We start from the raw sequence: 46,700 nt of genomic DNA, 5'->3' as shown, positions 1-46,700 counted from the left end.
ACGAGGACGACCCTCCGCCTTGCGATCGCACGCACCGGACGCCGCCGGGCCCACCCTTCGGGCGGACGGCGGGACTTCCGACACACGCCCTAGAGGCGAAAACCTTCGAAGGGGCCGGTCCGCATCATGCGGGCCGGCCCCTTCTCCGTTCACCCCGTCACGAACAGGTCCTGCCGTCCGCGGGGATCTTCCCGTCCAGGAAGTACGCGTCCACCGTCGACGTCACACAACTGCTCACACCGTACGAGCCGTGGCCCTCGCCCTTGTTGGTGAGCATGATGCCGACGCCCCTGCCCAACTCGTCCGCCATCCTCTGCGCCCCCTCGTAGGGTGTCGCAGGGTCGCCGGTCGTGCCGATGACGAGGATCGGACCGGCGCCCGGAGCGCTCGCCTCGGGGGTTTCCAGCTCACCCTTGACCGGCCAGTCGGAACACCAGCCGGCCGTGTCCCACGCCAGGAACGGGCCGAAGACCGGGGACAGCTTCCGGAACTCGGGCAGCAGGGCCCTGGCTTCCGCGACCGTCGGCCGGAGGCTGCTGTCCGCGCAGGAAATGGCGCGCTGCGAGTGGTTCTGGGTGTCGTAGTGTCCCTTCTCGTCCCGACCGTTGTACTGGTCGGCCAGCTGCAGCAGCAGATTGCCGGTGCCCTGCTTCTCCGCCTCGTCCAGCGCGTTCGTCAGGACGGGCCAGCTGCTCCTGGAGTAGAGCGGCAGCACGATGCCGGTGACCGCCATCGCCTCGTTGAGCTCGCGGCCCGAACCGGTCGGCAGCGGCTTCCTGTCGATCCGCTCCAGCATCCGGGCGATGCGCCGGGTGCCGGCCTTCGGGTCCTGGCCGCGGTCCTTGAAGTAGTTCTCCAGGGCCCGCTGGAAGCCGGTCGTCTGGTTGCGGGCGTGCCCGATCGTGTCGGCGGTCGGGTCGACGACCGCGTCGAGGACCGTGCGTCCCACGTTCTGCGGGAAGAGGTGCGCGTACGTCCCGCCGAGCTCCGTACCGTACGAGATGCCGAAGTACGTCATCTTCCTGTCGCCGAGAACCTGGCGGATCAGGTCCAGATCCCGGGCGGCGTTCGTCGTACCGACATACGGCAGGACCTTGCCCGAACGGCGCGCGCAGCCGGCGCCGAAGTCCGCGCCGTCCTTCATGAAGGCCGCCTCCTCGGCCGCCGTGTCCGGAGTCATGTCGACCTTCCGGTTGGCGTCCTCCTGCTCCCGGTCGGTGCGGCAGTTCACGCCGGCGCTGGCCGCGACCCCGCGCGGGTCGAAACTCACCAGGTCGTAGCGGGCGTTGAGCTTCCCGTACGAGCCGGCGGCGCGCGGCAGTATCGAGACGCCGGAACCGCCGGGGCCGCCGAAGTTGAACAGCATCGAGCCGAGCCGGCGGCTCTTGTCCCGGGCCTCCTTGCGGATCAGCGCAATCCCGATCGTCCCGCCGTCCGGCTTCGCGTAGTTCAGCGGCACCTTGACCGTCGCGCACCGCCAGTCGACGCCGGGTGCGGTGCCGCCCTCGGGGGCCTTGCACCGGTTCCAGTCCGGGCGCTGGGAGGTGAGGGACGCGGGCAGGGCGGGCAGGGCCTGCTTCCCGTCCGACGCCTTGGACGATCCGGTGGACGAGGGTGCGGCGCCGGTGCTCGCCTTGTCGTCCGACGCCGGGTCCGTACCCCCGCCGCAGCCCGCGAGTACCCCCGTGAACAGCAGTGCGGCAGCGGCCAGAGCTCCGGCGCGTGCATGGTGGACCACGTGTACGTCCCTCCCCTTGGTGCCTGTGCGTACGGCGTGCGGCGGCAGGCCAGGGCCCGAGAGCCCGGCGTGATCCGGAAGGGGCACTGGGCGCCGCCGACAGCTTCAGCGGCAGACGGTACCGGCCGCCGGGACCGTGCCGTCCAGCAGGTAGCTGATCACCGTCTTCTTCACACAGGCGTTGCCGCTGTTGTACGCGCCGTGTCCCTGGCCCTCGTAGGTCAGCTGCACCCCGACGCCCTGGCCCAGCTCATCCGCCATCGCCTTTGCACCCTTGTACGGGGTCGCCGGGTCGCCGGTGTTGCCGATGACCAGGATGGGCGCCGCGCCGGGAGCGCTGACGTCCGGGGTCGCCCACGCACCCGCGACCGGCCAGTCGGTGCACTGCATCAGACCCCAGCCCATGTAGTCGCCGAAGACCGGCGACGCCTTCTGGAACTCCGGGATCAGCGCCCTCGTCCCGTCGACGGTGAACCGCTGCTTCGAGTCGGCGCAGTTGATGGCCGCGTTGGCGGCCGTCGAGTTGTCGTACCGGCCGTTCCGGGAACGGCCGTTCAGCGAGTCGGCGAGAGCCAGGAGCAGCGCGCCGTTCCCGCCGTCCGCCTCGTCGATGCCCTGTTCCAGCAGCGACCAGGTCTCCTTGGAGTAGAGCGAGGCCGCGATTCCGGTGGTGGCCTGGGACTGCGTCAGCTGCCGGGATCCGAGCCCCGCGATCGGCTGCTTGTCCAGCCGGTCGAGAAGTTCGGCGATCCCCTGCTCGACCTCCTTCCCGGTCGTACCGGGAAGCTTGCAGGCGGCGCCGCGATCCGCGCAGTTCTGGGTGAAGTTGTCCAGCGCCAGCTGGAAGCCCTTCGCCTGGCCGAGGGAGGACTGCTTGTAGTCCTCGGTCGGGTCGACGACCCCGTCGAGCACCGCCCTGCCGACCTTCTCCGGGAACAAGTGCGCGTAGACGCCGCCCAGTTCGGTGCCGTACGAGATGCCGAAGTAGTGCAGCTTGTCGTCGCCGAGCACCTGGCGCATCAGATCCATGTCGCGGGCGGCGTTGGCAGTGCCGACGTAGGGGAGTTCGGAGCCGGAGTTCTTCTCGCAGGCCGCGGCGAACATCCTCTGCTGGTTGAGGAGGGCCTTCTCCTCGGCGGCGTCGTCCGGGGTGGCGTCGCTCTGGAAGCGCGCGTCGAGCTGTTTGTCGTTCTCGCACTTCACCCCGTAGCTGCGGCCGACCCCGCGGGGATCGAAGCTCACCAGGTCGTAACGGGTACGGAGGCTGGCGTAGGTGGGGCCGAAGGCCGGCAGGGTGGCGACGCCGGAGGCGCCGGGGCCGCCGAAGTTGAAGATGAGCGAGCCGATTCGCTTGTTCTGGTTGACGGCCTTGGCGCGGATCAGCGCCAGCGAGATCGTGTTGCCGTCCGGCTTCGCGTAATCGAGCGGGACCTTCATGGAGGAGCACTCCCACGTGGTGCCGCCGGGGAGCGGGGACGGGGCGGTTCCGCCGCCCTGTGCCGTGGACGGGGCGGGGCAGGGTTTCCATGTCAGTTTCTGGGAGGCCAGGTCGGCCGATCCGGATGGGTCGGCGGCGTTCGCCGCGTGCGGAGAGTTCTTCGTACGGTCCGTACCGGTGGCCTCGTTGCCGCTGTTGTCCGAACAGGCGGTGAGGGGCAGCAGAACGGTGGCGGTGGCCGCGAGGGCCGCGGCGCGCAGGGCAGGGGAGGTCCTCATCGCCCCATCGTGCGACGGCGCGCGGGGCGGCGCGCGGGACACCGGTCCAAGTGGGTGGCCCCGGTGGGGTTGACCTGGGGCAGGGGCCGTGGAGGGCCTCCCCGACGGGCGGTCTCCACAGGGCGGCGGCGTGTCAGAGGGCGCCCTTGCGGGTGAGGTGGTTGAAGCAGAGCCAGCCGGGCAGAACCGGCAGCCACAGGGTCATCAGCCGGTACAGCAGCACGGCGGGCGCCGCGACCTCCTTCGGCAGACCGACCGCGATGAGTCCCAGCGTCAGTGCGCCCTCGACCGCACCCATACCGCCCGGCGTCGGCGCCGCCGACCCCAGTGCGTTGCCGGCGAGGAAGACCACCGCGATGCTCGCGTAGCTGAGATGCGGCACATCGGGACCGCTGAACGCCCGGATCGACGCGTCCAGGCACAACACGAACAGGATGGTCAGCAGCAGCATGCCGCCGATTCCGGTGAACAGCTTCTGCGGGCGCTGTACGACGTCGAGCATGCGCGGTACGACCCCGGCGAACAGCGACCGCAAGCGCGTCACCACGAACTTCCGCAGGAACGGGATCGCGGTCACCACCAGGACCAGCACCGCGACCGTCAGCAGTCCGGCGATCACCGTCCGGGACGGGGTGAGCGACGACGGAGTCTTCTCGGTCCCGGTCAGATATCCGAACGCGGCCAGCAGCAGGATGTGGCAGCCGAGCCCGAACAGCTGCGCGGCGCCGACACTCGCGACGGCGAGCCCCGGGCGTACCCCGGAACGCTGCAGGAACCGCGTGTTCAGCGCCACGCCGCCGACCGCGGGCGGCGCGACGATCTTCACGAACGAGCCGGCCACCTGGGCCAGCACGGTCTTGACGAACGGCACCCGCTCCGGCACGAACCCCAGCAGGCTCATCGCCGCCGCGACGTAGCTGAGCGCCGAGAACCCGAGCGCCGCCGCCACCCAGCCCCACTCCGCCTGCTCGACGACCGCCCCGAAGTCGGCCTCCGTGACCTGGGAGATCAGGAAGTACGCGGCGATCGCGCCGGCGATGAAGCTGAGCAGCGTGCGCGGCTTGATCCGCTCCAGCCGGACCGGCTCCACGGGTGCCTGCGGCCGGATCAGCAGCACCTGGCGGCGGATCTGGGTCAGCAGATCCTCCTCCCGGGCCTCGTCCAGGGCATCGTCTATCGCCCGCTTCTCCGCGCGCTTCTCCGCCTGCTTCTCGTTGCGGAGCGCCTTGCGGTCGGCAGGGACCGGTGCCTGTGCCTCCTGGGCCTTGGCGAGCCTCGCCGCGTCCGACGCCGCGATCACCGCTTCGCGCTCGCGCTGCGACCGCTCGCGGGCCAGCCTCCGCAGCGCCGCCCGGGTGGAGCGGCTGAGGGCGATCGGCTGGAGCAGCGGCAGGCAGTCCGCCACGGCATCGGGGCCGAGGACTTCGAGCGCCGTCGCTACGGCCCGCTCGGCCCCCACCCGCAGACCGGTGGTGGTGAGCAGCTGTGCGATGTCCATCCGCAGCAACAGATCACCGGCCGCGATCTCACCGCCGCGCAGATCGGTCACGAACACCGTGCCCGAACGATCCACCAGGATCGCGTCGCCGGTGAGCCTGCGGTGCGCGATCCGCCGGGACTGGAGCGCCTTCACCTGCCGCCAGGCACCGCGCACCAGGTCGTCGGTGATCTCCACGTCCTCCAGCGCATCGAGGGAGCGCCCGCCGATGTGCTCGTACACCAGCATCACGGCGTCGGGACCGAGCTCCGAGGTGGCGATCAGCTTGGGGGCGTTGGCTCCGGCGGCGATCGCCGCGTACGCGAGGAGCGCCTCCTGCTCCAGGGCCTGGCGCAGCGACTGGATGGACCGGCGCTGGGTGATGCCGCGCAGGGTGAGTCTGCGCCACACCCGGTAGAAGAAGCCCTGTGCCTGCTGTTCCCGGTCGACGACCGTCACATCCAGCGGTGGACCGTCCTCCAGGGAGACCAGATAACGGCGGCCCCGGTCGCTCGGGTCGCCGGAGTCGGGGGTGTCCTCGGAGCGCATCGCGGTGACCGGGCGGAAGCCCACGTGACGCAGACCGGCCATCAGATGCTGACCGGTCGGCCGGACGTTCGGCGAGCCGACCGTGTACAGCGTGCCGTACGCGACGGTCCAGCCGATCAGCACGGTGAGGACGATCGAGAACGGGGTCGTGTAGCCGCCCACCAGCATGGCGAAGGCGTCGAGCAGCAGCACCACCCACAGCACGACCCGCCAGCGCGGCCGTCTCGCCATCCCGACCGCCGTCATGTAGGCGATCACGGGTGCGAGATAGCCGTGTACGGGATCGGTGAGCGCGGCACCGGGCTGAGGCTGGGTGAGGGCGTCCTGAATGGTGCCGGGGGCGGACTTGGCCACCCAGAGGTCGGTGGCGAGCGTCACCCCGTGGGCGAGGACGGCGGCGAGGACACCGTCCGCGATCCGCAGCCCGTCGCGTTTGATCAGCCGCTCGATGGCGAAGGCGACGGGGACCAGCAGCACCGCGATGCTGGAGACCAGGCCGGCGAGCTTGATCAGAACGTCGGGTGCCTGGTCCGTCCCCTTGTTGATGTCGTTCTCGAGACCGGTGGTCGTGCCGTGGGCGAATGCGGCGATGGAGAGCAGGACGACGATCGCCAGCAGACCGACGAGAAGCCGCATGAGGTCGGAGGGGCGGTGCACCCGGGCGGGGAGCAGTGGCTCGTCACCGGAGACCCGGTCGGCCTGTTCGGCCTCCGCGACGGTCGAGAGGGTGGATCCGACCAGATGGCGCGGGGCGGACACCCGCTCCTCGCGCTTCTGCGTCGGCCCCTGCTGCTCCCGCTGCTCTTCCGGGCGCCGCTCGGCGTCAGAGGCGTCGGCCGCCTTCGGTGGCTGCACGCCCTGCTCCTTCGTCGCCTCTGATTGGTCTTCGTGGTCTCGTATCACCGGTCACCGCCCGCATGATGGTGGCACGGCCCGGAGGCAGAGTGGGGTGTCAGGGTGCACTGCACGGTCGCGCGATGCGCAAGATACGCCCCTTTGCGCGTGCGTGCACACTCAGTGAATGCACGCCTACGCGTCCATCGGCCGGGGACCGGGCCGGACTGTCGGTGGCGTACGGCACCATGGGCCGGATGAGCCAACACCGGACGAGCGGCGACGGGGCGAGGGGCGACCGGGCGCCCGACGCGTCGCCGGAGTACGACGCACTGCCGGAGTACGCGGAGCGCGTCCTCGATGTCGCCGACCTGATTCCGCCCGGCCGCGTCATGACGTACGGCGATGTCGCGGAGTGGCTGGGGGAGGGCGGCCCGCGCCAGGTCGGCCGGGTCATGGCGCTGTACGGCGCCGCGGCGCCGTGGTGGCGGGTGGTGCGGGCCGACGGGACGCTGCTGCCCGGTCACGAGCTGCGGGCGCTGGACCGCTACCGCGAGGAGAGCACCCCGCTGCGCGAGGCCCCGCGCAGCGCGGAGGGCCATCTGCCGCGGCTCGACATGAAGCGCGCGCGGTGGGACGGCGTGACCGGTGCGGACGGGGGCACCGACCGGGACGGGGACCAGGACGGGGTCGGGGGAGCTCACACCTGACAGCTTCCGCCATTCGGCCCCATGACGGGCAGAGCCGGGCCCGCTCGATGGACGAGAAAACCTGCGTGACCTGCCGTGCGACGCGGAACGTGACGTTCGACGCAGTGGACCCGCCGCATCCCACGCCCCCGCTGGCGTAGCGTCGACAGTTCGCGGCAGGCACCCCCGCCCCCTCACCATCAGCACACCCCCCAGGACCGGCGATCCACGTGAGCTCCTCCTTCACCCGGCACAGTCCGCACCGTCAGGCACGGCAGGGGGTCCCCCCACGCCCGCAGGGGCGTAGGGGGAGGACCACGGGCGCGTACCGACTGGTGCGTACCCCGCCGGGTTCCGTGGACCCCCCTGTTCTGGACGCAGCGCAACAGATGGTGGTTGATCACCCCGGCGGCCCGCTGCTGGTTCTCGCCGGACCGGGCACCGGCAAGACGACCACGCTCGTCGAAGCGGTCGCCGCCCGCGTCGCCAGGGGTGGCGACCCGGCCCGCATCCTGGTCCTCACATTCAGCCGCAAGGCGGCGGTGGAGCTGCGCGACCGGATGGCCGCCCGGCTCGGTGCCGCCCGCGGCCCGCAGGCCACCACGTTCCACTCCTTCTGCTACGCACTGGTCCGCGCCCATCAGGACGCCGACCTCTTCGCCGACCCGCTGCGGCTGCTCTCCGGACCCGAGCAGGACGTCACCGTCCGCGATCTCCTGGCCGGCCAGCTCGAACTGGAACAGGAGGGCATCGCGCACATTCGCTGGCCCGACGAGCTGCGGGCCTGCCTGACCACGCGTGGCTTCGCCGACGAGGTACGCGCGGTGCTCGCCCGCAGCCGCGAGCTGGGCCTCGGCCCGGATGCCCTCGCCGACTTCGCGCGCCGCACCGGCCGCCCGGACTGGGGCGCGGCCGCAGCGTTCCTCGCCGAGTACCTGGACGTGCTCGACGCGCAGGGGGTGCTGGACTACGCGGAGCTGGTCCTCCGGGCGGTGCTCCTGGCCGAGCGCCCCGAGGTGTCGGCGGTGCTGGCCGGAGCGTACGACGCGGTGTTCGTCGACGAGTACCAGGACACGGACCCGGCGCAGGTGCGGCTGCTGCACGCGCTGGCGGGCAACCGTGGGAGCGTGCCGGGGGCCGGCGGCGGCCGTGACCTGATCGCCTTCGGCGACCCGGACCAGTCGATCTACACGTTCCGGGGCGCCGACGTGAACGGCATCCTCGACTTCCCCGAGACGTTCCGGCGGGCGGACGGCGGCCCGGCCCCGGTCGGCGTCCTCACCACGTCGCGCCGCTCCGGCGCGCAGCTGCTGGCCGCCACCCGGCTGCTCACCCGCCGGATGCCGCTGACCCGGCTGCCGTCGGCGAAGGTCCGCGCCCACCGGGAGCTCGCCGCGGTACGCGAGGGCGGGCGCGTCGAGACGTACACCTACCCGACCGCCTCCACCGAGCTGGACAACATCGCCGACCTGCTGCGCCGTGCCCACCTGGAGGACGGTGTGCCGTGGAACGAGATGGCGGTGCTGGTACGTGCCGGGGGCCGCACGATCCCCGCGGTGCGCCGCGCCCTGACGTCGGCGGGTGTGCCTCTGGAGGTCGACGGCGACGACCTCCCGCTGCGCCACGAACCCGCTGTGGCCCCGCTCCTCACCGCCCTCCGCACGGTCGCCACGGCCGTGCTGCACCGCACGACGGCTGCGGGGCCGACGGGCGCGGACGACGGCGCCGCCCCCGCGTCCGAGGGGCCCGCCGCCCCCTGGCTCGACACCGAGACCGCCCTCACCCTCCTCACCTCCCCCCTCGGCTCCATGGACGCCGCCGATCTGCGCCGGCTCGGCCGGGCGCTGCGCGACGAGGAGCGGGCCGCCGGGAACCGGGTACCGCCGCCCTCCGGCGAGCTGCTGGCCCGCGCGCTCGCCGAACCCGAACGCCTCGTCGCACACGACCCCGCGTACGCCCGCGGTGCCCAGCGCCTCGGCGCGCTGCTGCGCAAGGCACGCGAACTCCTCGAAGGCGGCGGCACCGCCGAAGAGGCCCTGTGGGAGCTGTGGGCGGGCACCCCCTGGCCGGGGCGGCTCGAACGCGCCGCGCTGCGCGGCGGCCCGGGCGGCCGCAACGCCGACCGCGATCTCGACGCCGTCTGCGCACTCTTCGACACCGCGGCCCGCGCCGAGGAACGCACCGGCGGCCGCGGCGCGCTCAACTTCCTCGAAGAGATCGACGCCCAGGACATCGCCGCCGACACCCTCTCCAAGCGGGTCGGACGCCCCGACGCCGTACGGCTGATGACCGCGCACCGCTCGAAGGGGCTGGAGTGGCGGCTGGTCGTGGTCGCCGGGGTGCAGGAGGGGCTCTGGCCGGACCTGCGCCGCCGCGGCTCGCTGCTCGAGGCGGACCGGATCGGCCGCGACGGCCTTGCCGAACCGCTCACCCCCGGCGCCCTCCTCGCCGAGGAGCGACGCCTCTTCTATGTGGCGGCGACCCGTGCACGGGAACGGCTGATCGTCACCGCGGTGAAGGCCCCCGCCGACGACGGCGACCAGCCGTCCCGCTTCCTCACCGAGCTGGGCTTCGAACCGCGCGACGTCACCGGACGCCCGCGCCGCCCGCTCGCCGTCGCCGCGCTCGTCGCCGAGCTGCGCGCCACCACCGTCGACCCCGACGCCTCCGACGCCCTGCGCGACGAGGCCGCCCACCGGCTGGCCCGGCTGGCCGCGCTCACGGACGACGAGGGGCAGCCGCTCGTGCCGTCGGCCCATCCGTACCGTTGGTGGGGGCTGTACGAGCCGACCCGCTCGGCCGTCCCGCTCCGCGACCGGGACCACCCCGTGGCGCTCTCCGGCAGCGCACTCGACCAGCTGGCCAACACCTGCGCCCTGCAGTGGTTCCTCGGCCGCGAGGTGAAGGCGGACGCCCCGGCGACGGCCGCGCAGGGCTTCGGCAACGTCGTGCACGTACTCGCCGACGAGGTCGCCTCCGGCCGTACCCCCGCCGACCTGGCGGTCCTGATGGAGCGCCTCGACTCGGTCTGGGACGGGCTGGTCTTCGACGCCCCCTGGAAGTCGCAGCAGGAGAAGGAGCAGGCGAGGGCCGCTCTCGAACGCTTTCTGCGCTGGCATGTCATGGACCGCACCGGCCGCACCTCCGCCGCGAGCGAGCACGACTTCGACGTGACGCTCGAAGCGGGGGAGTACGAGGTACGGATCCGCGGCTCCATGGACCGCGTCGAACGGGACGCCGACGGCCGTGCGTACGTCGTCGACTTCAAGACCGGCAAGCAGTCCCCGACGAAGGACGAGGTCGCCCGCCACCCCCAGCTCGCCGTGTACCAGCTGGCCGTCCGGGAGGGGGCCGTCGACGAGATCTTCGACGGCCACCGACCCGCCCCCGGCGGCGCCGAACTCGTCCACCTGCGGCAGCCGGCCCCGAAGAAGGAGGGCGGTGACGCCCTTCCCAAGGTGCAGGCCCAGGAACCGCCCACCACCGAGTGGGTCTCCGACCTGCTGGCCACGGCCGCGGGCCGGGTCCTGGACGAACGCTTCACACCCACGACCGGGCAGCACTGCACCCACTGCACGTTCCGGGCCTCGTGCAGCGCCCAGCCCGAGGGCCGCCACATCCTGGAGTGACCGGGTTGCGGCTCCGGCCGGTCGAGTCGAACCGCAGCAGTCGTGGCCGTGCAGCCGACGACAACCCTGAGGCGGCAGTTCCGCAGGATCCCGCGGTCCGGATCATCCGCTGCGATCACCCCACTCACCGTGCGATCCATGCGCGGCCGCGCCACCGGTCGGGCATGGTCCCGGAGCGGCCCGTGGCGGAGGCCACATCTGCCCCAGGGGCCCGGACGGTCTCAGCCGGCCGGTCTCGTGCCCAACCGTCCGGGCGCCCCGCTCGGCAGACGTCCCAGGTGGCCGTCCTCGCAAGGCCGTTGAGGTGGACAGTGCCCGCCCCCGGCCACAGGTGGCCTCCCGGCAAGGCACGTACCGGCCTCCTCGCGGCCCCCCACGTTGTCGGTGCGCCCGGTTAGCCTCTGTGGGGTGTCCTCACGTATCACCGATCCCGAGCAGCTCAAAGAGCTCCTCGGGATCCCCTTCACCCCGGAGCAGACGGCCTGCATCACCGCGCCGACGGCCCCGCAGGTGATCGTGGCCGGAGCCGGGTCGGGGAAGACCACGGTGATGGCGGCGCGTGTGGTGTGGCTGGTCGGGACCGGGCAGGTCGCCCCGGAGCAGGTACTCGGACTCACCTTCACGAACAAGGCGGCGGGCGAGCTCGCCGAGCGCGTCCGCAAGGCACTCGTCGCCGCCGGGGTCACCGACCCGGACGCCATCGACCCGGACAACCCGCCGGGCGAGCCCAGCATCTCCACGTACCACGCCTTCGCCGGACGGCTCCTCACCGAACACGGGCTGCGCATAGGACTCGAACCCACCACCCGCCTCCTCGCCGACGCCACCCGCTACCAGCTCGCCGCCCGCGTGCTGCGCGAGGCCCCGGGTCCGTACCCGGCACTGACCAGGTCGTTCCCCACCCTGGTCAGCGATCTGCTGGCACTCGACGCCGAGCTGGCCGAGCATCTCGTACGCCCCGAGCAGCTCGCGGCGTACGACAGCGACCTCCTCCGTACGCTGGAAACGGCCCGGCTCACCAACGCCGAACTGCGCAAGATCCCCGAAGCCGCCGAAGCCCGCCGCGAGCTGCTCTCGCTGACCCGGCGCTACCGGGATGCCAAGCGCAGCCGCGACCTTCTCGACTTCGGCGACCAGATCGCGCTCTCCGCCGAGCTGGCCCTCACCCGCCCCGAGGTCGGCGCGATCCTGCGCGACGAGTACCGGGTCGTCCTGCTCGACGAGTACCAGGACACCTCCGTCGCCCAGCGGCTGCTCCTCTCCGCCCTCTTCGGCAGCGGCCCCGACGGCACCGCGTCCGGGCACGCCGTCACCGCCGTCGGCGACCCCTGCCAGGCGATCTACGGCTGGCGCGGCGCCTCCGTCGCCAACCTCGACGACTTCCCGCACCACTTCCCGCACGCCGACGGCGCCCCCGCCACCCGGTACTCCCTCAGCGAGAACCGACGCAGCGGCGGCCGCCTGCTGCACCTCGCCAACGGGCTCGCCGAGCCGCTGCGCGCCATGCACGAGGGCGTCGAAGCGCTGCGCCCCGCCCCGGGCGCAGAACGCGACGGGATCGTCCGCTGCGCCCTGCTGCGCACCCACACCGAAGAGATCGACTGGCTCGCCGACTCGATCGCCCATCTCGTACGGACCGGGAAGGAACCCGGCGAGATCGCCGTGCTGTGCCGCACGGCGGGCGACTTCCCCGAGATCCAGGCCGCGCTCGTCGCCCGCGACATCCCCGTCGAGGTCGTCGGCCTCTCGGGGCTGCTGCACCTGCCCGAGGTCGCCGATCTCGTCGCAGTCTGCGAAGTCCTCCAGGACCCCGGCGCCAACGCCTCCCTGGTCCGGCTGCTCACCGGGCCCCGCTGGCGGATCGGACCCCGCGACCTGGCGCTCCTCGGCCGCCGCGCCCGACTCCTCGTCCACCGCGCGGCTCATGCGGACGACGACGACTTCGACCCCGACCGCCGGCTCGCCGAAGCGGTCGAAGGCATCGACCCGGCCGAGGTGATCTCGCTCGCCGACGCCCTCGACACCTTCCTCGAATCGAGTGGTACGGAGGACGACGGGCTGCCGTTCTCCGCCGAGGCACGCGTCCGCTTCGCCCGCCTCGCCACCGAACTGCGCGAGCTGCGCCGCTCGCTGGCCGACCCGCTCATGGACGTCCTGCACCGGGTCCTCGCCACCACCGGTCTCGAGGTGGAGCTCTCCGCGTCGCCGCACGCGCTGGCCGCCCGCCGCCGCGAGACCCTCGCCAACTTCCTGGACGTCGCGGCCCGCTTCGCCGCAGCCGACGGCGACGCCACGCTGCTGGCCTTCCTCGGCTTCCTGCGCACCGCCGTCCAGTACGAGAAGGGTCTGGACAACGCACTGCCCGGCGGTGAGAACACCGTCAAGGTCCTCACCGCCCACAAGTCCAAGGGCCTGGAGTGGGACGTCGTCGCCGTGCCCGGCCTGGTCACCGGACAGTTCCCCAGCCCCCGGTCCCGCGACGCCTGGACCTCCCAGTCCAAGGTCCTTCCGCACGCCCTGCGCGGCGACGCACCCACCCTGCCCGTCATCCACTCCTGGGACGCCAAGGGGCTGGGGGGCTTCAAGGAGGAGATGAAGGAGCACCAGCACACCGAGGAACTCCGCCTCGGCTACGTCACCTTCACCCGGCCGCGCAGCCTGCTGCTCGGCTCCGGCCACTGGTGGGGGCCGTCCCAGAAGAAGCCGCGCGGCCCGTCGGACTTCCTGCAGGCGCTGTACGACCACTGCGCGGCCGGACACGGCGAGATCGAGGCATGGGCGGACGAGCCGGCCGAGGACGAGGAGAACCCGGCCCTCGCGGACGCGGTCGCCGACCACGCCTGGCCGCTCCCGCTGGACGACACGGCGCTGGCCCGCCGCCGGGCGGCCGCCGAGACGGTGCTGGCCCACCTGGAGACGCTGGCGGGGGAGTCGGCGGCGGGTTCGGCACCGGGGGCGTACCCCGCGGCACCGGACGACCAGTGGCATGCCGATGACGAGCCGTACCCGGACGACGAGCCGTACCCGGACGAGGCCGCGGACTGGGACTCCCTGTCGAGCGAACCTCCCGCGGACCCCGCCCCCACGTCATCGGCCCCTCGGATCCCTGCCCCCCACGTCCCTGCCGCCCGGACCCCCTCACGGCTCACCCCGGAGGAGACGCGCGCCCTCGCCTCCTGGGACCGGGACCTCGACGCGCTCGCCGGTGAGCTGCGCCGCGCCCGCGCCACCGTGCGCGAGGTCCTCGTGCCCGCCTCGCTCTCCGCCACGCAGCTGCTGAGGCTCGCCGACGACCCCGACGGCTTCGCCCAGGAGCTGGCCCGGCCCATGCCGCGCCCGCCCGCCCCCTCGGCCCGCCGGGGCACCAGGTTCCACGCCTGGGTGGAGGCCCGCTTCGAGGAGCTGCCGCTGCCCATGCTCGGCCCCGACGAGCTGCCCGGCGGAGACCGGAGCGACACCGACATCGCGGACGAGCGCGACCTCGCCTTGCTCAAGGAGGCCTTCGAGCGGACCCCGTACGCCCACCGCACCCCGTACCGCGTCGAGACACCGTTCCAGATCACGCTCGCGGGCCGCGTGGTCCGGGGCCGGATCGACGCCGTGTACCGCACGGAAGGCCCGGACGGGGTCGCCTACGAGATCGTCGACTGGAAGACGACCCGTCACGCCCCCCACGGCCACGAAGACACGTCGGCCGTCCGCACGGCCGACCCGCTGCAGCTGGCCGTCTACCGCCTCGCCTGGGCCGAACTGCACGACGTACCGCTCGACTCCGTCACCACCACGTTCCTGTTCGTCCGCACCGGGGAGGCCGTCCACCCCACCGGTCTCCCCGGCCGGGCCGAGCTCGAACAAATCCTGTGGGACGAGCCACCTCCCGCAGGCCGATAGGCTCAAGACCATGAGCGACACCCCGGACAGCGCCGTCCGTACGTACACCGAACAGCACCGCACAGCCTTCCTCGACGACCTCGCCGAGTGGCTGCGCATCCCCTCCGTGTCCGCCCAGCCGGAGCACGACGGAGACGTACGACGCAGCGCCGAGTGGCTGTCCGCCAAGCTCAAGGAGACCGGCTTCCCGGTCACGGAGGTCTGGGAGACGCCGGGCGCCCCCGCCGTCTTCGCCGAGTGGCCGTCCGAGGACCCGGACGCCCCGACGGTCCTCGTCTACGGCCACCACGACGTGCAGCCCGCCGCCCGGGAGGACGGCTGGGACACCGACCCGTTCGAACCGGTGATCCGGGACGGCCGGATGTACGGGCGCGGCGCCGCCGACGACAAGGGCCAGGTGTTCTTCCACACACTCGGCGTCCGGGCCCACCTCGCCGCCACCGGCCGCACCACCCCTGCCGTCCACCTCAAGCTCCTCGTCGAGGGTGAGGAGGAGTCCGGCTCCCCGCACTTCCGCGCCCTGGTCGAGCAGCGGGCCGCGCGTCTCGCCGCCGACGCCGTGATCGTCTCCGACACCGGCATGTGGGACGAGACGACCCCGACGGTCTGCACCGGCATGCGCGGTCTCGCCGAGTGCGAGATCGAGCTCCACGGCCCCGAGCAGGACATCCACTCCGGATCGTTCGGCGGCGCCGTCCCCAACCCGGCGACCGCCGTGGCCCGCCTCGTCGCCGCGCTGCACGACGCGGACGGACGGGTAGCGATCCCCGGTTTCTACGACGGCGTGACGGAACTCACCGACACCGAGCGCGCCCTCTTCGCCGAGCTCCCCTTCGACGAGGCCGGCTGGCTGCGCACCGCCAAGTCGCAGGCCGCGACGGGCGAGGCCGGCTACTCCACGCTGGAGCGCATCTGGGCGCGCCCGACGGCCGAGGTCAACGGCATCGGTGGCGGCTACCAGGGCGCCGGAAGCAAGACCATCATTCCGTCCTCCGCTCTCGTGAAGATCAGCTTCCGGCTGGTCGCGGGCCAGGACCCCGACCACGTCCAGCAGGCCGTCCGGGCCTGGGCCGAGGCGCAGTTCCCGGCCGGCATCCGCCATCGGGTCACCTTCGCCCCCGCCACCCGCCCCTGCCTGACCCCGCTGGACCACCCCGCCCTGCAGGCCGTGGCCCGCGCCATGGGACGGGCCTTCGGCCAGAAGATCCTCTTCACCCGCGAAGGAGGCTCGGGGCCCGCCGCCGACCTGCAGGACGTGCTCGACGCCCCCGTCCTCTTCCTGGGTATCTCCGTACCGTCCGACGGCTGGCACGCCCCCAACGAGAAGGTCGAGCTGGACCTCCTGCTCAAGGGCGTGCAGACGACCGCCCACCTCTGGGGCGAACTGTCCACCGCACTCCGCTGAATCCTCTGAACACCCGATCCATCCCGGGGGAGTAGGAAGCACCTGTGAGCACCATCGACAACGCCACCACAGACCGGCCCATCGGTCTCACCGCGCCCAGCGGCATCGACCGCGCCGCGCACCACCGCCTCGACGAGGCCTGGCTCTCCGCCGCCTGGAGCCACCCGAGCACCCGGGTCTTCGTGGTCTCCGGCGGGCAGGTGCTGATCGACGACACCGCCGACGGCGGTACGGAGATCGTCATGACCCCGGCCTTCGAGGCCCCGGTCACCGAGACCCACCGCTACTTCCTCGGCACCGACGAGGACGGCGTCAGCTACTTCGCGCTCCAGAAGGACTCGCTGCCCGGCCGCATGGACCAGCCGGCGCGCCCTGCCGGGCTGCGCGAGGCCGGACTGCTCCTCGGCCCGCGCGACGCGGGGCTGATGGCGCATGCGGTGGCACTGGAGAACTGGCAGCGGCTGCACCGCTTCTGCTCCCGCTGCGGCGAACGCACCGTCGTCGCAGCGGCCGGCCACATCCGCCGCTGCCAGGCCTGCGGCGCCGAGCACTACCCGCGCACCGACCCGGCGGTGATCATGCTGGTGACGGACGACCAGGACCGCGCCCTGCTGGGCCGTCAGGTGCACTGGCCGGAGGGCAGGTTCTCGACGCTCGCGGGCTTCGTCGAGCCCGGGGAGTCGATCGAGCAGTCCGTCGCCCGCGAGGTGTTCGAGGAGGCGGGTGTCACGGTCGGTGAGGTCGAGTACATCGCCAGCCAGCCCTGGCCCTTCCCGTCCAGCTTGATGCTGGGCTTCATGGCGCGGGCCACGTCGTCGGAGATCAACGTCGACGGCGAGGAGATCGAGGAGGCGCGCTGGTTCTCCCGCGAGGACCTGACGGCGGCCTTCGAATCGGGCGAGATCCTGCCCCCGTTCGGCATCTCGATCGCGGCCCGTCTGATCGAGCTCTGGTACGGCAAGCCGCTGCCGAAGCCGGGCAGCGTCGGCTGACCCACGGCGCGGGGCGGGTGACGGAGTACGCACGACCGGGGTCCGCCCCACCGCTGTGCCCCGTTACTCCCCCCCCCAAGGATGCTCCGGTCCGTTAATCTGGAGCCGGGCCGTGACTGGCGCTGAGGTGGAGCACCACCGGGGAGCGGTCCGACGGAAACACTCGACAACCGTCGATGCCGTGCGCCTGGGCGATTCATCGTGATCCTCGTGATCCAAGTGACGCTCAGGAGTGAAGCGTGGCCCAGACACAGACAGCCCGTCCGATGGACGGCACCGCTCTCGCCCGCCGCATCATCGAGACCAGCGCCGCGACAGCGGCGGAACTCCGGCTGCGCACCGGGAAGGCACCCTGCCTGGCGACCGTGCTGGTCGGCGACGACCCGGCGTCGGTGACCTACGTCCGGATGAAGCGTCGCCGCTGCGAAAGCGCGGGCATCGCGTCACGGCATGTGGCCCTTCCCGCCACCTCCACCACACAGGACGTGGTGGACGCGGTCACCGCACTGTCGAACGACCCCGATGTGCACGGCATCCTGCTGCAGCATCCCGTCGGTCCCCACATCGACGAACGCGCCGCCTTCGAGGCGATCGACCCGGCCAAGGACGTCGACGGGGTCACCATGCACTCGTTCGCGGCAATGAGTTTCGGCCTTCCCGGCTTCGTCTCCTGCACGCCCGGCGGCATCATGCGCCTCCTCGACGAGTACGAGGTCGACCTCGCGGGCAAGCACGCGGTCGTCGTGGGACGCAGCGCCATTCTGGGCAAGCCCGCCGGGATGCTGCTGCTCGGCCGGGACGCCACCGTGACGTACTGCCACTCACGGACGGCCGACCTCCCGTCGATCGTGCAGCAGGCGGACGTGCTGCTGGCCGCGGTCGGCAAGCCGCGCTTCATCGCCGGTGCGGACATCAAGCCGGGTGCGGTGGTGCTCGACGCCGGATACAACGACGGCAACGTCGGCGATGTCGACTTCGAGACCGCGGCGGAGCGGGCACGGCTGATCACCCCGGTTCCGGGCGGCGTCGGACCGATGACCATCGCGGTCCTTCTCGAACAGACAGTGGCCGCGGCCACCTTGCAGCTCGGCGCCGCGGCGTGAGCTGACGCCCCGTTGCCCGGCGGGAGCGCCCGCCGACTCGCGGGCACGGAAACGCCCACCGCCTTCCGGCGGACCGGAAGGCGGCGGGCGTGTCTGCAGGCGTGTCGGTGCGGGCGTTCCGCTGCCGCGAGGCGCGGGGCTCGCTCGCTCAGACGCCGATCTTCTGCTTGACCTGGGCCAGCGAGGGGTTGGTCAGTGTCGAACCGTCCGCGAAGAGGACGGTCGGGACGGTCTGGTTGCCCCCGTTGGCCTTCTCGACGAAGGCTGCGGACGCCGGGTCCTGCTCGATGTTGATCTCGTTGTACGTGATGCCCTCGCGGTCCATCTGGCCCTTGAGCCGACGGCAATAGCCGCACCACGTGGTGCTGTACATCGTCACAGTGCCCGGCATGTTTCGCGCTCCTCTGTCTTGTTCGTCTCACTCACGACTGCGGAAAAGCCGCCCATGCGCATCCCCGCAGGGAGTGGAACGTACGTGACCTGGTCACCATTCCCGCCGTCGTACCGCATTAGTACGACGGATGCTGCTCCCCTGTGGACAACTTCCGCGTCCGCCTCTCCCGACCTGGCAGCATGGCGGGGTGACAGCAGCAACGCATTTCTCTCTTTTCCCGCAGGTCCCCGAGTCGGCGGACGCCGTGCTCGACGGGCTGGACCCCGAGCAGCGCGAGGTCGCCCTGGCCCTGCACGGCCCGGTGTGCGTGCTGGCCGGAGCCGGTACGGGCAAGACGCGAGCGATCACGCACCGCATCGCGTACGGGGTGCGCGCGGGAATACTCCAGCCGACCAGTGTGCTGGCCGTCACGTTCACCAACCGGGCCGCGGGCGAGATGCGGGGCCGGCTCCGCCAGCTCGGCGCAGCCGGGGTGCAGGCGCGGACCTTCCACTCCGCCGCGCTGCGCCAGCTCCAGTACTTCTGGCCGAAAGCAGTCGGTGGCGAGCTGCCGAGGCTGGTGGAGCGCAAGGTCCAGCTGGTCGCCGAGGCCGCTGCCCGCTGCCGCATCCGGCTCGACCGCAACGAGCTGCGGGACGTCACCAGCGAGATCGAGTGGGCGAAGGTCACCCAGACCGTGCCCGCCGACTATCCGGCCGTGGTCGCCAAGACCCAGCGCGACGCTCCGCGCGACACCGCCGAGATCTCCCAGATCTACGCGATGTACGAGCAGCTGAAGCGCGACCGCTCGGTGATCGACTTCGAGGACGTGCTGCTCCTCACCGTCGCCATCCTCCAGGACCGTCACGACATCGCCGACCATGTCCGCCGTCAGTACCAGCACTTCGTGGTCGACGAGTACCAGGACGTCAGCCCGCTCCAGCAGCGTCTGCTCGACCTCTGGCTGGGCGACCGGGACAACCTGTGCGTCGTCGGGGACGCCAGCCAGACGATCTACTCCTTCACCGGGGCCACCCCCGAGCACCTGCTGAACTTCCGCACCCGCCACCCGAACGCAACCGTGGTCAAGCTGGTCAGGGACTACCGCTCGACGCCCCAGGTGGTCCACCTGGCCAACGGCCTGCTCGGCCAGGCCCGTGGCCGCGCCGCCGAGCACCGGCTCGAACTCGTCTCGCAGCGGGAGAGGGGTCCGGAGCCGGCCTACACGGAGTACGGGGACGAGCCCGCGGAGGCGGAGGGCACCGCCCGCCGGATCCGCGATCTGATCGCCGCCGGCGTCCCGGCCGGGGAGATCGCCGTGCTCTACCGGGTCAACTCCCAGTCCGAGGTCTACGAGCAGGCCCTCTCCGACGCGGGCGTGCCCTACCAGCTGCGCGGCGCGGAGCGCTTCTTCGAGCGCGCGGAGGTACGGGAGGCGGGCGTCGCCCTGCGCGGCGCGGCGCGCGCCGGGGGGAACGACTCCTTGCTCGACGACGCGGAGGGGCTGCCCTCCCAGGTGCGGGCCGTGCTCTCCACCAAGGGGTGGACCACGGAGCCGCCCGCGGGCTCCGGCGCGACGCGCGACCGCTGGGAGTCCCTCGCCGCGCTGGTCCGGCTGGCCGAGGACTTCGAGCAGGCCAAGCCGGGGGCGACGCTCTCCGATCTGGTGGCGGAGCTGGACGAGCGGGCTGCCGCCCAGCACGCCCCGGCGGTCCAGGGGGTCACGCTGGCCTCGCTGCACTCGGCGAAGGGCCTGGAGTGGGACGCCGTGTTCCTGGTCGGGCTGACCGAGGGCATGATGCCGATCACGTACGCCAGGACGGATGAGCAGATCGAGGAGGAGCGCCGTCTGCTCTATGTCGGTGTCACCCGGGCGCGCTTCCATCTCTCGCTGTCGTGGTCGCTGTCCCGGTCGCCGGGCAGCCGCGGCGGGCGGCGACCGAGCCGCTTCCTGAACGGGCTGCGTCCCGGCTCGGCCGCGCTCGGCGGGCGTGGCACGGTCGGCGGTGGCGGAGGCGTCGAGCGTCCCGCGGTGACCAAGCGCAGGCGTCGTGGCCCCGCGCTGTGCCGGGTCTGCGGCAAGACACTCACCGACGCCGGCGAGATGAAGCTGATGCGCTGTGAGGACTGCCCCTCCGACATGGACGAAGGGCTGTACGAGCGGCTGCGCGACTGGCGGGCGGACCGGGCGAAGGAGATCGGCCAGCCCGCCTATTGCGTGTTCACCGACAAGACGCTCATGGCGATCGCGGAGGCGGTGCCGGGCAGCGAGGGCGAACTGGCGGGAATCTCCGGGGTCGGTGTCCGGAAGATGGGCCGGTTCGGAGCAGCCGTGCTGGCCATTTGCGCAGGTGAGGACCCGGTCGAGGGGCTCGGGGGAGACGACGGGGAGGCGTGAGAAAAACTCGTCGAAAAAATAGTTTGCGCCCGCCCCAGTCATCACCATAGGTTCTTAACCACGGGAACAGCGACTTCTCTGAAGCCCTGATCCTGTGCTGTACTTATCCGAATACGCAGGACCGGCCCGCCGGTCCACCGAGACGCCGAGAGGAGGCGATTGTCGTGATCAGCATCATCGAGACCAACAAAATGACCGATCTGTCGGTCGTCTCCGCCTGCTCGCTCGGCCTCGCCTGCTCTTCGGCGTCTTCGCTTCGTGGCACCGGTCTGTCCGGCATTTCCGCCGCCGGCTCGCTGTCCCTGGCGAGCCTCCCCGTGCGGGAGCGCAATGAGCGACCGACCCAGGCATCGACGGCAGCAGTAGCGAAGGGACAGGCCAAGGCGGCCTATGCCTTTGCGGCAGTCGGTGCCGGAGCCGAGCAGCAGATGACGCACCACCACACGATGTGGGCCTTCCGTGGGCCTGAACCCTGGAGTGATCCAGCCTGATCCACCATCAGGCCGGCGCCTTCAGGGCCGCGGAACCCCACTCGGGATCCGCGGCCCTTTTGTTTTGTCCCAACGGACGACACAGCGAGAAGGCGCCTCGGGACAAGCAGTACCCGGTACCAGCAGCCACCCGGCCGACCGGCCGGAACAACCAGACGAGGACACCACCACCGTGCAACTCGAAGCGCACGCCCCGTCCGTACCGCCTTCCGAAACGATCTCCCCGCCCGGCCTCACGGAGGACTCCACCTTGATCCCCCTCACTGCGCTCACCGCGCTCGACGACGCCATCGAGAACCTCGGCGTGCCCGTCCCCTGCCGTTCCTACGACCCGGAGGTCTTCTTCGCCGAGTCGCCGGCCGATGTCGAGTACGCCAAGTCGCTCTGCCGCACCTGCCCGCTCGTCGAGGCCTGCCTCGCCGGCGCCAAGGAGCGCCGCGAGCCGTGGGGCGTCTGGGGTGGCGAGCTCTTCATCCAGGGCGTCGTCGTCGCTCGCAAGCGGCCGCGTGGCCGTCCGCGCAAGAACCCGGTCGCGGCGTGACCGCCGGCCTGGGAGCCACGGCCCCCAAACCCATGAAGCGCATCGGAACCATCGACCGTCCCCGGACCCACGACCCTCGAAATCAGGCACCAATGACCGTCCCCACGAATGAGCCCATCGGCTCAGCGACACCGAACGTCACGATCATCGGCGCGAACGACTCGCGTCAGAACAGGACCCGCGAAATGCAACTCATTCCAGAAGCCCTGGCGCGTGCGCATATGCACGACCGCCTGAGGGAAGCCGACGCGGAGCGCCGGGCCGTGCGCCTGGCCACCGCTCGGCGGATGCAGCGCCGGGCAGAGCGCGCTTCGATGCGCGCCCGCCGTGCGCTGGCCATGGCGGTCATGCACTAGTGCCCCTCCCGGCAAGCTTTGCCCCGTCGCACCGCCCGGCACGCCCGCTCACCGCGTTGGCCGGCCGGTCACGGCACTAGCCGGGCCGGAAACCGCACACCCGCTGCCGGGCGCCGCTCCGCCCGGCAGCAATCAGCACCCTCCCGTCAGTACCCCTTCCGCGGGGCCGGTCCGAACGGACCGGCCCCGCGGTCGTGCTGTGTGTGGTGCCGTGCCGCGCAGCGGGGACGGAGTTATCGTCACGAGGTGGACGAGGAGACTCATCACCCCGAGCAGCCGGGTGCCGAGGTCGTGGTGTGCGCCCTGTGCGGCACCACCGCCGACAGCGCGTACGCTCCGCCGACCTGGATCTGCTCCGTGGAGAACGGCAGGCGCCAGTACTTCTGCGACGACTGCGCCCGCACGCACATCAGGGCGATCGAGGGCCGCCTCGATTCGGCCTGGTGGTGACCCGCCCCTTCGGCGCCGGGGCCCTGCCGGCGCCCCCGGGATCGGTCCTGGACAGCCCTTAGGCCGGCCGGTCGTCGAGCAACTCGTCGTCGGTCAGCTCCTGGTCGGCCAGATCCCGATCCGGGAACTCCAGATCCAGGCTCTGCTGCTCGGGCAGGTCCTCGACGGGCAGGAACCCCGGGACCCAGGACTCCAGTTCGTCCCGCAGCCGCACCGTCGCACCCAGCTGGCACAGCACCCCGATCGTGCTCAGCGTCACCCGGTGTATCAGCAGATAGGCGGGCGGCAGATTCAGCTGCTTGCCCAGCTGATGCGCGGGGGAACGGGGATCCGCAATCCGGGCCGCCTGATCGCGCATCCAGCTCCGGGTGAAGGTGAACTCCTCCACCTGCGCCGGCTCGATGATGGGCAGGAGGTAGTCGAGTACCTCATCCGGGTCAAGGTCGATGGATTCCTTGACGAAGCCCTCCTCGCGCAGCAGTTCGTACACTGCCTCCGCGTCACCCTCCAGCGTCAGCCGCAACGAGTCCCCGATGGGCTGAGGCAGGCCGCCCGGCAGCCGGTCCACCGTGCCGAAGTCCAGCACCCCGAGCCGCCATGGTCCGCTCCCACAGCCTTCCGCCTCCCCGTCCGCTTCCCCTCCCCCGGGCAGGAGCCGGAAGTTGCCCGGATGCGGGTCGGCGTGCAGCAGATTCGTGCGCGCCGGACCCGAGAAGAGGAATCGCGCCAGCAGCTGACCCGCCCGGTCCCGTTGTTCCTGGGTGCCGTCCGCGATCACCTCGGACAGCGGGACGCCGTCGATCCACTCCGTCACCAGCACCTGGTCGGACTGGTGCACCACACCGGGAACCACCACATCGGGGTCGTTCGCGAACTCCTCGGCGTGTTCGCGCTGCGAATGCGCCTCCAGTTCGTAGTCCAGCTCCTCCGACACCCGGTCGCGCAGCTCCGCGATGAGCGGCTTGACATCCATTCCGGGGATCAGCGGGCCGAGCAACCGGGCGAAGCGGCTGAGTTGGGTCAGATCCGAGAGCAGGGCCTCCCCGGCGCCCGGATACTGCACCTTCACGGCGACGGCCCGCCCGTCGTGCCAGACCGCCCGGTGCACCTGCCCGATCGACGCGGCGGCCGACGGCTTGTCGTCGAATTCGAGGAACAGCTCCCGCCAGTCCTCACCGAGCCGCTCCGTGAGCACGGCGTGGACGGTGCGGGTCGGCATGGGGGGAGCGGCTTCCTGCAGTTTGGTGAGGGCCGCCCGATACGGCCCGGCGACCTCCTCGGGCAGCGCCGACTCGAAGACGGACAGGGCCTGACCGAGCTTCATGGCACCGCCCTTCAGCTCGCCCAGCGTGCGGAACAGCTGGTCCGCCGTGCGCTGCTGGAGCTCACGGGCCACTATCTCCGCGGACTTGCCGCCGATCCGCTTGCCGAGCCCCCACGTGGCACGGCCGGCGAAGCCGAGTGGCAGTGCGGCCAACTTGGCTGTTCGGGTGACCGCTTTCCGGGGAAGATCAGACATACGCCCCTCCAATTCCCAGACTGCCGTGCCGCGTGCGGCGGTTACCCGGCCATTGTGTCCTGCGTCGCGCCGAGCCCGGAGGCGCGCTCCCTCACGGTGTGCCCACCCGCCCCGCAGGAACAGTCGAGGTGCGGCCCGATCCGCTCCGACCGCCAGTCCAACAGCGGCAGGGCGGCCTCGCATCTGGCTCCCGTGCCGGCGGGCAGTTCGCCGTCGAGAAACGCCAGCGCCTGGGCCGCCGCGAGACCGGCCACCGCTGTCGCCAGCGCCAGGTCGCAGGCCTGCACGGCGCCGCGCCGCCCGGACCGCCACTGCGCCAGCATCCGCGGCCACTGCGGATCCCGATCCGTGCGGTGCAGGTCCAGGCATCCCGCGCAGGCCGTACCGCCGGGCAGTACCAGCGGACCGACCACGCCCGTGGCCTCGATCACCCCGGCATAGAGATGAGGAGTGCCCGAAGCGATCCATGGTTCGGCTGCACGAGGGTCGGGGGCGTACACCGCGAGACCGTCCCGCGGAGCGACCACGACCAGGGACAGCCCGGGACCACCACGCGACCGGGAGCCGTCCGTCCCCGTCGTGCGGGGGGCGGGACCGACAGCGGATCGTCGCACCAACTGCCGGGCGGCGGTGTCCCTGCGCTCACCGACCGCAGTGGCCGGAAGCCCGCCGGGTGCGACGTCCGACGGCTCGGTGACCCCTCCGTCCAGGACCTCGACCAGACCCACACCGGACCCGGACAGCACCGCTGCGATTGCCGCGCCGACCCGGCCGGAGCCCCGCACCTGGACCCGCATCGCGCGGCGGGCCGCCAACCGTCCCAGCCCGCCCCCCGGTTCGGGGTGCACGATCGAGAGCGACGCGAGGTCGGGGCGCTGTCGCTCCAGTACATCGGCCCGGTTGCGCAACGCATCGGCTTCCGGCCCACCCGCCCGGACATCGTCGACCAGCCCCGCTTCCACCAATCGTGACACCAACACGTCCACTTGATGGTCGGACAGGTCCAGTGCCCTGGCTTCCTCGCGCAGCAGTGGCAGGCCGCGTGTTCCGTCGAGCAGTTCCAGGAAACTGCCCGTGGCGATATCCATCGGCCCCACCTTCACCGCATGAGCGGGCGTCACCCCGAATTGCACGGTGTTCCTGCCACGCCACGCTCGGCGCAGTGCGGGTTTCAACATCGGATGCATGGCTTCCCCCTGGCCCGTGTTCGTCCTGCTGTTGTCTCTTCTGTGCGATCTCTGTGTGGACTCTGTGCGGTCCGGAGTGATCTGCGTGCGTCGGCGGCGAACCGGAGCTTCGCGAGATCCGTTGCCAGAATGCAGGCCGGCGTCGGAGCGTGCAGAAAGTTGTCCACAGGCATGGGGTATTAGTCGTTCAAATGGTGCATGCCATGGAACGGATCATGCGCGAACACTCCCGGAGGCGGGACTTCCCGCACTGACAGCGGGTAACGTCGGGGCGTGCCCGCCGACCCGTCACCCGGCTTCGCCGGGGAGACCCCCGCGCGCAGCGCCAAAGACCATCAGCGCAGCGCGGCCAGCCATCCGCCCCGCGTCTCGGTGACGAGCGCGGTCGAGGTCCGCAGGAGCACCCGCCGCAGCAGAACGGTCTCCGCGTACCGGGAGGGCGACCGCACCATCGTGCTGATCCCCGCCAGGATGTCGGAGGCGGAGGAGCGGCGCTGGGTGACCGTGATGCTCGACAAACTCGCGGCCCAGGAGCGCAAGCGAATCCTCGGCGACAGCGAACTCGCCGAGCGGGCCGAGCGGTTGTCCGCCCAGTACCTCGCGGGCCGGGCCAGGCCCGCCTCGGTGCGATGGGTGACCAACCAGAACACCCGATGGGGGTCATGCACCCCGGCGGAGGGCAGCATCCGTCTGTCGCACCGTCTGCAGGGCATGCCGGAGTACGTCGTCGACTATGTGCTCGTCCACGAGCTGGCGCATCTGCTGGTCCCCGGTCACGGTCCGCGGTTCTGGCGGCTGCTGGAGGCGTATCCACGTACCGAGCGGGCCCGCGGCTACCTCGAAGGAGTGGTGGCGGCGGACCGGCTGCCCCATCTGCCTGCCGCGCGTGGTGAGTGACCTTCAGTGATTCTGTACCGGGTGTGTACCGACTTAGCTCAATGTCGGAGTTTGCGGATAGCCTGGCGCGACGCATTCACATTCGGGATGGGGGACGGTCGTTACGCATGGCCAGGGAATTCCAACGCGGTCACAAGGCCAAGATCAGTGATCTCACGCCGGGGACGGATCTGTACGTAGGCGTGCAGATCGCCGGTCCTGGACTGACCTTCGACATCAGCTGCTTCGGCCTCGATGCCCATGAGCAGCTCTCCGACGACCGGTATTTCATCTTCTTCAACCAGCCGAAATCGCCCGAGGAGTCCATTCAGCTCCTCGGTGCCCAGTCCGGTGACACCGAGTCGTTCCGCGTCACTCTGGACCGCATTCCGGCGAACATCCACAAGCTGTCGTTCACTGCGACCGTCGACGGCGCGGGACAGATGTCGCAGATCGGTCCGGGGTACATCCGGATCGTCGCGGGTGGCGAGGAAGTCGTCAGGTACGCCTTCACCGGCGCCGAGTTCACCACCGAGCGCGCGGTGATGCTGGGCGACTTCTATCTGAAGGACGTCTGGCGGTTTGCCGCTGTCGGACAGGGCTTCGACGGCGGCCTCGACGCGCTGCTGAAGAACTTCGGCGGCGAGATCGCCGAGGAGGCGCCCGCCGCACCGCAGCCGCAGGCGGCTGCCCCTTCGTTCGCCCCGCCCGCGCAGGCCCCGGCGCCCGCTCCGTCCTTCGGTGTCCCGGCCGCTCCCCAGACCCCTCAAGTCCCGCAGCCGGCTCCGTCCTTCGGCGCCCCGGCCGCGCAGGCCCCCACCCCGCAACAGCAGATGCATGCCGCGCCGACGATAGCGGCTCCGATGGCACCGCAGGGCGGTATCGTCCCGCCGCCCGCGCCCGCCCCCGCTCCCTACGGTCAGCCGGGACAGCCGCTCCAGCAGCCCCAGTTCGGGCAGTTCCCCGGCCAGGCCATGCCGGCCGCCCCCTACGGTCAGCAGGCCCCGGCGCCGTACGGGCAGCAGCCCCCCGGAATGCAGCCGGGCATGCCGCAGGCCGGCGCCGGTCTGCAGGCCGCGCTCCAGCCGTACAAGGAGACAGCCACCGGCCAGCGTTGGACCCCGCAGAACCAGCAGCTCATGCGGGTGGACCTCACCATGGGCGGTACACCGGTGCTCGCCCGTCAGGGCTCCATGGTGATGTATCAGGGGAAGGTCGACTTCGGCTACAAGGGTGCCGGATTCGCAGGCCGCATGGTCGGGAATGCGACCGGCCAGGAAATGCAGCTGATGCGCTGTACCGGTCGAGGCCAGGTCTTCCTCGCCGAAGACGGCGCCCATCTGCACTCCATCGAGCTCCAGGGCGACGGCATCTGCGTCTCCGCGGAGAGCGTCCTCGCCTTCGACGAATCGCTGCAGTACGAGGTCCGCAGGATCGAGGGTCACGGCATCCCCGGCGGCGCCCTGTTCACCATGCAGTTCCAGGGCAGCGGCACGATCGTCGTCAAGACCCACGGCGTCCCCGTCGTCCTGCCGGTCACGCCGACCACGTTCGCCGACTGCAACGCCGTCGTGGCGTGGTCGTCCGCGTCCCAGGTGATCATCTCCAGCCAGGTCCGGCTGCGCCGCAACGCATACCCGGGGCACAGCGGGGAGACCGTGAACCTCCAGTTCCGGGGAGCCCCCGGCAACTTCATCGTCGTCCAGCCCTACGAGGTCTGAGGGAGCCCGTCATGAACCAGCAACTCGCGGGCTTCGCCCCGACCCCCGTCACGGCCCGTATGGAGAACCACGGCCATACGATGCTCAAGGTCGCCATGGCCACGGGCCAGGACCTCTACGCACGTACCGGCTCGATGGTGTCCTACGAGGGCTTCATCCAGTACGAGCCCAACCCGCCGGCCGTCCGGCAGATCGCCTCCCAGTGGATCACCGGCGAGGGCGCACCCCTGATGAAGTGCTCCGGTGACGGGCTGCTCTACCTCGCCGACTACGGCGCCGATGTGGTCGTCGTCAATCTCAACAACGAGTCCCTCTCGGTCAACGGCACCAACGTCCTGGCTTTCGACGGCCACCTCACCTGGGGCGTGGAGCGGGTCAAGGGGCTGGCGAAGTTCGCCGGCCAGGGCCTGTGGAACGTCTGCATCGCCGGCACCGGCTGGGTCGCGATCACCTCGCGCGGCACGCCGATCGTCGTCGACTGCGGGCGCGGCGAGGACGAGACCTATGTCGACCCGGACGCCCTTGTGGCGTGGTCCCCGAACCTCAAGGTGAAGGGCAAGCGCAGCTTCAAGGCCTCCTCGCTGATCGGGCGGGGAAGCGGCGAGGCGTTCCAGATGGCGTTCTCCGGTCAGGGCATCGTCGTCGTCCAGCCGAGCGAGGACAGTACGGACCGCCTGCGGGTCCGGAACTGAGGGGGAGCGAGAACACACCATGCAGAGTCCGCTTTTCAACTACACGGAACAGCAGTCCCAGGACCGATACACCCTGCAGAACCCGCAGCTCCTGCGGGTCTCGCTGACCGGCCACGACGACGTCCTCGCCCGCAAGGGCGCCATGGTCGCGTACCAGGGGCTGATGGAGTTCGACGGCGAGTACCAGTCGCACGGGCAGCGCCGCGCCCGCGCGAACACCGGTGAGGGCCTCGACCTGATGCGCTGTTCGGGCCAGGGCACCGTCTACCTCGCCAACCTCGCGCAGTACGTCCATGTCGTGGACGTCGACCACGACGGCATGACGGTGGACAGCGCCTATGTGCTGGCGCTGGACTCGTCGTTGCACACCGAGGTCATCGCCGTGGACAGCCAGTACGGCATCTCGGGCACCGGCAAGTACCAGCTCAACATCTCCGGCACCGGCAAGGTCGCCCTGATGACGTCCGGCCAGCCACTGATGATGCAGGTCACGCCGGACAAGTACGTCAACGTCGACGCCGACGCGATCGTCGCCTGGTCCAGCTCGCTGCGCGTCCAGATGCAGGCACAGACGCACTCCTCGGGCGTCTGGCGGCGGCGCGGCAACACCGGCGAGGGCTGGGAGCTCAGCTTCCTCGGACAGGGCTTCGCCCTGGTCCAGCCGAGCGAGGTGCTGCCCCCGCAGAACGCCCAGATCGGCCAGGGGCTGCGCGCGCAGTACGGCATGGGCCAACAGGGAGCGCACGGCCAGAACCAGAACAACACCTGGAACTGAACCGCGGCGCACGGACACGGGTAGGGGGCGGCCTCGTGGGAGGACGCCCCCTACCCGTCGATGTGCCGGTGCCGGTGCCGAGGGCCGTCGGTACGGCTACCGGCCGCCTTCCAGTGCCGCGCGCGTACGTGCCACCAACTGCACGACCGAGGTGTCGGCCACCTCGGCCACCTCGTCGTATGCGAACCAGCGCAGATCCAGCGACTCGTCGCTGATCTCTTCCGTCGCGCCCGACGGCGCCAGCGCCGCGTACTGCACATCCAGATGCCAGTGGCAGGGCGCCGGGATCGCATGCCGATCCAGCACCACCGGGCCGCCCGCCAGCAGCGTCAGACCGCCGATGCCGGACTCCTCGGTGGCCTCACGCAGCGCCGCAGCCGCCAGCGTGGCGTCCTCGGGCTCGCAGTGGCCGCCCATCTGCAGCCACATCTGCAGCTTTCGGTGCAGTGTCAGCAGCACCCGTCCGCGCTCCGGATCGACGACCAGCGCGCTGGCCGTGAGATGCCCGGCCCCGCACGCCTTCCACATGCCGTCCGGGTGCTGTGCCAGATGGTTCAGATAGGTCTGCCGCAGCTGCTCCTGGTCAGCGTCGGCCCGGTCCTCGTACCTCTTCAGCACGAGGACGGCGTCGTCGTACAGGCTCACTGGTCTGTGTCGTCCTTGCCGTCGCCGTCGCCGGTGGCGCCGTTTTCCTCGCCCTTGTCGTCCGCGGGCTTCCGGGGACCCTTCGCGGCCTCGCCGAGCATCTTGTCCAGCTCGGAGAAGTCCAGCTGCTCGTGGTGCACGAACCCGTCCGGGTCGTCCAGGTCATGCGCGGTCGGCAGCATGTCCGGGTGCTCCCAGAGTGCGTCGCGCCCGTCGAGACCGCGCGCGTCCGTGAGCGACGCCCAGAGCCGCGAGGCGTCCCGCAGCCGCCGCGGCCGCAACTGCAGCCCGATCAGCGTGGCGAACGTCTGCTCGGCCGGGCCGCCGGAGGCACGGCGCCTGCGCATCGTCTCGCGCAGTGCGTCCGCCGAGGTCAGCCGGGACTTCGCGGCCTCGTGGACCACCGCGTCCACCCAGCCCTCGACCAGCGCGAGCGCCGTCTCCAGCCGGGCCAGCGCCGCCTTCTGCTCCGGCGTGTCCTCCGGCTGGAACATGCCCTGCTGAAGGGCGTCCTGCAGTTGCTCGGGCTGCGACGGGTCGAACTGGCCGACCACGTCCTCCAGCTTGCTGGTGTCGACCTTGATGCCGCGCGCATACCCCTCGACAGCGCCGAACAGGTGCGAGCGCAGCCACGGCACATGGGCGAAGAGCCGCTGATGGGCAGCCTCGCGCAGGGCGAGATAGAGCCGCACCTCGTCCTGCGGCACGCTCAGGTCCTTGCCGAACATCTCGACGTTCAACGGAAGGAGCGCGGCCTTGCCCGCCGGGCCGAGCGGCAGCCCGATATCGGTCGAACCGACCACCTCGCCCGCCAGCACACCCACGGCCTGCCCGATCTGCTGACCGAACATCGCACCGCCCATCGACCTCATCATGCCGATGAGCGGGCCGGCCATGGCCTGCATCTCCTCGGGCAACACATCGCCCATGGCCATGCCGACACGCTCCGCCACCGGGTCGACCAGCTTCTGCCAGGCGGGGAGGGACGCCTCGACCCACTCCGCACGGCTCCACGCCACGGTCGAGACCGCACCGGAGGGCAGCGACGTCACGCCGTCCAGCCAGTGGTCCGCCAGGCGCAGCGCCTCGTCGACCGCCGACCGCTCGGACGGGCCGACGCTCGCGTCCTTCGTGCCGTCCGGCGTGCCCTGCGCAACCGTCTGGCGGGCGATCTGCTTGGCCATGTCCCAGTTCACGGGACCGCCCTCGTAGCTCAGCATCTGCCCGAGCTGCTGGAAGGCGGCTCCCAGGTCGTTGGGGTTCATCGTGCCGAACATCGCCGCGAACGGGTTGTCCCCGCCCGCGCCCGGCCCGAAGCCGAACGGGTTCGCCGGCCCGCCCGAACCCCGCCCACCTCCGGTGGGGTCCTTCTTCTTGCCCTCGTCGCCGTTCTCCGGCTCCTCCGGCGGAAGGCCGAATCCGAATGGGGTGTCACTCACGGGTTTCCTCGGCTCGTAGGGCCGCCGGCTCGAACCGACGGCGACTGCCCGACATCACCATCCAGCGTAGACACCATGTCCGCTCAGGGCCTCAGTGCTCCGCCGGGTCCCGGCCTGCGGCAGGATGGACGCCACCTGGTACGTACGCGTCATTCGGGTACGTACTGAAGACAACCGCTGGAGACGCCCGGTGAGTTCCCCAGATCCTCAGGTTCGCGCAGCGCGAAACCTGGCCGACCCTTCGCCCGAGAGCACGCCCTCGAAAAGCCGCTCCAAGAGCCGCGGCCCCGTCGTCGCGGTCACCGGAGCCGCGACCGGCGTCGGTGAGCTGCTCACCGCGCGCCTCGCGGCATCCGAGGAGATCAAGCAGGTCATTGCCATCGACGAGCGCCGAGGCGAGGTCTCCGATGCGACCTGGCACATTCTCGACGTGCGCGACCCCGCCATCGCCGAGAAACTGCGCGGCGCAGACGTCGTCGTCCATCTGGCACTCGATCTCGACCTGGAGACCGATCCCGCCGCCCGTACCGCGTACAACGTCCGCGGCACCCAGACCGTGCTGACGGCCGCCGCGGCCGCCGGGGTCCACCGGGCCGTGCTCTGCACCTCGGCGATGGTCTACGGGGCGCTGCCCGACAACGACATCCCGCTCGCCGAGGACGCAGAGCTGCGTGCCACGGCCGAGGCCACCGGTGTCGGTGACCTCCTGGAGATCGAACGCCTCGGCCGCCGCGCACCTCGTGCCCACCCCGGGCTCAACGTCACCGTGGTCCGCCCCACCGTCCTGGTCGGCGGTACGGACACGGCGCTGACCCGCTACTTCGAGTCGCCGCGCCTCCTCGTCGTCGCCGGATCGCGCCCCACCTGGCAGTTCTGCCACGTCGACGACCTGGTCACGGCCCTGGAGTACGCCGCGCTGGAGAAGATCGACGGAGAGTTCGCGGTCGGCTGCGACGGCTGGCTGGAGCAGGAGGAGGTCGAGGAGCTCAGTGGTGTACGCCGGATGGAGCTGCCCTCCGCCGTCGCCCTCGGCGCCGCAGCCCGCCTGCACCGGATCGGTCTCACCCCTTCCCCCGCGGGCGACCTCGCGTACACGATGCACCCCTGGGTGGTCAGCGTGAGCCGACTGCACGACGCCGGCTGGCGTCCCCGGTGGACCAACGAGGAGGTGCTCGCCGCGCTCCTCGAAGAGGTCGAGGGCCGGCACACCGTCGCCGGACGCCGGCTCGGCCGCAAGGACGCCACCGCTGCCGGTGCCGCCGGTGCGACCGTCGCGCTGCTCGGCACCGCCGCCCTGGTCCGTCGCGCCCGCAAGGCGCGCCGTCGCATCTAGTGCCCCTCCCGGCAACCTTTGCCCCGTCGTCGCACCGCCGTCCGCCGGGCGGGTCTGTAGAAGGCTCCAAGGCTGCCGACGGTCCGCCGGTGGAAAGGGCTATTCCGTGATGTCAGTGCGGTACGGCACCATGGGCGCCATGGCACCCACCCATGACCACCCCGGTGAGCAGGCGGCGCAGGACCCGATCCGGCTGCTGGAGATCCGCGAGACACCGCTGTCGGTCGACGAGATCTTCCGTGCCGTCGGAGACGACGCCGCGGGCGGCACCGCGCTCTTCGTCGGCACGGTGCGTAATCACGACGGCGGACAGGACGTCGGCGCGCTCGGCTACTCCTGCCATCCGTCGGCGCAGGACGAGATGCGCCGGGTGGCCGAGAAGGTCGTGGCCGAGTTCCCGGTCCGGGCGCTGGCGGCGGTACACCGTGTGGGTGAACTGGAGGTGGGAGACCTGGCCGTCGTCGTCGCCGTCTCCTGCCCGCACCGCGCGGAGGCGTTCGCGGCGTGCCGCAAGCTCATCGACGACCTCAAGCACGAGGTTCCGATCTGGAAACACCAGCGGTTTTCCGACGGCACGGAGGAGTGGGTCGGCGCCTGCTGAGCTCAAACCCAACCAGGGGTCATCCGCCCCGATTTGCGTAACCGCACCCCTGCCACGAGCGTTGATTCTGCAGATGGCTAATCTGCTGATCGGCAGTTGCGGTCGCTCATGGGGTAGGGAGGTCGTCATGGCAGCACTCGCCTGGTTGCTGATTCCGTTTTTCGCTGCTTTCGGCGCTGCGATATGGGGGAGCTGGGCCGCCAGAAATCGCACGACCGGCGATGTCACCGAACTCGCCGGGTATGCCCGGTTCCGTGAGGCGATGGAGAAATCTCACTCCGGTTCCGACGCTGCCTGAGGCAGCACCGTACGTACGCAGTCGCCAATCCGCATCGCGGCGCCGACTGCCCCGCCGATCGGCGACAGCACCGCACCCGACCCTCCGCCCCTGACGGACCGGCCCCGGCGGTGCACTGACAGACCCTTCCCGTACTGTCGTTCCATGCCACGCCGCACCGCGACGATGCTCGCCTCCACACTGATCCTCATCGCGCTGCTCTGCGCAGGTGTGCTGATGAAGGTGCCGTACTCGGAGATGTCTCCCGGTCCGACGGTGAACACGCTCGGCAAGGTCGGCGGAGAACCGGTGCTGCAGATCTCCGGGCGCAAGACGTACAAGACGTCCGGCAACCTCAATATGACGACGGTGCGGGTCACGGGCGCCGACTACAACATGAACCTCGTCGAGGCCGTCTACGGCTGGCTCGCCCACGACAGCGTCGTCGTCCCCCATGACACGCTGTATCCGAACGGCAAGACCGAGCAGCAGTCGACGCAGGAGAACGCCGAGGAGTTCAGCCAGTCCCAGGAGAGCGCCAAGGTCGCCGCCTTGACCGAGCTGGGCATCCCGGTGACCTCGCGCGTCGTGGTCTCCACGGTGATCAAGGACAGCCCCGCGCAGGGCAAGCTGCACGCGGGTGATGTGATCAAGGCGGTCGACGGTACGGCGGTCAAACAGCCCGAGGACGTCGCGAAGCTCGTCACCAAGCACAAGCCCGGCGAGAATGTCACGTTCACGGTGATCCCGGCCAAGACGGCGGCCGCTGCCGAGAAGGCCGGTAAGGAGCCACAGGGTTCCGAGAAGATCACCATCACGACGACGAAGGCGGCCAAGGAGAACCGGGCGATCGTCGGCATCCAGGCCGGGACGGACCACACGTTCCCGTTCCGGATCGACATCAAGCTCGCCGATGTGGGCGGCCCGAGCGCCGGCCTGATGTTCTCCCTGGGCATCGTCGACAAGCTGACGCCCGGCCAGCTGACCGGCGGCAAGTTCATCGCGGGCACCGGCACCATCGACGACCGGGGCAAGGTCGGCCCGATCGGCGGCATCAACATGAAGCTGGTCGGCGCGCGCAACGCGGGAGCCAGGTATTTCCTGACGCCGGACGACAACTGCAAGGCCGCCGCGTCCGACACCCCCCGCGGGCTCACGCTCGTGAAGGTCAAGACGATCGACGACGCGAAGAAGTCGCTGGAGAAGATCCGCACGGGGGACACGGCCGCTCTGCCGAGATGCTCGGCAGGCTGACCGCGCCCCGATGACCACGGCAGGCGCGATGCCGCCCGCCGTGGTCGGACTCTCAGGACTCGAACGTGGCGGCCAGCGCCTCGGCCAGCCCCGGTACCAGACCCGCGCCGGTCAGCACCTCGCTCGAGGAGTCCTTCTCCCGGAGCCGTACGGCGGACTCCCGCGCACCGTTGCGCAGGACGGCCACGGTCATCCGCACCTCCTGCCGGTCGGGGTGCCCGGCGACCCACTTCGTCAGCTGGGCGTCACTGAGCCCGTCGGGTACGGAGGCCTCGGCGGACGGCGGCAGCATCATGCGCTCCACCGTCATCGCGCATCCGGCCACCGCGTCGGGCCAGGCAATGGTGGCGAGGAACTCGTCCAGCGCCTTTCCGCGGGGGATCTCCTCCTGCTCGATCGGGGTGAGTGCGGCGGTCGTCGACTCCGGGCTGTCGAGACCGAGCTGGGCAGCGAGCCCCGGCTCCTGGGCGCGCAGCTCGGCGGTGTCGACGAGAGCGAAGAGCCGGGCGGGCTGGTCCCAGCCGAGGCCGGCGGCGTACTCGTCGATTTCGAGCACGGCGACGGTGAGGGGGCTTGCGGCCATCGGGGGGCCTGAGGGGGAAACGTTGGGCATGTGCAACATCCTGCCTCCTTCCGCCCCGGGAACGGGAACTAGGTAAAGCCTCAGTAAGTTGCATAGGTGGGCTCTACGATCGCTGGGCCCGTTTCACACGACCGCGAACTTCGAGGTGCGCACGTTGGCTTTCCAGATGCCGGACCGCGGCGGAGGCCCGACCGGGCCACGGATCAGAGTCGGCCGCCCGTCCCGGCGCGCCCGTACCCTGCTCATGACACTCGGCGTCCTGGCGATTCTCGCCATGGCGTTCGTCATGTTCGCCGGGTTCTGGACGGACTGGCTCTGGTACCGGTCGGTTGCCTATTCATCCGTCTTCACCACCACCCTGTGGACCAAGATCGGACTGTTCCTCGTCTTCGGACTGCTGATGGCGATCGCTGTCGGCCTGAACATCTGGCTCGCGCACCGGCTCAGGCCGCCGCTGAGCGCGATGTCGCTGGAGCAGCAGAGCCTGGACCGCTACCGGATGAGCGTCGCCCCGTTCAAGAAGTGGGTACTGCTTGCGGTCACCGCGCTCATCGGGCTGATCGCCGGAGCGTCGGCATCGGGCCAGTGGCGCACGTGGCTGATGTACGTGAACGGCGTGGCGTTCGGGCAGAAGGACCCCCAGTTCCATCTGGACGTCTCCTTCTACGCCTTCGACCTTCCGTGGTACCGATTCCTGCTGGGCTTCGGCTTCGCGGCCACGGTGCTCTCGCTGATCGCCGCCGCGCTCACCCACTACCTGTACGGCGGGCTCCGCGTCACCAGCCCCGGCGCGCGGGCGACCGGTGCGGCCACCGGCCATCTGTCGGTGCTGCTCGGCGTCTTCGTCTCGCTGAAGGCCGTGGCGTACTGGCTCGACCGGTACGGGCTGGCGGTGAAGTCCAGCGACTTCAAGGCGACGGACAACTGGACCGGCCTGCGGTACGTCGACGCCAACGCCTATCTGCCGGCGAAGACGATCCTGTTCTGCATCGCCGCGATCTGCGCCGTGCTGTTCTTCGCGACGCTGTGGCGCCGCACCTGGCAGCTCCCGATGATCGGCTTCGGTCTGATGGTGCTCTCCGCGATCCTGATCGGCGGCCTGTACCCGGCGATCGTGCAGAAGTTCCAGGTCCAGCCGAACGAGCAGGCCAAGGAAGCCCCGTTCATCCGGAAGAACATCCAGGCGACGCGTGACGCGTACGACATCGACGACGCCCAGGTGAACGACTACTCGGGCAAGAGCACCACGACGGACGACGCGAAGCTGCGCGCGAGCGCGGACGACGCGGCGAGCTACCGGGTGATGGACCCCAACGTCGTCTCCCCGGCCTTCCAGCAGCTCCAGCAGAAGCGCAACTACTACCAGTTCCCCAAGACCCTGGACGTCGACCGCTACAAGGACGCCGCCGGCAAGGACCAGGACACGGTCATCGGTCTGCGCGAGCTCAACCTGGACGGTATCCCCAAGCGCAACTGGATCAACGACCACTTCACGTACACGCACGGTTACGGCGCCATCGCCGCGCGGGGCACCACGACGGGCAGGAACCCGAAGGGGTCCCCGGACTTCACCGAGTCGGGTCTGCCGACCACCGGCGAGCTCGGCACGTACGAGCAGCAGATCTACTACGGCGAGAAGACCGAGCAGTACTCCATCGTCGGCGGGCCCCAGAAGGAGCTCGACTACGAGGAGGACGGCGAGAAGACCACCAGCTACAAGGGCAACAGCGGGGTCAGCCTCTCCAACGCGTTCAACCGCGCCGCGTACGCGGTCTCGTTCAGCGAGCCGCAGATCCTCTACTCGGGGGCCATCGGCGAGGGTTCGCGGATCCTGTACAACCGCACGCCCAAGGAGCGCGTCGAGGCGGTCGCCCCGTGGCTGACCATCGACGGCGACGCGTATCCGGCCGTGGTGAACGGCCGCATCCAGTGGGTCGTCGACGCGTACACCACCACCAACGGGTACCCGTACGCCTCGCGTACGACGCTCGGTGACACCACGGCCGACTCGTTGACCACCAACCAGCGTGCGGTCGTTGCTCAGCAGAACCAGGTCAACTACATCCGCAACTCGGTGAAGGCCACCGTCGACGCGTACGACGGCAAGGTCAAGCTGTACGAGTGGGACACCAAGGACCCGGTCCTCAAGACCTGGCGCAAGGCGTTCCCGGGGACGGTGGAGCCGCGGGCCGACATTCCGCAGGACCTGATGGCCCACCTGCGCTACCCGCAGGACCTGTTCAAGGTGCAGCGCGAGCTGCTCACCCGCTACCACGTCACCAACCCCGCACAGTTCTACAGCGGCAGTGACGCGTGGCAGGTCCCGGACGACCCGACCAACAAGGATTCCGGCGCGGTCCCGCCGTACTACCTGAGCATAAAAATGCCCGACCAGTCGGCTCAGAAGTTCTCACTGACCACGACGTTCACCCCGAAGGGGCGGCCCGACCTCGGGGCGTTCATGGCGGTGGACGCAGATGCGGCCAGCAAGGACTACGGCACCATAAGGCTGCTCAGAGTCACCACGACGGTGAAGGGCCCCGGGCAGGTGCAGAGCGAGCTCAACGGCAACGACGATGTCGCCGAGTTCGTGAGAAACCTCAAGGGAACCGACTCCGACATCGAGTACGGCAATCTGCTGACGGTGCCGCTCGACGGGGGCTTCCTCTACATCGAGCCGGTCTACACGCGCGGTGGCACGCAGAACTATCCGCTGCTGCGCAAGGTGGCCGCCTCGTACGGCTCGAAGACCGTCTTCGAGAACAGCCTCGAGGAGGCGCTCAACGCGGTCTTCGGGGTGGAGGGCACCGAAACCACGCAACCGCCGAGCGAGACCACGAAGCCACCGGCGGCCACCGGCGACGCCGCGCTCAAGCAGGCGATCGCGGATGCGCAGAAGGCCTATGCGGACGGTGAGGCGGCCCTGAAGAAGCAGGACTGGACCGCCTACGGCAAGGCCCAGGCCGATCTGCAGGATGCGCTGAAGCGTGCGGCGGAGGCCGCGCCCAAGGCGGACAAGGGCAGCTGAGCAGCTGCCGGTGAAGCCCCAGCCCCGCGTCGTGGTACGGTTTGAACACAACGACGCGGGGTGGAGCAGCTCGGTAGCTCGCTGGGCTCATAACCCAGAGGTCGCAGGTTCAAATCCTGTCCCCGCTACTGAAAGACGAAGGCCCGGATCCTTTCGAGGATCCGGGCCTTCGTCGTGCCGTGAAACCCTCCCATCCGGTGGGCGTGAAGTGCGGTTCGCGGGGCACGAGTTGGGCCCGGACGTGTTTGACTTATCTCTCTGTGGGCATGTCGACAAAACGCTGAAGTGACCTCACTGGCCGCGGTATACCAGGTGTACGCGGGTTGCAGGTGGTGGGACGATGGTATTTATGGGGGACAGGGCAACTCTGTTGGAGACAGGGCGGTTTGTGCAGCGGCACGTCCATGGGATGGAAAACGTGACGGGCGCGGCTTTTGTCGCTGATGCTGTGGGCGGCGCCGTGACCGTGGAAGGCGTCGAGGTCGCGGGGGCGGCCGGGATCACGGGAGTCGCCGGGACCGCGGCGGCTTCCGGCGACGCCGAGAGCACGGAGAGCGCCGAGACCGAAGCGCGGCACCGCCGCGCCGCCGACGCCGGGGACGCCGCGTCCATGAGCGTCCTCGGCGCACTGCTGCTGCGCCGTGGTGATCTGAACGGCGCCGAGCCCTATCTGCGGGGAGCCACGGCCGACGGCGACCGGGCCGCCGCCAACAACCTGGGTGTTCTCCTCCATCAGCGCGGCTATGCCGACGAGGCGGCCGGCTGGTGGCGCATCGCCGCCGTCGCCGGTTCCGCCGCCGCCGCGCACGCCCTGGGCCGCCACTACCGCGAGCGCGGCGACGAGCCCGGCGCCGAGTACTGGCTGCGCCAGTCCGCCGAGCAGGGCCATGCGCTGGGTGCATACGCCCTTGCCGACCTGCTGGAACACCGCAGCGACGTCGGCGCCGAGCGCTGGTTGCGCGCCGCCGCCGAGCAGGGGCACCGGGAGGCCGCTTACCGCCTGGCCCGCGCCCTGGAGCGCAGGGTTGCCGACGACCCGCACGACGCCTTCGGCCGTCCCGGAGCGGACGCGGGGCTCGGGATGGGCATGGGGCCCGGTCCGGGCGCGGCCGGTGGTCCCGTGACCGGTACACGTAACGCTGGTGGGGCTGCCGCGGGCAGGCACGGCGGACCGGTGGCCGGTTCCGCCGTGGGGCGGGCCGGTGAGGCCGAGCAGTGGTACCGGCAGGCCGCCGCGCGCGGACACCGTCGCGCCGCCCTGCATCTCGGCGCCATCCTCGAACGGCGCGGCGAGCTGAAGGAGGCCGGCCGCTGGTACCTCACCTCCGCCAAGGACGGCGAGGCACGGGCCGCCTGCGCGCTCGGTTTCCTGCTGCGCGATGCGGGCGACGAGGAGAGCGCCGCCGTGTGGTGGCTGCGCGCCGCCCAGGACGGCGACGGCAACGCTGCCAACGCCCTGGGCGCCCTGCACGCCGCCCGCGGCGAGCAGCAGACCGCCGAGCGCTGGTACCGCGCCGCCATGGACGCGGGCGACGTCAACGGCGCGTACAACCTCGGACTGCTCTGCGCCGCCCAGGACCGTACGCCGCAGGCCGAGCAGTGGTACCGCCGTGCCGCATACGCCGGTCATCGCGAGGCCGCCAACGCACTGGCCGTGCTCCTGCTCCAGGCGGGGGACGCGGCCGGTGCGGAGCCCTGGTTCTCCAAGGCCGCCGAGGCGGGCAGCGTCGACGCCGCCTTCAACCTCGGCATCCTGCACGCAGGGCGCGACGAGGACCGGGCAGCGCTGAGCTGGTACGAGCGGGCCGCCGCCGCCGGGCACACCGAGGCGGCGCTCCAGGTCGGCATGGCGCTGCTGCATCACGGCGACGAGCAGGAGGCCGAGCGTCATCTTCGCTGCGCCGCGGGCGGCGGCAGCGCCGAGGCCGCCTTCCGGCTGGCCGGAGTGCTGGACTCGCGGCAGCCGCCGCCGGGGCCGCCCGCGCTCGGCGAGCCGATGCCGGAGAAGACCGAGTGCGAGGAGTGGTACGAGCGGGCCGCCGAGCAGGGGCACCGCCGCGCCCAGGTGCGCGTCGGCATGCTCGCCGCCGCTCGCGGCGATGTGGACAGCGCCGCCCGCTGGTACCGCGAGGCGGCCGAGGCGGGCAGCCGCAACGGGGCCTTCAACCTCGGGCTGCTGCTCGCCCGCGAGGGCAGCGAGCGCGAGGCCGCGTTGTGGTGGAGCCGCGCCGCGAACGACGGGCACGGGCGGGCCGCGCTGCGCCTCGCCCTGCTCGCCGCCCGCCGCGGCGAGCTCACCGAGGGGCAGCGCTGGTGCGCCCGGGCGGTCGAGCTGGGCCCGGCGGAGGTCGCCGAGCGGGCAGCACGGCTGCGCGAGGCGCTGCACCAGGAGCTGACCGCGTAGGGAGCCCCAGGGGTGCGGTACGGGGCGCGGCGCCGGCGGTGGCGCCCCACGTCCGAGCGGGTGCAGGGCCCCAGGGCATGCCGCATGCCACGGGATGTGCCGGCCGGTCCGGAGCCGTACCACGCGGTCGGCCCCGTCACCCGCGACCCTCCCGGGCCCCGGCCCGTTGTGCGGGCGGGCATGCCGAGTCGTCCGCAGGGCCGCGCACCCCTCCACGGAAACGGATTTGCGCTGGTCGGGGGCGTCACGTAAAGTTGTGTTCACCGACGCGGGGTGGAGCAGCTCGGTAGCTCGCTGGGCTCATAACCCAGAGGTCGCAGGTTCAAATCCTGTCCCCGCTACTGAAGACAGAGGGCCGGATCCTTTCACAGGGATCCGGCCCTCTGTTCATGTCCGGGGCCTTCGCCTCAGGGCGTGTGGCCCACCGCCTCCCCGTACATCGCCCGGTCGACGGCCTTACCCTCCGGCACCGGCTTGCCGGCCGAGACGCCCGCGTCGCGGTACGCCTGCTGCAGCCGGTCCGTCGTGCCCTTCCGGATCTCCCAGTCCATTCGCATCGACGGAGTCGACCGCAGCGTCGCCTCGTCGATCTTCATCAGCTTCGCCAGTTCCGCGACGAAGGCGGGATCGGACTTGTAGTCCCCGGAGAAGTAGGTGTTCACCGTGCGGATGTAGGCGCGGAGGAAGGCGACGCCCGCGTCCGGGTCCTCGGTCAGCAGCGTCGGTCCGAAGAGCAGGCCGCCGAGCGGTTCGCCGACCGGCTGGCCGCCGAGGAACGCGTACTTCTTGTCGCCGTCGACCTTCCGCCAGACCGGGTCGAGCAGCCAGGCGGAGTCCACGCCCCCGTTCTGCAGAGCGGTCAGCACATCCGCCGAGCCGAGCTGCTGGAAGCTGATCCTGTCGAGCCCGCCGCCGTGCTTCTTCAGCGATGTGTCCATCGGGTACGCGATGACCGACCCTTTGCCGATCATGGTGCCCATCTTCCGGCCCGCCATGTCGACGTGACCGGCGCTCTCGCCTTCCTTGAGGCGGACCCACAGTCCGCTTTTCGAGGTGGGGTCGGGGGAGAAGTTCCCCGCCACCCACTTGATGTCGAAGCCGCCGTTGATGCCGTTCATCACGGCCGCCTCGGGGGCCGCCCACTGGGCGTCCACATCGCCCTTGGCAAGCAGCGGCAGGGCGTCCGGAGTGGGGAGAACCTTCAGTTCGACAGTCAGACCTTCCTTCGCGAACTCGCCCTTCGCGACGGCGACCTGGAGCGGAGCAACGTACTCCGCGCTCAGGGTGCCCGTCGCGACGGTGATCTTCCGCTTCTTCGCCAGCGGCTGCGCGGCGGGCGCGCCCTTGTCGCAGCGGGCAGGTTTCCGGTCCGGTGCCAGATCGGCCGGGTCGGTCCAGCTGCCCGTACCGCAGCCCGTGACGGGCTTCACGGCGCGTGGCGCGGCAGCGGCGCCGGTGCCGTCGCCGGAGTCGTTCCCGGCGCAGCCCGCCGCGGCGAGCAGTGCTGTTGCGGCGAGCGCGACGGTGCGGGTGAGAGGGGTATGTGTACGCACAGTGCCTCCGTACGGGGAACTCGATGGAGCAGGGTCGGTGCCGTTCACGACTGGCCGCGGCCGCGGTCGCGCGGCGCCCACGGCGTGAGCCACCGTCCGGCGATCCGCACCACTTCGGAGAAGACGACGCCGAGTACCGCCACACAGACGATGCCGACGAACATCACGTCGTTCTGGAACAGCGCCCGGGAGTCGAAGATCAGGTGCCCGAGCCCGTCCGCCGCGGCGATCTGCTCGGACGCCACGATCACCAGGACCGCCACCCCCGCCGCGATCCGTGCGCCGACCAGCACCGCGGGCAGTGACGCGGGCAGCAGCACATGCCGGAACATCTGCCAGGGTGAGGCGCCGAAGACCTGGCCGGCGTCGCGGTGACCTGCCGGGACGGCGAGGACGGCAGCCATGGTGGAGATCCAGACGAAGAAGAAGACCGTGGCGGCGACCAGCGCGAGCTGCGGCCCTTCGCCGAGGCCGAACATATTGAGGAAGACCGGCAGCAGAGCCAGCTTCGGTACGACGTACAGGGCATCGAGCAACGGTTCCAGCGCGGCTCGTACGAGGGAGAGCGCCCCCATCAGCAGGCCGAGTGCATATCCGGTGACGGTGCCGATCGCGTAGCCGCCGAGGACCCTTTTGAGCGTGGCCCACACATCGGGCCACAGCTCGCCCTCGGCCGCGCGGTCCCAGCCGTCCGCGAGGATGGTGGAGGGGGCCGGATAGACCCGGTCGTCGATCCAGGACTGCGCGGCGGCCAGCTGCCAGAGCAGGACGAGGAGCAGGGGTACGGCGACGGCGAGCGTCAGCTCCAGGGCGCGACGCCTGCGATGGGTGCGTACGGGATGCAGCTCCTGCGGGCCCGGCCTGCGCACCAGGACGGCCCCACCGCCTTCCTGACGTGCGCGTTTCACGGCTGTGCTCATGCCGGGGCCACCTCTCTGCGGACCTCGCCGCGCAGCAACTCCCACAACTCGCTCTTCAGTGCGGTGAATTCGGGCGCCGAACGGACATCGCCGGTGCGCGGCCGGGCGAACGGCGGTCGGCGCTCGGCGATGATCCGGCCCGGCCTGGCGGACATCACCAGCACCCGGTCGCCGAGCACGATCGCCTCCTCCAGACTGTGGGTGATGAAGAGCGTGGTGGTACGGGTGGTCTGGGTGAGGTCGAGCAGTTCGTCCTGAAGGATCGTCCGCAGCTGGGCGTCGAGCGCCGCGAACGGCTCGTCCATCAGCAGGAGTTCGGGTTCGACCGCGAGGGCGCGGGCGATGGCGACGCGCTGCCGCATTCCGCCGGAGAGCGCAGCGGGGTAGGCGCCGGCGAACTCCGCGAGCCCCATTCGGGCGAGCCAGTCGCGCGCCCTGGCGTCGCCCTCCTTGCGCGGCACGCGCTGGATGTCGAGGCCGAACCGGACGTTCGCGAGGACGGTCTTCCAATCGTGGATCCCGTAGTCCTGGAAGATCATCGCGGCCGGGCGGGGTGATGCCGTACGGATGGACAGTTCGCCCGAGCTGGGGCGGAGCAGTCCGGCGGCGATCCTCAGCAGCGTGGACTTTCCGCAGCCGGACGGGCCGACGATGCAGGTGAACTCACCCGGTGCGATGTCGAGATCGACCGGGCCGAGGGCGGTGAGGGTCCTGGCGCCGCGCCCGAACGAACGGGTGAGCGCCTGTGCCCGGAGCTTGGGGGCGGAGGGTGTGGGTGGGGATGTGCTCGGGTGCGGATCTCCCACGGGTCTCTCCTCGTGCGGTCGAGGTGTGGATCCGCCGCGGGGCGGACGCGATCGCCGCCGACGATATGATGACCCGTCAGATTCGGGAAGGGGGTGCGCGCGGGATGGGGGTGGCGCACACCCGTCGGGCGCGGGGGCCGGGCGGCGGGCATCGTCGGCACCAGGTGCGGCCCGGCGCTCAGGTCCTGGGGTGTCGGCATGCGAAAGGCCCGGTGCGAGTGTCGCTCGCACCGGGCCCTTCGCGGCGTCTCAGGCCGTTGCCGCGCAGTTCGGGCAGATGCCGCGGTACGTCACCTCGACATCGGAGACCGTGAACCCGAAGCGCTCGTCGGCCGGCAGGTCCGCCAGCGGATCGCCCGCCGGGTGCACGTCGCGGATGGCGCCGCACCGGGCGCAGACCAGGTGGTGGTGGGGGCGGTGTGCGTTCGGGTCGTACCGCTTCGCGCGGCGATCCGTGGAGACCTCGATGACCTCACCGAGGGTCACCATCTCGCCGAGCGTGTTGTAGACGGTGGCGCGGGAGATTTCCGGCAGCTTGGCGACCGCCCGGGCGTGGACCTCGTCGGCCGTCAGGTGCACATGGTCCCCGTCGAGTACCTCGGCCACGACGCGCCGCTGCGCAGTCATGCGCCAGCCGCGTCCGCGGAGCCGTTCCAACAGGTCACTCATGGAAGCAAGCCTAACAGTGAGGGGACCCTGGTCCCGAATGGGTGTGACTTTAGATGTTCACTTGACTTGGACTTAGTCCATTGTAGGATCGGAATCGGCATAGGCCAAGGGACAGGCTGTGCGGACATCAGGACATGACGGATGTGCAGGAATGACGCAGGAGGCGCACGTGACGCAGGGACCGCTCACCACGGAGGCCGGCGCGCCGGTCGCCGACAACCAGAACAGTCAGACCGCGGGCGTCGGCGGTCCGGTCCTGGTGCAGGACCAGTCGCTCCTGGAGAAGCTCGCGCACTTCAACCGTGAGCGCATCCCGGAGCGCATCGTGCACGCCCGCGGCGCCGGTGCGTACGGCACGTTCACGCTGACCCGTGACGTCTCGCAGTGGACGCGGGCGAAGTTCCTCTCCGAGGTCGGCAAGCAGACCGAGACGTTCCTGCGCTTCTCCACCGTCGCGGGCAACCTCGGCTCCGCCGACGCGGTGCGTGACCCCCGCGGCTTCGCGCTGAAGTTCTACACCGAAGAGGGCAACTACGACCTCGTCGGCAACAACACCCCGGTGTTCTTCATCAAGGACGCCATCAAGTTCCCGGACTTCATCCACACCCAGAAGCGCGACCCGTACACCGGCTCGCAGGAGGCGGACAACGTCTGGGACTTCTGGGGTCTGTCGCCCGAGTCCACCCACCAGGTGACCTGGCTCTTCGGTGACCGCGGCATCCCGGCCACGCTGCGTCACATGAACGGCTACGGTTCGCACACCTACCAGTGGAACAACGAGGCCGGCGAGGTCTTCTGGGTCAAGTACCACTTCAAGACCGACCAGGGCATCAAGAACCTCACCCAGGCCGAGGCGAACAAGCTCGCCGGCGAGGACCCGGACAGCCACCAGCGCGATCTCCGTGAGGCGATCGAGCGTGGCGACTTCCCGTCCTGGACCGTGCAGGTCCAGATCATGCCCGCGTCCGAGGCGGCCACCTACCGGTTCAACCCGTTCGACCTCACCAAGGTGTGGCCGCACGCCGACTACCCGCCGATCGAGATCGGGAAGCTGGAGCTCAACCGCAACCCGGAGAACATCTTCGCGGAGACCGAGCAGTCGATCTTCAGCCCCGCGCACTTCGTGCCGGGCATCGGCCCGTCCCCGGACAAGATGCTCCAGGGCCGCCTCTTCGCGTACGGCGACGCCCACCGGTATCGCGTCGGCATCAACGCCGACCACCTGCCGGTGAACCGTCCGCACGCCACCGAGGCGCGGACGAACAGCCGCGACGGCTACCTGTACGACGGCCGCCACAAGGGTGCGAAGAACTATGAGCCCAACAGCTTCGGCGGTCCGGTCCAGACGGATCGTCCGCTGTGGGAACCCACCACGGTCACCGGTGAGATCGGTACGCACGAGGCCCCGAGCCACGCCGAGGACAACGACTTCGTGCAGGCCGGAAACCTCTACCGGCTCTACTCCGAGGACGAGAAGGCGCGCCTGATCGACAACCTCGCCGGATTCATCGCCAAGGTCTCGCGCGACGACATCGCCGAGCGCGCGATCAACAACTTCCGTCAGGCCGACGGAGACTTCGGCAAGCGACTGGAAGCGGCGGTCCAGGCCCTGCGCGCCTAGCTTGATCTTTAACCTCGGAGGTCGAACGGCTCCTCGTACTTGATCACTCGGACTGGCAACCGCCTTACAAGAGGGCGGCCTTCGGCCGAGCATGTGATCCGACCAAGGAACACACAAGCTCAGCACGAAGGCCGTGGGGATGAGTCTGTTACATCACGCTGTCCG

At 70.7% G+C, this 46,700-nt stretch carries 35 protein-coding genes, 2 tRNA genes and 1 riboswitch; of the genes, 24 read left to right on the top strand and 13 right to left on the bottom strand.

All coding sequences use genetic code 11. The features are described from left to right. Positions 1-157: 157 nt before the first annotated feature. From ACFU6I_RS30095 to ACFU6I_RS30085, 3 genes are all read right to left on the bottom strand, one after another. Positions 158-1,738, bottom strand: a complete 1,581-nt coding sequence (locus ACFU6I_RS30095) for an alpha/beta hydrolase (RefSeq protein WP_384372339.1) — start codon at positions 1,736-1,738, stop codon at positions 158-160. Between the two features lie 105 nt (positions 1,739-1,843). Next, complete coding sequence (locus tag ACFU6I_RS30090) at positions 1,844-3,454, bottom strand: alpha/beta hydrolase (protein WP_384372337.1); 1,611 nt, start codon at positions 3,452-3,454, stop codon at positions 1,844-1,846. A gap of 133 nt (positions 3,455-3,587) precedes the next feature. After that, positions 3,588-6,335: a lysylphosphatidylglycerol synthase domain-containing protein gene (locus ACFU6I_RS30085; RefSeq protein ID WP_384372335.1), complete on the bottom strand. Its 2,748-nt coding sequence runs from the start codon at positions 6,333-6,335 to the stop codon at positions 3,588-3,590. Between the two features lie 236 nt (positions 6,336-6,571). On the opposite strand from ACFU6I_RS30085, the gene ACFU6I_RS30080 reads away from it, so the two are divergent. From ACFU6I_RS30080 to ACFU6I_RS30055, 6 genes are all read left to right on the top strand, one after another. Beyond that, positions 6,572-7,024: an MGMT family protein gene (locus ACFU6I_RS30080; RefSeq protein ID WP_384372333.1), complete on the top strand. Its 453-nt coding sequence runs from the start codon at positions 6,572-6,574 to the stop codon at positions 7,022-7,024. Between the two features lie 209 nt (positions 7,025-7,233). Then, the gene (locus tag ACFU6I_RS30075; RefSeq protein WP_384372331.1) at positions 7,234-10,632 is read left to right on the top strand and encodes an ATP-dependent helicase; all 3,399 of its coding nucleotides are present in this window, start codon (positions 7,234-7,236) and stop codon (positions 10,630-10,632) included. Positions 10,633-11,040: 408 nt separating this feature from the next. Then, the gene (locus ACFU6I_RS30070; RefSeq protein WP_384372329.1) at positions 11,041-14,523 is read left to right on the top strand and encodes a UvrD-helicase domain-containing protein; all 3,483 of its coding nucleotides are present in this window, start codon (positions 11,041-11,043) and stop codon (positions 14,521-14,523) included. Positions 14,524-14,533: 10 nt separating this feature from the next. Continuing rightward, complete coding sequence (locus tag ACFU6I_RS30065; protein ID WP_384372328.1) at positions 14,534-15,928, top strand: dipeptidase; 1,395 nt, start codon at positions 14,534-14,536, stop codon at positions 15,926-15,928. Positions 15,929-15,972: 44 nt separating this feature from the next. Beyond that, the gene (gene nudC / locus ACFU6I_RS30060) at positions 15,973-16,920 is read left to right on the top strand and encodes an NAD(+) diphosphatase (protein ID WP_384372326.1); all 948 of its coding nucleotides are present in this window, start codon (positions 15,973-15,975) and stop codon (positions 16,918-16,920) included. A 102-nt stretch (positions 16,921-17,022) separates the two neighbouring features. After that, positions 17,023-17,120, top strand: a riboswitch (ZMP/ZTP riboswitch). A gap of 39 nt (positions 17,121-17,159) precedes the next feature. Next, positions 17,160-18,023, top strand: coding sequence for a bifunctional 5,10-methylenetetrahydrofolate dehydrogenase/5,10-methenyltetrahydrofolate cyclohydrolase (locus tag ACFU6I_RS30055; RefSeq protein ID WP_384372324.1), 864 nt, complete (start codon positions 17,160-17,162; stop codon positions 18,021-18,023). 148 nt (positions 18,024-18,171) lie between these two features. Here the strand turns inward: ACFU6I_RS30055 and ACFU6I_RS30050 are convergent, their stop codons facing one another. Next, positions 18,172-18,414 (bottom strand): mycoredoxin, encoded by a 243-nt coding sequence (locus tag ACFU6I_RS30050; protein ID WP_266981757.1) that lies wholly within the window; start codon positions 18,412-18,414, stop codon positions 18,172-18,174. Between the two features lie 130 nt (positions 18,415-18,544). On the opposite strand from ACFU6I_RS30050, the gene ACFU6I_RS30045 reads away from it, so the two are divergent. The 5 genes from ACFU6I_RS30045 (at position 18,545) to ACFU6I_RS30025 (ending at position 22,632) form a co-directional block, all read left to right on the top strand. After that, positions 18,545-20,794 (top strand): ATP-dependent DNA helicase UvrD2, encoded by a 2,250-nt coding sequence (locus ACFU6I_RS30045; RefSeq protein ID WP_384372322.1) that lies wholly within the window; start codon positions 18,545-18,547, stop codon positions 20,792-20,794. 164 nt (positions 20,795-20,958) lie between these two features. Next, positions 20,959-21,285 (top strand): hypothetical protein, encoded by a 327-nt coding sequence (locus tag ACFU6I_RS30040; RefSeq protein WP_384372320.1) that lies wholly within the window; start codon positions 20,959-20,961, stop codon positions 21,283-21,285. 172 nt (positions 21,286-21,457) lie between these two features. Beyond that, positions 21,458-21,826 (top strand): WhiB family transcriptional regulator, encoded by a 369-nt coding sequence (locus ACFU6I_RS30035; protein ID WP_326738612.1) that lies wholly within the window; start codon positions 21,458-21,460, stop codon positions 21,824-21,826. Positions 21,827-21,858: 32 nt separating this feature from the next. After that, a complete protein-coding gene (locus tag ACFU6I_RS30030) occupies positions 21,859-22,182 on the top strand; it encodes a hypothetical protein (RefSeq protein ID WP_384372343.1) in 324 nt (107 codons plus the stop codon). Positions 22,183-22,428: 246 nt separating this feature from the next. After that, complete coding sequence (locus tag ACFU6I_RS30025; RefSeq protein WP_384372318.1) at positions 22,429-22,632, top strand: hypothetical protein; 204 nt, start codon at positions 22,429-22,431, stop codon at positions 22,630-22,632. Positions 22,633-22,690: 58 nt separating this feature from the next. On the opposite strand, the gene ACFU6I_RS30020 is transcribed toward ACFU6I_RS30025, so the two are convergent. Together ACFU6I_RS30020 and ACFU6I_RS30015 are read right to left on the bottom strand one after the other, a co-directional pair. Then, positions 22,691-24,151: an ABC1 kinase family protein gene (locus ACFU6I_RS30020; RefSeq protein WP_384372316.1), complete on the bottom strand. Its 1,461-nt coding sequence runs from the start codon at positions 24,149-24,151 to the stop codon at positions 22,691-22,693. Between the two features lie 41 nt (positions 24,152-24,192). After that, on the bottom strand, positions 24,193-25,338 hold the full coding sequence (locus tag ACFU6I_RS30015; RefSeq protein WP_384372314.1) for a ThiF family adenylyltransferase: 1,146 nt from the start codon (positions 25,336-25,338) through the stop codon (positions 24,193-24,195). 273 nt (positions 25,339-25,611) lie between these two features. On the opposite strand from ACFU6I_RS30015, the gene ACFU6I_RS30010 reads away from it, so the two are divergent. From ACFU6I_RS30010 to ACFU6I_RS29995, 4 genes are all read left to right on the top strand, one after another. Continuing rightward, the gene (locus tag ACFU6I_RS30010; RefSeq protein WP_384372311.1) at positions 25,612-26,235 is read left to right on the top strand and encodes a M48 family metallopeptidase; all 624 of its coding nucleotides are present in this window, start codon (positions 25,612-25,614) and stop codon (positions 26,233-26,235) included. A gap of 107 nt (positions 26,236-26,342) precedes the next feature. After that, positions 26,343-27,935, top strand: coding sequence for a TerD family protein (locus ACFU6I_RS30005; RefSeq protein ID WP_384372309.1), 1,593 nt, complete (start codon positions 26,343-26,345; stop codon positions 27,933-27,935). An 11-nt stretch (positions 27,936-27,946) separates the two neighbouring features. Then, a complete protein-coding gene (locus ACFU6I_RS30000; protein WP_384372307.1) occupies positions 27,947-28,627 on the top strand; it encodes an AIM24 family protein in 681 nt (226 codons plus the stop codon). Between the two features lie 19 nt (positions 28,628-28,646). Next, entirely contained in the window at positions 28,647-29,402 is a 756-nt protein-coding gene (locus ACFU6I_RS29995) for an AIM24 family protein (protein WP_384372305.1), read from the top strand. A 96-nt stretch (positions 29,403-29,498) separates the two neighbouring features. On the opposite strand, the gene ACFU6I_RS29990 is transcribed toward ACFU6I_RS29995, so the two are convergent. Further along, complete coding sequence (locus ACFU6I_RS29990; RefSeq protein ID WP_384372303.1) at positions 29,499-30,047, bottom strand: NUDIX hydrolase; 549 nt, start codon at positions 30,045-30,047, stop codon at positions 29,499-29,501. Next, complete coding sequence (locus tag ACFU6I_RS29985; RefSeq protein ID WP_384372301.1) at positions 30,044-31,486, bottom strand: zinc-dependent metalloprotease; 1,443 nt, start codon at positions 31,484-31,486, stop codon at positions 30,044-30,046. The genes ACFU6I_RS29990 and ACFU6I_RS29985 overlap by 4 nt, the downstream gene beginning before the upstream one ends. Positions 31,487-31,676: 190 nt before the next feature. Between ACFU6I_RS29985 and ACFU6I_RS29980 the strand changes: the two genes are divergently transcribed. The 4 genes from ACFU6I_RS29980 (at position 31,677) to ACFU6I_RS29965 (ending at position 34,951) form a co-directional block, all read left to right on the top strand. Further along, positions 31,677-32,819 (top strand): SDR family oxidoreductase, encoded by a 1,143-nt coding sequence (locus ACFU6I_RS29980; RefSeq protein ID WP_384372299.1) that lies wholly within the window; start codon positions 31,677-31,679, stop codon positions 32,817-32,819. Positions 32,820-32,958: 139 nt separating this feature from the next. Then, positions 32,959-33,420 (top strand): molybdenum cofactor biosynthesis protein MoaE, encoded by a 462-nt coding sequence (locus ACFU6I_RS29975; RefSeq protein ID WP_266981730.1) that lies wholly within the window; start codon positions 32,959-32,961, stop codon positions 33,418-33,420. Between the two features lie 127 nt (positions 33,421-33,547). Next, a complete protein-coding gene (locus ACFU6I_RS29970) occupies positions 33,548-33,718 on the top strand; it encodes a hypothetical protein (protein ID WP_345510467.1) in 171 nt (56 codons plus the stop codon). A gap of 144 nt (positions 33,719-33,862) precedes the next feature. Further along, positions 33,863-34,951 (top strand): PDZ domain-containing protein, encoded by a 1,089-nt coding sequence (locus ACFU6I_RS29965; RefSeq protein WP_384372297.1) that lies wholly within the window; start codon positions 33,863-33,865, stop codon positions 34,949-34,951. 52 nt (positions 34,952-35,003) lie between these two features. Here ACFU6I_RS29965 and ACFU6I_RS29960 read toward each other — a convergent pair whose 3' ends face one another. Further along, the gene (locus ACFU6I_RS29960) at positions 35,004-35,573 is read right to left on the bottom strand and encodes a PPA1309 family protein (protein WP_384372295.1); all 570 of its coding nucleotides are present in this window, start codon (positions 35,571-35,573) and stop codon (positions 35,004-35,006) included. Between the two features lie 127 nt (positions 35,574-35,700). Here ACFU6I_RS29960 and ACFU6I_RS29955 point away from each other — a divergent pair, with 127 nt between their 5' ends. From ACFU6I_RS29955 to ACFU6I_RS29940, 4 genes are all read left to right on the top strand, one after another. Then, entirely contained in the window at positions 35,701-38,562 is a 2,862-nt protein-coding gene (locus tag ACFU6I_RS29955; protein ID WP_384372341.1) for a UPF0182 family protein, read from the top strand. 54 nt (positions 38,563-38,616) lie between these two features. Continuing rightward, positions 38,617-38,690 (top strand) — tRNA-Met (locus ACFU6I_RS29950). 212 nt (positions 38,691-38,902) lie between these two features. Beyond that, complete coding sequence (locus tag ACFU6I_RS29945) at positions 38,903-40,966, top strand: tetratricopeptide repeat protein (protein ID WP_384372292.1); 2,064 nt, start codon at positions 38,903-38,905, stop codon at positions 40,964-40,966. Between the two features lie 267 nt (positions 40,967-41,233). Further along, positions 41,234-41,307 (top strand) — tRNA-Met (locus ACFU6I_RS29940). A 66-nt stretch (positions 41,308-41,373) separates the two neighbouring features. Here ACFU6I_RS29940 and ACFU6I_RS29935 read toward each other — a convergent pair. The 4 genes from ACFU6I_RS29935 to ACFU6I_RS29920 form a co-directional block, all read right to left on the bottom strand. Next, positions 41,374-42,519: an ABC transporter substrate-binding protein gene (locus ACFU6I_RS29935; RefSeq protein ID WP_384372290.1), complete on the bottom strand. Its 1,146-nt coding sequence runs from the start codon at positions 42,517-42,519 to the stop codon at positions 41,374-41,376. 44 nt (positions 42,520-42,563) lie between these two features. Then, positions 42,564-43,439 carry an ABC transporter permease gene (locus ACFU6I_RS29930; RefSeq protein WP_384372288.1) on the bottom strand — a complete coding sequence of 292 codons (876 nt, stop codon included), beginning with the start codon at positions 43,437-43,439 and terminating at the stop codon, positions 42,564-42,566. Next, entirely contained in the window at positions 43,436-44,245 is an 810-nt protein-coding gene (locus ACFU6I_RS29925) for an ABC transporter ATP-binding protein (protein ID WP_384372287.1), read from the bottom strand. Before ACFU6I_RS29925 ends, ACFU6I_RS29930 begins: the two co-directional genes overlap by 4 nt. Before the next feature lie 249 nt (positions 44,246-44,494). Further along, positions 44,495-44,914, bottom strand: a complete 420-nt coding sequence (locus ACFU6I_RS29920) for a Fur family transcriptional regulator (protein ID WP_266981714.1) — start codon at positions 44,912-44,914, stop codon at positions 44,495-44,497. A gap of 151 nt (positions 44,915-45,065) precedes the next feature. Here ACFU6I_RS29920 and ACFU6I_RS29915 point away from each other — a divergent pair, with 151 nt between their 5' ends. After that, on the top strand, positions 45,066-46,535 hold the full coding sequence (locus ACFU6I_RS29915) for a catalase (protein WP_366691371.1): 1,470 nt from the start codon (positions 45,066-45,068) through the stop codon (positions 46,533-46,535). Positions 46,536-46,700: the final 165 nt, after the last annotated feature.

Source organism: Streptomyces sp. NPDC057486 (assembly GCF_042802415.1).
GTDB lineage: Bacteria > Actinomycetota > Actinomycetes > Streptomycetales > Streptomycetaceae > Streptomyces > Streptomyces yanii.
The sequence above is the reverse complement of the archived record's forward strand: the minus strand, read 5'-3'. Positions and strand labels throughout refer to the sequence as shown.

Excerpts from the sequence above, each read along its gene's own strand:
- ACFU6I_RS30090 (WP_384372337.1), bottom strand. The coding sequence starts at position 3,454 with ATGAGGACCTCCCCTGCCCTGCGCGCCGCGGCCCTCGCGGCCACCGCC.
- ACFU6I_RS30080 (WP_384372333.1), top strand. The coding sequence starts at position 6,572 with ATGAGCCAACACCGGACGAGCGGCGACGGGGCGAGGGGCGACCGGGCG.
- ACFU6I_RS30065 (WP_384372328.1), top strand. The coding sequence starts at position 14,534 with ATGAGCGACACCCCGGACAGCGCCGTCCGTACGTACACCGAACAGCAC.
- ACFU6I_RS30050 (WP_266981757.1), bottom strand. The coding sequence starts at position 18,414 with ATGCCGGGCACTGTGACGATGTACAGCACCACGTGGTGCGGCTATTGC.
- ACFU6I_RS30045 (WP_384372322.1), top strand. The coding sequence starts at position 18,545 with ATGCTGCTCCCCTGTGGACAACTTCCGCGTCCGCCTCTCCCGACCTGG.
- ACFU6I_RS30030 (WP_384372343.1), top strand. The coding sequence starts at position 21,859 with ATGAAGCGCATCGGAACCATCGACCGTCCCCGGACCCACGACCCTCGA.
- ACFU6I_RS30020 (WP_384372316.1), bottom strand. The coding sequence starts at position 24,151 with ATGTCTGATCTTCCCCGGAAAGCGGTCACCCGAACAGCCAAGTTGGCC.
- ACFU6I_RS30015 (WP_384372314.1), bottom strand. The coding sequence starts at position 25,338 with ATGCATCCGATGTTGAAACCCGCACTGCGCCGAGCGTGGCGTGGCAGG.
- ACFU6I_RS30005 (WP_384372309.1), top strand. The coding sequence starts at position 26,343 with ATGGCCAGGGAATTCCAACGCGGTCACAAGGCCAAGATCAGTGATCTC.
- ACFU6I_RS30000 (WP_384372307.1), top strand. The coding sequence starts at position 27,947 with ATGAACCAGCAACTCGCGGGCTTCGCCCCGACCCCCGTCACGGCCCGT.
- ACFU6I_RS29995 (WP_384372305.1), top strand. The coding sequence starts at position 28,647 with ATGCAGAGTCCGCTTTTCAACTACACGGAACAGCAGTCCCAGGACCGA.
- ACFU6I_RS29975 (WP_266981730.1), top strand. The coding sequence starts at position 32,959 with ATGGCACCCACCCATGACCACCCCGGTGAGCAGGCGGCGCAGGACCCG.
- ACFU6I_RS29970 (WP_345510467.1), top strand. The coding sequence starts at position 33,548 with ATGGCAGCACTCGCCTGGTTGCTGATTCCGTTTTTCGCTGCTTTCGGC.
- ACFU6I_RS29965 (WP_384372297.1), top strand. The coding sequence starts at position 33,863 with ATGCCACGCCGCACCGCGACGATGCTCGCCTCCACACTGATCCTCATC.
- ACFU6I_RS29960 (WP_384372295.1), bottom strand. The coding sequence starts at position 35,573 with ATGTTGCACATGCCCAACGTTTCCCCCTCAGGCCCCCCGATGGCCGCA.
- ACFU6I_RS29955 (WP_384372341.1), top strand. The coding sequence starts at position 35,701 with ATGCCGGACCGCGGCGGAGGCCCGACCGGGCCACGGATCAGAGTCGGC.
- ACFU6I_RS29945 (WP_384372292.1), top strand. The coding sequence starts at position 38,903 with ATGGTATTTATGGGGGACAGGGCAACTCTGTTGGAGACAGGGCGGTTT.
- ACFU6I_RS29930 (WP_384372288.1), bottom strand. The coding sequence starts at position 43,439 with ATGAGCACAGCCGTGAAACGCGCACGTCAGGAAGGCGGTGGGGCCGTC.
- ACFU6I_RS29920 (WP_266981714.1), bottom strand. The coding sequence starts at position 44,914 with ATGAGTGACCTGTTGGAACGGCTCCGCGGACGCGGCTGGCGCATGACT.
- ACFU6I_RS29915 (WP_366691371.1), top strand. The coding sequence starts at position 45,066 with ATGACGCAGGAGGCGCACGTGACGCAGGGACCGCTCACCACGGAGGCC.